This is a genomic window from Serratia sp. 2C06 (assembly GCF_050037615.1).
Taxonomy (GTDB): Bacteria; Pseudomonadota; Gammaproteobacteria; order Enterobacterales; family Enterobacteriaceae; genus Serratia; species Serratia ureilytica.
Genome location: NZ_CP188299.1, coordinates 342622 through 400292, shown reverse-complemented (window position 1 = coordinate 400292; position 57671 = coordinate 342622). Strand labels below are relative to the sequence as shown.

Annotated in this window: 49 protein-coding genes (1 of these 49 running past the window's edge); 21 read left to right on the top strand and 28 right to left on the bottom strand. The window is 61.1% G+C overall.

Annotated elements, in window-relative coordinates:
• The 4 genes in view from ACP3TA_RS02275 to dhaM are tightly spaced (at most 50 nt apart) and all read left to right on the top strand, a layout consistent with a single transcriptional unit that may run on beyond the window.
• Positions 1 to 540, top strand: the 3' end of a protein-coding gene (locus ACP3TA_RS02275; protein WP_426784490.1) for a glycerol dehydrogenase. It extends 561 nt beyond the left edge of the window; 540 of the gene's 1101 nt are visible here — the last part of the coding sequence; the start codon falls outside the window, past its left edge; its stop codon occupies positions 538 to 540.
• Between the two features lie 50 nt (positions 541 to 590).
• A complete protein-coding gene (gene dhaK, locus ACP3TA_RS02270; RefSeq protein WP_033644603.1) occupies positions 591 to 1661 on the top strand; it encodes a dihydroxyacetone kinase subunit DhaK in 1071 nt (356 codons plus the stop codon).
• A 9-nt stretch (positions 1662 to 1670) separates the two neighbouring features.
• On the top strand, positions 1671 to 2303 hold the full coding sequence (gene dhaL, locus ACP3TA_RS02265) for a dihydroxyacetone kinase subunit DhaL (protein ID WP_033644604.1): 633 nt from the start codon (positions 1671 to 1673) through the stop codon (positions 2301 to 2303).
• An 11-nt stretch (positions 2304 to 2314) separates the two neighbouring features.
• A complete protein-coding gene (gene dhaM / locus ACP3TA_RS02260) occupies positions 2315 to 3745 on the top strand; it encodes a dihydroxyacetone kinase phosphoryl donor subunit DhaM (protein ID WP_033644605.1) in 1431 nt (476 codons plus the stop codon).
• On the opposite strand, the gene dhaR is transcribed toward dhaM, so the two are convergent.
• The gene (gene dhaR / locus ACP3TA_RS02255; RefSeq protein ID WP_151888165.1) at positions 3742 to 5691 is read right to left on the bottom strand and encodes a dihydroxyacetone kinase operon transcriptional regulator DhaR; all 1950 of its coding nucleotides are present in this window, start codon (positions 5689 to 5691) and stop codon (positions 3742 to 3744) included. The genes dhaM and dhaR overlap by 4 nt on opposite strands.
• Before the next feature lie 150 nt (positions 5692 to 5841).
• Positions 5842 to 7359, bottom strand: coding sequence for a multidrug efflux transporter outer membrane subunit HasF (gene hasF / locus ACP3TA_RS02250; RefSeq protein WP_046687823.1), 1518 nt, complete (start codon positions 7357 to 7359; stop codon positions 5842 to 5844).
• A gap of 347 nt (positions 7360 to 7706) precedes the next feature.
• Between hasF and nudF the strand changes: the two genes are divergently transcribed.
• The 6 genes from nudF to ACP3TA_RS02220 all read left to right on the top strand — a co-directional run bounded on the left by nudF (position 7707) and on the right by ACP3TA_RS02220 (position 13124).
• Positions 7707 to 8339: an ADP-ribose diphosphatase gene (gene nudF, locus ACP3TA_RS02245; RefSeq protein WP_004937242.1), complete on the top strand. Its 633-nt coding sequence runs from the start codon at positions 7707 to 7709 to the stop codon at positions 8337 to 8339.
• Positions 8339 to 8764 (top strand): DUF1249 family protein, encoded by a 426-nt coding sequence (locus ACP3TA_RS02240; RefSeq protein ID WP_033651295.1) that lies wholly within the window; start codon positions 8339 to 8341, stop codon positions 8762 to 8764. Before nudF ends, ACP3TA_RS02240 begins: the two co-directional genes overlap by 1 nt.
• A gap of 27 nt (positions 8765 to 8791) precedes the next feature.
• Positions 8792 to 9619: a 3',5'-cyclic-AMP phosphodiesterase gene (gene cpdA, locus ACP3TA_RS02235; protein ID WP_004937250.1), complete on the top strand. Its 828-nt coding sequence runs from the start codon at positions 8792 to 8794 to the stop codon at positions 9617 to 9619.
• Positions 9619 to 10203 (top strand): esterase YqiA, encoded by a 585-nt coding sequence (yqiA, locus tag ACP3TA_RS02230; RefSeq protein ID WP_004937252.1) that lies wholly within the window; start codon positions 9619 to 9621, stop codon positions 10201 to 10203. The genes cpdA and yqiA overlap by 1 nt, the downstream gene beginning before the upstream one ends.
• Before the next feature lie 46 nt (positions 10204 to 10249).
• Positions 10250 to 12145 (top strand): DNA topoisomerase IV subunit B, encoded by a 1896-nt coding sequence (gene parE / locus ACP3TA_RS02225; protein WP_025304305.1) that lies wholly within the window; start codon positions 10250 to 10252, stop codon positions 12143 to 12145.
• A gap of 82 nt (positions 12146 to 12227) precedes the next feature.
• Positions 12228 to 13124 (top strand): LysR substrate-binding domain-containing protein, encoded by an 897-nt coding sequence (locus tag ACP3TA_RS02220; protein ID WP_033651296.1) that lies wholly within the window; start codon positions 12228 to 12230, stop codon positions 13122 to 13124.
• An 8-nt stretch (positions 13125 to 13132) separates the two neighbouring features.
• Here the strand turns inward: ACP3TA_RS02220 and ACP3TA_RS02215 are convergent, their stop codons facing one another.
• Together ACP3TA_RS02215 and ACP3TA_RS02210 are read right to left on the bottom strand one after the other, a co-directional pair.
• The gene (locus ACP3TA_RS02215; RefSeq protein WP_033644613.1) at positions 13133 to 13441 is read right to left on the bottom strand and encodes a putative quinol monooxygenase; all 309 of its coding nucleotides are present in this window, start codon (positions 13439 to 13441) and stop codon (positions 13133 to 13135) included.
• Between the two features lie 33 nt (positions 13442 to 13474).
• Positions 13475 to 14056: an NAD(P)H-dependent oxidoreductase gene (locus ACP3TA_RS02210; RefSeq protein ID WP_171404417.1), complete on the bottom strand. Its 582-nt coding sequence runs from the start codon at positions 14054 to 14056 to the stop codon at positions 13475 to 13477.
• Between the two features lie 325 nt (positions 14057 to 14381).
• Between ACP3TA_RS02210 and parC the strand changes: the two genes are divergently transcribed.
• The 3 genes from parC to ftsP all read left to right on the top strand — a co-directional run bounded on the left by parC (position 14382) and on the right by ftsP (position 19184).
• A complete protein-coding gene (gene parC, locus ACP3TA_RS02205; RefSeq protein WP_004937261.1) occupies positions 14382 to 16655 on the top strand; it encodes a DNA topoisomerase IV subunit A in 2274 nt (757 codons plus the stop codon).
• 246 nt (positions 16656 to 16901) lie between these two features.
• Complete coding sequence (locus ACP3TA_RS02200; protein WP_004937266.1) at positions 16902 to 17636, top strand: 1-acylglycerol-3-phosphate O-acyltransferase; 735 nt, start codon at positions 16902 to 16904, stop codon at positions 17634 to 17636.
• Positions 17637 to 17768: 132 nt separating this feature from the next.
• The gene (ftsP, locus tag ACP3TA_RS02195; RefSeq protein ID WP_033644615.1) at positions 17769 to 19184 is read left to right on the top strand and encodes a cell division protein FtsP; all 1416 of its coding nucleotides are present in this window, start codon (positions 17769 to 17771) and stop codon (positions 19182 to 19184) included.
• Positions 19185 to 19201: 17 nt separating this feature from the next.
• On the opposite strand, the gene ACP3TA_RS02190 is transcribed toward ftsP, so the two are convergent.
• The gene (locus ACP3TA_RS02190; RefSeq protein ID WP_060660234.1) at positions 19202 to 20113 is read right to left on the bottom strand and encodes a LysR family transcriptional regulator; all 912 of its coding nucleotides are present in this window, start codon (positions 20111 to 20113) and stop codon (positions 19202 to 19204) included.
• Positions 20114 to 20249: 136 nt separating this feature from the next.
• Between ACP3TA_RS02190 and xapA the strand changes: the two genes are divergently transcribed.
• Both xapA and ACP3TA_RS02180 read left to right on the top strand, forming a co-directional pair.
• Entirely contained in the window at positions 20250 to 21071 is an 822-nt protein-coding gene (xapA, locus tag ACP3TA_RS02185) for a xanthosine phosphorylase (protein WP_206196087.1), read from the top strand.
• Between the two features lie 81 nt (positions 21072 to 21152).
• Positions 21153 to 22403, top strand: a complete 1251-nt coding sequence (locus ACP3TA_RS02180) for a nucleoside permease (RefSeq protein ID WP_033651349.1) — start codon at positions 21153 to 21155, stop codon at positions 22401 to 22403.
• Between the two features lie 34 nt (positions 22404 to 22437).
• Here the strand turns inward: ACP3TA_RS02180 and ACP3TA_RS02175 are convergent, their stop codons facing one another.
• Entirely contained in the window at positions 22438 to 23370 is a 933-nt protein-coding gene (locus ACP3TA_RS02175; protein ID WP_033644619.1) for a PfkB family carbohydrate kinase, read from the bottom strand.
• Positions 23367 to 24764, bottom strand: a complete 1398-nt coding sequence (locus ACP3TA_RS02170; RefSeq protein ID WP_060660237.1) for a purine-cytosine permease family protein — start codon at positions 24762 to 24764, stop codon at positions 23367 to 23369. The genes ACP3TA_RS02175 and ACP3TA_RS02170 overlap by 4 nt, the downstream gene beginning before the upstream one ends.
• 659 nt (positions 24765 to 25423) lie before the next feature.
• On the opposite strand from ACP3TA_RS02170, the gene ACP3TA_RS02165 reads away from it, so the two are divergent.
• Both ACP3TA_RS02165 and ACP3TA_RS02160 read left to right on the top strand, forming a co-directional pair.
• A complete protein-coding gene (locus ACP3TA_RS02165; protein WP_033644622.1) occupies positions 25424 to 26158 on the top strand; it encodes a GntR family transcriptional regulator in 735 nt (244 codons plus the stop codon).
• 80 nt (positions 26159 to 26238) lie between these two features.
• Positions 26239 to 28407 (top strand): YgiQ family radical SAM protein, encoded by a 2169-nt coding sequence (locus tag ACP3TA_RS02160; RefSeq protein WP_426784489.1) that lies wholly within the window; start codon positions 26239 to 26241, stop codon positions 28405 to 28407.
• A gap of 62 nt (positions 28408 to 28469) precedes the next feature.
• On the opposite strand, the gene ACP3TA_RS02155 is transcribed toward ACP3TA_RS02160, so the two are convergent.
• From ACP3TA_RS02155 to yqhD, 3 genes are all read right to left on the bottom strand, one after another.
• Positions 28470 to 29075, bottom strand: a complete 606-nt coding sequence (locus ACP3TA_RS02155) for a transglycosylase SLT domain-containing protein (protein ID WP_033644624.1) — start codon at positions 29073 to 29075, stop codon at positions 28470 to 28472.
• Positions 29076 to 29216: 141 nt separating this feature from the next.
• On the bottom strand, positions 29217 to 30041 hold the full coding sequence (gene dkgA, locus ACP3TA_RS02150; RefSeq protein ID WP_033644625.1) for a 2,5-didehydrogluconate reductase DkgA: 825 nt from the start codon (positions 30039 to 30041) through the stop codon (positions 29217 to 29219).
• A 287-nt stretch (positions 30042 to 30328) separates the two neighbouring features.
• Positions 30329 to 31492 carry an alcohol dehydrogenase gene (gene yqhD / locus ACP3TA_RS02145; RefSeq protein ID WP_099784121.1) on the bottom strand — a complete coding sequence of 388 codons (1164 nt, stop codon included), beginning with the start codon at positions 31490 to 31492 and terminating at the stop codon, positions 30329 to 30331.
• Between the two features lie 226 nt (positions 31493 to 31718).
• Here yqhD and ACP3TA_RS02140 point away from each other — a divergent pair, with 226 nt between their 5' ends.
• Entirely contained in the window at positions 31719 to 32606 is an 888-nt protein-coding gene (locus ACP3TA_RS02140; protein WP_230328451.1) for an AraC family transcriptional regulator, read from the top strand.
• A gap of 19 nt (positions 32607 to 32625) precedes the next feature.
• On the opposite strand, the gene ACP3TA_RS02135 is transcribed toward ACP3TA_RS02140, so the two are convergent.
• Complete coding sequence (locus ACP3TA_RS02135) at positions 32626 to 33654, bottom strand: zinc-dependent alcohol dehydrogenase family protein (protein ID WP_089195190.1); 1029 nt, start codon at positions 33652 to 33654, stop codon at positions 32626 to 32628.
• Positions 33655 to 33761: 107 nt separating this feature from the next.
• Here ACP3TA_RS02135 and ACP3TA_RS02130 point away from each other — a divergent pair, with 107 nt between their 5' ends.
• On the top strand, positions 33762 to 34682 hold the full coding sequence (locus tag ACP3TA_RS02130; protein WP_042785382.1) for a LysR family transcriptional regulator: 921 nt from the start codon (positions 33762 to 33764) through the stop codon (positions 34680 to 34682).
• A gap of 10 nt (positions 34683 to 34692) precedes the next feature.
• Here ACP3TA_RS02130 and ACP3TA_RS02125 read toward each other — a convergent pair whose 3' ends face one another.
• Positions 34693 to 35355, bottom strand: coding sequence for a DedA family protein (locus ACP3TA_RS02125; RefSeq protein WP_033644630.1), 663 nt, complete (start codon positions 35353 to 35355; stop codon positions 34693 to 34695).
• Positions 35356 to 35500: 145 nt separating this feature from the next.
• On the bottom strand, positions 35501 to 36697 hold the full coding sequence (gene metC / locus ACP3TA_RS02120; protein ID WP_426784488.1) for a cystathionine beta-lyase: 1197 nt from the start codon (positions 36695 to 36697) through the stop codon (positions 35501 to 35503).
• Between the two features lie 430 nt (positions 36698 to 37127).
• Here metC and exbB point away from each other — a divergent pair, with 430 nt between their 5' ends.
• A complete protein-coding gene (exbB, locus tag ACP3TA_RS02115) occupies positions 37128 to 38105 on the top strand; it encodes a tol-pal system-associated acyl-CoA thioesterase (protein WP_080273417.1) in 978 nt (325 codons plus the stop codon).
• Positions 38106 to 38108: 3 nt separating this feature from the next.
• Positions 38109 to 38531, top strand: coding sequence for a TonB system transport protein ExbD (gene exbD / locus ACP3TA_RS02110; RefSeq protein ID WP_004937307.1), 423 nt, complete (start codon positions 38109 to 38111; stop codon positions 38529 to 38531).
• Between the two features lie 55 nt (positions 38532 to 38586).
• Here exbD and ACP3TA_RS02105 read toward each other — a convergent pair whose 3' ends face one another.
• From ACP3TA_RS02105 to ACP3TA_RS02035, 15 genes are all read right to left on the bottom strand, one after another.
• Positions 38587 to 39630, bottom strand: coding sequence for a LacI family DNA-binding transcriptional regulator (locus ACP3TA_RS02105; RefSeq protein WP_060660240.1), 1044 nt, complete (start codon positions 39628 to 39630; stop codon positions 38587 to 38589).
• A 21-nt stretch (positions 39631 to 39651) separates the two neighbouring features.
• Positions 39652 to 41061, bottom strand: a complete 1410-nt coding sequence (locus tag ACP3TA_RS02100; RefSeq protein WP_101453878.1) for a sucrose-6-phosphate hydrolase — start codon at positions 41059 to 41061, stop codon at positions 39652 to 39654.
• A complete protein-coding gene (locus tag ACP3TA_RS02095; RefSeq protein WP_033644635.1) occupies positions 41061 to 42431 on the bottom strand; it encodes a sucrose-specific PTS transporter subunit IIBC in 1371 nt (456 codons plus the stop codon). Before ACP3TA_RS02095 ends, ACP3TA_RS02100 begins: the two co-directional genes overlap by 1 nt.
• Positions 42432 to 42494: 63 nt before the next feature.
• Positions 42495 to 43904 (bottom strand): carbohydrate porin, encoded by a 1410-nt coding sequence (locus ACP3TA_RS02090; protein WP_101453879.1) that lies wholly within the window; start codon positions 43902 to 43904, stop codon positions 42495 to 42497.
• A gap of 195 nt (positions 43905 to 44099) precedes the next feature.
• Complete coding sequence (locus ACP3TA_RS02085; RefSeq protein WP_047573657.1) at positions 44100 to 45026, bottom strand: aminoimidazole riboside kinase; 927 nt, start codon at positions 45024 to 45026, stop codon at positions 44100 to 44102.
• Positions 45027 to 45223: 197 nt separating this feature from the next.
• Complete coding sequence (locus ACP3TA_RS02080; protein WP_122016822.1) at positions 45224 to 47347, bottom strand: TonB-dependent receptor family protein; 2124 nt, start codon at positions 47345 to 47347, stop codon at positions 45224 to 45226.
• A 160-nt stretch (positions 47348 to 47507) separates the two neighbouring features.
• Positions 47508 to 48644, bottom strand: coding sequence for an ABC transporter substrate-binding protein (locus tag ACP3TA_RS02075; RefSeq protein ID WP_033651309.1), 1137 nt, complete (start codon positions 48642 to 48644; stop codon positions 47508 to 47510).
• Between the two features lie 85 nt (positions 48645 to 48729).
• The gene (locus ACP3TA_RS02070; protein WP_342191110.1) at positions 48730 to 50877 is read right to left on the bottom strand and encodes a phosphocholine-specific phospholipase C; all 2148 of its coding nucleotides are present in this window, start codon (positions 50875 to 50877) and stop codon (positions 48730 to 48732) included.
• A 123-nt stretch (positions 50878 to 51000) separates the two neighbouring features.
• Complete coding sequence (gene queF / locus ACP3TA_RS02065) at positions 51001 to 51840, bottom strand: NADPH-dependent 7-cyano-7-deazaguanine reductase QueF (protein WP_033644641.1); 840 nt, start codon at positions 51838 to 51840, stop codon at positions 51001 to 51003.
• Positions 51818 to 52714 (bottom strand): queuosine precursor transporter, encoded by an 897-nt coding sequence (locus ACP3TA_RS02060; RefSeq protein ID WP_033644642.1) that lies wholly within the window; start codon positions 52712 to 52714, stop codon positions 51818 to 51820. The genes queF and ACP3TA_RS02060 overlap by 23 nt, the downstream gene beginning before the upstream one ends.
• Complete coding sequence (locus ACP3TA_RS02055) at positions 52715 to 53329, bottom strand: helix-turn-helix domain-containing protein (RefSeq protein WP_033644644.1); 615 nt, start codon at positions 53327 to 53329, stop codon at positions 52715 to 52717.
• Positions 53330 to 53863: 534 nt separating this feature from the next.
• On the bottom strand, positions 53864 to 55165 hold the full coding sequence (locus ACP3TA_RS02050) for a cytosine permease (protein ID WP_426784487.1): 1302 nt from the start codon (positions 55163 to 55165) through the stop codon (positions 53864 to 53866).
• Positions 55166 to 55185: 20 nt separating this feature from the next.
• A complete protein-coding gene (locus ACP3TA_RS02045; RefSeq protein ID WP_033644646.1) occupies positions 55186 to 55875 on the bottom strand; it encodes a helix-turn-helix transcriptional regulator in 690 nt (229 codons plus the stop codon).
• Between the two features lie 27 nt (positions 55876 to 55902).
• Positions 55903 to 56313: a GNAT family N-acetyltransferase gene (locus ACP3TA_RS02040; RefSeq protein ID WP_019453029.1), complete on the bottom strand. Its 411-nt coding sequence runs from the start codon at positions 56311 to 56313 to the stop codon at positions 55903 to 55905.
• Between the two features lie 416 nt (positions 56314 to 56729).
• Positions 56730 to 57644, bottom strand: coding sequence for an alpha/beta hydrolase (locus ACP3TA_RS02035; protein ID WP_406875241.1), 915 nt, complete (start codon positions 57642 to 57644; stop codon positions 56730 to 56732).
• Between the last annotated feature and the right edge of the window lie 27 nt (positions 57645 to 57671).

Sequence of the window (57671 nt, the reverse complement as noted above, 5' to 3'; positions counted from 1 at the left end):
ACCAGCATGGCCGGCGGCAAATCGACGCTGGCGGCGCTCAGTCTGGCGCGGCTGTGCTACGACACGCTGCTGGCCGAAGGGGTGAAGGCCAAGCTGGCGGTCGAGGCCGGCGTGGTGACGGAAGCGGTGGAACGCATCATTGAGGCCAATACGTATCTGAGCGGCATCGGCTTCGAGAGCAGCGGGCTGGCGGCGGCGCACGCCATTCACAACGGTTTCACCGTGCTGGAGGAGTGTCACCACCTGTATCACGGCGAAAAAGTGGCGTTCGGCACCCTGGCGCAGCTGGTGCTGCAGAACAGCCCTATGGCGCAGATTGAAACCGTGCTGGCGTTTTGTCATGGCATCGGCCTGCCGATCACGCTGGCGCAGATGGGCGTTACCGGCGACGTGGCGACGAAGACGATGGCGGTGGCCGAGGCCAGCTGCGCCGCCGGCGAAACCATTCACAACATGCCGTTCAAGGTCACCCCTGCTGGCGTGCAGGCGGCGATCCTGACGGCGGAGCGGCTCGGCGCCGCCTGGCTGCTGCGTCATTGATACCGTTGGGGCGCGGTGCGCCGCGCCCCTGGCTTACAGAGGAAACCATCGTGAAAAAACTGATTAATCAGGTCGAGTCGGTGTTGGAAGAGCAGTTGCAGGGGCTGGCGGAGGCTCATCCCGAGTTGCTGGTGCATGCGGATCCGGCGTTCGTCACCCGCGCCGACGCGCCGGTAGCGGGCAAAGTGGCAATTCTGTCCGGCGGCGGCAGCGGCCACGAGCCGATGCACTGCGGTTTCGTCGGTGAAGGGATGCTCGACGGCGCCTGTCCGGGCGAGATTTTCACCTCGCCGACGCCGGATAAAATGTACGAGTGCGGTCAGGCGATCGACGGCGGCGCCGGGGTACTGCTGCTGATCAAGAACTACACCGGCGACGTGCTCAACTTCGAAACCGCCACCGAGCTGCTGCACGACAGCGGCGTCGCGGTGGCGACGGTGCTGGTGGATGACGACGTGGCGGTCAAGGACAGCCTGTTTACCGCCGGGCGGCGCGGGGTGGCCAACACCGTGCTGATGGAGAAATTGCTGGGCGCCGCCGCGGCGCGCGGCGACGATCTGGACAGCGTGGTGACGCTGGGGCATCGCATCAACAACCACGGGCATTCGATCGGTATCGCGCTGGGCGCCTGTACCGTCCCCGCCGCCGGCAAACCGTCGTTCACCCTGGCGGAGAACGAGATGGAGTTCGGCGTCGGCATTCACGGCGAGCCGGGCATTGCGCGCCGTCCGTTCACCACGCTCAACGCGGCGGTGGATGACATGTTCCATACGCTGATCGACCACGGCCACTATCAGCGCACGATCCGCGTCTGGGATCGCCAACAGGGTGAGTGGCGCGACGAGATGCAGACCAAGCAGCCGCTGACGCGCGGCGATCGGGTGATCGCGTTGGTCAACAACCTGGGCGCCACGCCGCTGTCCGAGCTGTACGGCGTGTACCATCGGCTGGCGGAGCGCTGCGCCGAAGCGGGCATCATCATCGAACGCAACCTGGTGGGCGCGTATTGCACTTCGCTCGATATGCAGGGCGTGTCCATCACGTTGTTGAACGTGGACGACGAACTGTTGTCCTTGTGGGATGCGCCGGTGAAAACGCCTGCGCTGCGTTGGGGTTGCTGAGGAGGAATTATGGCGTTGACCAAACCACAGGTCGTCGATTGGCTGATGCGTTGCGGCGAAGTGTTCAGCCGAGAGCGCGATTTTCTTACCCAACTGGACACCGAGATCGGCGATGCCGACCACGGCCTGAACATGAATCGCGGTTTCAATAAGGTGGTGGAAAAGCTGCCGTCGGTGGCGGACAAGGATATCGGCTTTATCCTGAAAAACACCGGCATGACGCTGCTGTCGAGCGTAGGCGGCGCCAGCGGTCCGCTGTTCGGCACCTTCTTCATCCGCGCGGCGCAGGCGGCGAACGCCAAGCAAAGCCTGGATCTGGCGGAGCTGCATCAAATGATGCAGGAAGGGGTGGAAGGCGTGGTGATGCGCGGCAAGGCGGAGCCGGGCGACAAGACCATGTGCGATGCCTGGTGGCCGGTGGTGGAAAGCCTCGGCCAGTCCGCGCAGCAGAACCTGAGCGTGGCGGAGGCGCTGCAGCGCGCCGCCGACAGCGCCGAGCGGGCGGTGGAGAGCACCATCACCATGCAGGCGCGCAAGGGGCGGGCCAGTTACCTGGGCGAGCGCAGCATCGGCCACCAGGATCCCGGCGCCACTTCGGTGATGCTGATGATGAAAACGCTGGCCGAGGTCGCCGGCAGTTAGCAGGAGGCGAGATGATTAATATCGTGGTGGTGTCGCACAGCGCGTTGCTGGCGCGCGGCGTTGAGCAACTGGCGCGGCAGATGATGCGCGGCGACGGCTGCAAGTTGGCGCTGGCGGCGGGCGTGGATGACGAGGAGCACCCGATCGGTACCGACGCGGTCAACGTCATGGAGGCGATCGAAGCGGTCGCCGACGGCGATGGCATTCTGGTGCTGATGGATCTGGGCAGCGCGCTGCTCAGTGCCGAAACCGCGCTCGATCTGCTGGATCCGGAGTTGGCCGCCAAGGTGCGGCTGTGCGCCGCGCCGCTGATCGAAGGCACGCTGGCGGCGGTGGTGGCCGCCAACTCCGGCGCTTCGCTGGAGCAGGTGGTGGCGGAGGCGCAGGGGGCGCTGCAGGCCAAGCAGGCGCAATTGGGCGAGGCTTCACCGGCCGCGAAGCGCGCGGCCTTGCCGCTGGCGCAGGGCAAAAGCGCAACCTGGACGGTGCAGAACCCGCACGGACTGCACGCGCGCCCGGCGGCGCGGCTGGTCGAAGCGCTGGCGCCGTTCAAGGCTGAGCTGGTGCTGGAAAAACAGGGGCAGTGCGTCGATCCGCGCAGCCTCAATCAGCTGGCGCTGCTGCAGGTGCGCCACGGCGACACCATCCGTTTGATCGCCGACGGCGCGCAGGCGGACGAGGCGCTGGCGGCGTTCAAAACGCTGGCGGAGCAGCATTTCGGCGAGACGGTCTCCGAGCGGCAGCAGCCTTCGCTGCACGGCATTCCGGTGGCGGAAAGCGTCACCAGCGGGCCGGTGTTCCAGGCCCGCAGTGTCTGGCCGTCAGCCGCCGAGCGCCGGATCGGCGCGGACGAGGTGTTGGGCGAACAGCAACGCCTGCGGGAGGCGCTGCAGCACACGTTGAGCGATCTCAACCGGCTGGCGGAGCGCACCGGCACGCTGATCGGCAAGCCGCAGGCGGCTATCTTCGGCGCCCACAGCATGCTGCTGGACGATCCGGATCTGCAGCAGGCGGCTTACACCCGCATTGCGCAGCAGTTGTGCAGCGCCGAGCAGGCTTGGCGGCAGGTGCTGGAGGCGATCGCCGAAGAGTACCGCGAGTTGGATGACGACTACATGCGGGCGCGCGAACTGGACGTGCGCGACATGCTGCGCCGCACGCTGTGCCACCTGCAGGGGCAGCCGCTGCCGACCATTGCGCTCGCAGAGCCGTCAATACTGGTGATGGATGAGCTGATGCCCTCAGAGGTAGTGATGCTGGATCGCCGACTGGTGCTCGGCATCTGCCTGAGCGGCGGCAATGCCCTCTCGCACAGCGCCATTCTGGCGAAGGCGATGGGCATTCCGATGGTGGTCGGCATGCAGGATTGCCTGAGCAAAACCCGCAGCGGCCAGAAGGCGATGCTGGACGCCGCGCGTGGGGTGTTGCAGCTCAGCCACTAGGCGCGCAGCTTGAACTGGCGGATGTCGATCCCGTGTTGTTTGATCTTCCGCCACAGCGTGGTGCGGCCGATGCCCAGCAACTGCGCCATTTCCGTCAGTTGGCCGCGGCTGACGGTCGCCGCCCGCAGGATCGCCTGGCGCTCCATGTCCGTCAGCGTCAACAGCGGCGCGCCGGGCTGCGGATCGCTTTCCAGCAGCGACGGTTGGCCGAGCAGGTGCGCCGGCAGGTCCGCCAGCTGGATGTGGTGGCCGTGGCAAATCATTGCCGCGCGCTCCACCACCCCTTTCAGTTCCAAATCGTTGCCCGGCCACAGATAGAGCGCCAGCTGAGCCATCACCTCGTCATCCACCCGGAAGCGACACTGAAAATGTTGCTCCAGCGTGCGCAGATGGTGTTTGACCAGCAGCGGAATATCGCTCAGCCGCTGACGCAGCGGCGGGATTTGGATCTCGAACGCCTGCAGGCTGTAAAACAGCTGGCGGCGGAAGCGGTTTTGCTGCACCAGCAGCGGCAGGTCGGCGGCGCTGCTGGCGATCACCCGCACATCGACCGGGATCACCCGGCTGGAATTGAGGCGGATCACCACGCCGGTTTTCAGCACCTGCAGCAGCGCCGACTGCATCTCCGCCGGCAGGTATTCGATCTGTTCCAGGTACAGCGTGCCGCCGTTAGCCAATTCGAATTTACTGAGCTGGCCCGCCTCTTCTTCGCTGGCGTCGCTGCCCAGCAGCTCACGCAGCCCCTGCGCCTGCGGCAGCAGTTGGCAGTTGAGGGCGATATACGGCCCGGCGGCGCGTTCGCCGGCGTTGTGGATAGCCTGGCTGAGCAGCTCTTTGCCAACGCCTTCTTCTCCGCGCAACAGGATCGGATGCTGGCCTTTGGCCGCCTGCTGCCCGTAACGGATCAGTCGCCGCATTTCCAGCGAGGCGGAAGGCATCTGTTCGAAGCTGTGGCTGACGCGCCCCAGCTGGCTGCTGACATATTGGCGCAGCCGTTCGAGCGGGTGCAGCAGGGCGATGAAACTGCAGCGATCGCCGTCGAAAATCGGCTTGAGCGTCAGCAAGGCGGCGATAAACTGCCGCTGGCTTTCGAAGGTGACTTCGACGTGTTGCAGCGGTTGGCGATCGGCGATGGCGCGCTTGAGCAGCGCGGGCAGCGTCAACAGCTGCGCCAACGGTTTGCCCTGGCTCTGCTGTTCGTCCAGCTTCAGCAGGCCGGCGGCGCGTTGGTTGATGTATTGCAGGTAGCCGCGGTGATCCCAGGCCATGACGCCGTCGTCGACGCCGTCCAGCAGGCCGTAAAGCTGATTCAGATGGCGGTTGGATTCCGCCAGCAGGCCGTCGGCGTTCAGCGAGTTGCCGATTTCGCGGGCGATGGCCAGCGTCAGCGACAGATCGCCGGCGGCGCAGTCGGCCAGCAGGCAGCCCAGCGCGATCGAGCCGCGCTGGCGGCCGCTGTTGTCGTAGACCGGCGTGGCGCAGAACGACCAGCCGTGCAGCGCTCGGCGCACGTGTTCTTTACCGCTCACCCGCACCGGGTGGCCTTCCGCCGCCGCCAGCGCCGGGGCATTGGTGCCTATCTGCCCTTCGGCCCAGTAAGCGCCGGGGGCGAATCCCAGTTGCTGCAGATGCTCCCAGGTTTGGGCGTCGCCGCAGCGCCACAGCATGCAGCCGCTCTCATCGAGGATCATCAGCAGGCAACGCCGCGGCTCCATGTATTCACAGGCGTCTTCCAGCGCCGCCTGGCCGAGCGTCAGCAGATCGTTCTTGCGGCGGCAAATCGATTCGAAGGTGGCGCCCTGCGCACGGTGCGGCGCTTGCCAGACATCGGGCTGCATCAGGCTGCGGCAACGCAGCCAGGAGGCGTACACCGCCGGCGTCGGGCGCAGCGGCGGCGGCAGTTCGCCGTCGTTAATCAGTTGCTGCCAACGTGAATCGTTGTCCATCGAACCTCATCCAACTGCGAAAACGAGAGTGACGATGATATCACCTGGCGCAGCGGCGGCTGTGAGGCGGCGGGCAGAAGCGGGGAAAATCGGGACAAAAAAAACGGGGCGCGGCGCAGGCCGGACCCCGTGTTTATCAGCGTGCGGACATCAGTTGCGGAATGGGTTGCCGCTGTGGCGAGCCGGTTGGCTGGTGGTAACGGCCGGCGCGGATGCGCGAGTGGCCGCCGGTGCCGGCGCCGCAGTCTGTTGCATCGGCGCATTGTCCTGATAACCGTCCGCATAGGCGTCCTGCGCGCGGTTTTGCGGTGCGACGGCGTCAGGCGCGGTCGATACCGGCTTGCCCAACGCGCCGTTCAGCAGCAGCAGATCGTTCTGGTTCAGCGTGCCGAGCGCCGACTTGATGTTCAGCTGGTTGATCAAATAGGTATAACGCGCATCGGACAGCTGACGTTTGGCGTTATACAGCGTGGTGGTGGCGTCCAGCACATCGACGATGGTGCGGGTACCGACCTGATAACCGGCTTCCATCGCGTCCAGGGAGCTCTGTGCGGAGATCACCGCCTGTTTGTAGGCGTTGATGCTGCTGATCGAAGCGTTAACGTTGTTGAACGATGAACGCACGGTCTGCACCACGCTGCGGTGAGCGCTTTCCAGCTGCTCGCTGGCGCCGACAAAGCCGTACTGCGCTTGTTTAACCTGCGAGTTGGTCGCGCCGCCGCTGTACAGCGGCAGGTTGAAGCTGATGCCCACTTTATTTTGGCCCGCATCGGAGTCGCTGTAGCGTGCGGCATTCGCGCCGCCGGTGTTTGAGCCGTTGTATTTGGTATTGCTGATGCCGGTTGACGCGCTGACGTCAATCGTCGGCATATAGCCGGTCTGTGCGGCGCGGATCTGTTCGCGCGCCAGATCTTGGCTCAGGCGGGCGGACAGCAGGCTCAGGTTGCGCGCCTCCGCTTCTTTCAGCAGGTTGTTCACCGCTTCCGGGCGCTGGGTGCTGAAGCGATCGGTATTCAGCGAGGCCAGCTCCGGGTAGAAGGCCCCGGTCACCTGGCGCAGCGTTTCCAGCGCGTTATCCAGATCGTTGCGGGCGGAGACTTCGGCCGCCAGCACGGTGTCATAGTTCGAGCGGGCGTTCTGCACGTCGGTGATCGCCACCAGGCCCACGTTGAAGCGTTGGGTGGTTTGATCCAGCGTGCGGTACACCGCGTCTTTCTGCGCCTGGGTGTACGACAGCGTGTCGATCGCCTTCAGCACGTTAAAGTAGGCGGTGGCGGTGTTGAGAATCAGCGACTGCTCTGCGGTCTGGAAGGTGACGTCGGAGATGCCGGCGCTCTTTTCCTGCAGCGTCAGCTGGCGCCATTTCGACATGTCGAAGAGGGTCTGCGTCAATGCCAGCGAACCGCTGGTGACGTTGCTGTTAACGCCATTGCTGTCACGATAACCGTTGGTGTAATCGTAACCTGCGGTTAAACCGAGCTGCGGCAGCAGCGGGCTGCGCGCTTCATTGATCTTTTCGAATGCGGCGTCGCGGTCAGCAGCACTTTTGCGCAGATCCGGGTTACTTTCCCTGGCCTGTTTGTAGACCTGCAGCAGGTTCTCTGCCTGGCTCATTGCACTGAAGCCGCCCAGGCTCAGTCCGATAAGAAGGGGGAGCAGTTTCTTCATTTGCATTCCTTGTTGTGCAGCAATATTGCTATGTTAGCGCTGACGATAGACGAAATAGTTGCCGATTCTAGCAGAGTCTGCGGTACGCATCAGGTGGCTGAATGTGCCATCTCACGTAACTTTTACCTTTCAGACCGCCCATTTACCTTGGCGTACTGCCCGGGCCGACTGCAGCTGATATTATGGCTGACAATCAGGATTGTTTCCCGCTATTACCCGCGAGCGCACAAACGCGCCGCGTCCGGCGGCGAAAAACAGCCTAACATAAAGCGGCGGCGGTGAGACCCGCTGTTTCTGTCATCAAAACCGTTTATTTTATCGGCATACTCACGCAGGAGAATTCGCGCATGAACCGTTCGCAGCCGTCACCCGTCACCTTCGATAAAAAAGATGTAGAAATTATTGCACGCGAGACGCTGTACCGTGGTTTTTTTTCACTCAATTTATACCGGTTTCGCCATCGCTTGTTCAATGGCGAAATGAGTCCTGAAATCACGCGTGAAATTTTCGAGCGCGGCCATGCGGCGGTGCTGCTGCCCTACGACCCGGTGCGCGATGAAGTGGTGCTGATTGAACAACTGCGCATCGCCGCGGTCGATACCAGTAATTCGCCCTGGCTGCTGGAAATGGTGGCGGGTATGATCGAAACCGGCGAAAGCGTCGAAGACGTGTGCCGCCGCGAAGCGCAGGAAGAAGCCGGCGTGGTGGTCGGGCGCTGCAAGCCGGTGCTGAGCTATCTGGCCAGCCCCGGCGGCACCAGCGAACGCTTGTCGATCATGGTCGGCGAGGTAGACGCCGGCACCGCCGAAGGCATCCACGGCCTGGCGGAAGAGCATGAAGATATTCGCGTCCACGTGGTCAGCCGCGAGCAGGCTTACCGCTGGGTGGAAGAGGGCGCGATCGATAACGCCGCATCAGTGATTGCATTGCAATGGCTGGCGTTGCACCATGAATCGTTGAGAAAAGAGTGGGCCAACTAATGAAACAGCGCTATACCCCTGATTTCCCCGAAATGATGAGATTGTGCGAAACCAACTTCGCGCAATTGCGCCGCTTGCTGCCGCGCAACGACGAAGCGGGCGAAACGGTGACTTATCAGGTGAACGGCGCTAGCTATCGTTTGACCATTGTTGAGTCCACGCGTTACACGTCGCTGGTGGAGATCGAGCAGATCTTTCCGGCGGTCAGCTACTGGAGCCTGCCCGCGATGACGGTGCGGTTATACCATGACGCCATGGTTGCGGAAGTGTGTTCCAGTCAGCAGATCTACCGCTTTAAAGCGCGTTATGATTATCCTAATAAAAAGTTGCATCAACGCGACGAAAAGCATCAAATTAACCAGTTTCTTGCTGATTGGCTGCGCTACTGTTTGGCGCATGGAGCGATGGCGGTTCCGGTTTGTTAGACAGACTGAAATAACAAAGGACACCATTTGGAAAGCCTGTTTAAACTGCCCGTGGCGAGTGGGGCCGCGGTCAGGATTCTACAAATAACAGATACCCACCTTTTTGCCGGCGAACACGAGACGTTGCTCGGCATCAATACCTATCGCAGCTATCACGCGGTGCTGGACGCCATTCAGGCGCAGCGCCGCGATGTCGATTTGATCGTCGCCACGGGAGATTTGGCGCAGGATCATTCGCAGGAGGCGTACCGCCACTTCGCCGCCGGCATCGCGCAACTGCCGGCCCCGTGCGTGTGGCTGCCGGGCAACCACGATTTCCAACCGGCGATGGTCGACGCGTTGGCCGCCGCCGGCATCGCCCCTTCCAAGCAGGTGCTGCTGGGCGATAACTGGCAGGTGCTGATGTTGGACAGCCAGGTGTTCGGCGTACCGCACGGCGAGCTGAGCGAATACCAGCTCGAGTGGATGGAGCGCTGCCTGCAGGCGCACCCCGAGCGTTACACGCTGTTGCTGCTGCACCACCATCCGCTGCCTTCCGGCTGCACCTGGCTCGATCAGCACAGCCTGCGCAACCCGCATATGCTGGGCGCGATCCTGTTGCGCTACCCGAAGGTGAATACCGTGGTGTGCGGTCATATTCACCAGGATCTGGATCTGGAATGGCAGGGCCGGCGTCTGTTGGCGACGCCGTCCACCTGCGTGCAATTCAAGCCGCACTGCACTAACTTTACCATCGACGACGTCTCCCCCGGCTGGCGTTACCTCGATCTGCTGCCGGACGGCCGCGTCGAGACGCAGGTGTTCCGCCTGGAAAACGACGATTTCCGCCCCGATATGGACTCGGATGGATACTGATGCCTTCGACACTGCTCTACCTGCACGGTTTCAACAGCTCGCCGCAGTCGGCCAAGGCGGTGGCCTTCAAGGCCTGGCTGGCCGAACACCATCCCGCTATCGAGATGCTGGTGCCGCAGCTGCCGGCCTTTCCGGCGGAGGCCGCCGAGATGCTGGAAAATCTGGTGTTGGAACGCGCCGGACAAACGCTCGGATTGGTGGGGTCCTCGCTGGGCGGCTATTACGCCACCTGGCTGTCGCAGTGTTTTTCGCTGCCGGCGGTGGTGGTCAACCCGGCGGTCAAGCCGTTTGAGCTGCTGGTCGACTATCTCGGCGCCAACGAGAACCCCTACACCGGCCAGCAATATGTGTTAGAGTCTCGTCACGTTTACGATCTGAAAGTGATGCAGATCGATCCTTTGGAGTCGCCGGATTTAATCTGGCTGCTGCAGCAAACGGGCGATGAAATTCTCGATTACGGCCAGGCAGTGGCGTATTACACCGCGTGTCGGCAAACGGTGGAGTCGGGTGGAAACCACGCCTTCGTCGGTTTCGAGCACTACTTCCCCCAGATTGTGGATTTTTTAGGGCTAAACGCGGTCTGACGGACCGTTCCGGCACCTCCCTTTAACCACGAAAAAATAATCAACGATGACTCAATCCAGCTATAACGCTGATGCCATTGAAGTACTCAGCGGTCTAGAACCAGTGCGCCGTCGTCCCGGCATGTATACCGACACGACGCGCCCAAACCACCTCGGCCAAGAGGTGATCGATAACAGCGTCGACGAAGCGTTGGCCGGACACGCCAAGCGTATCGACGTGATCCTGCACGCCGATCAGTCGCTGGAAGTGATCGACGACGGCCGCGGCATGCCGGTGGACATCCACCCGGAAGAGGGCGTGCCGGCGGTTGAGTTGATCCTGTGCCGACTGCACGCCGGCGGTAAATTCTCGAATAAAAACTACCAGTTCTCCGGCGGCCTGCACGGCGTTGGGATCTCGGTGGTCAACGCCCTGTCGAAGCGGGTGGAAGTCAACGTGCGCCGCGACGGCAACGTCTACGGCATCGCCTTCGAAAACGGCGACAAAGTGCAAGATCTGACGGTGACCGGCACCTGCGGCAAACGCAACACCGGCACCAGCGTGCACTTCTGGCCGGACGAACAGTTCTTCGACAGCCCGCGTTTCTCGGTGTCGCGCCTCACTCACCTGCTGAAAGCCAAAGCGGTGCTGTGCCCCGGCGTTGAGATCTATTTTATCGACAAGGTGAACAACACCGAGCAGCGCTGGTGCTACCAGGACGGCCTGACCGACTACCTGATGGAAGCGGTTAACGGCCTGATCACCCTGCCGGAAGCGCCGTTCGTCGGCAATTTCGCCGGTGATACCGAAGCGGTGGACTGGGCGCTGCTGTGGCTGCCGGAAGGCGGCGAGCTGCTGACCGAAAGCTACGTCAACCTGATCCCGACCATGCAGGGCGGCACCCATGTCAATGGCCTGCGTCAGGGGCTGCTGGACGCGATGCGCGAGTTCTGCGAATTCCGCAACATCCTGCCGCGCGGCGTGAAGCTGTCGGCGGAGGATATTTGGGATCGCTGCGCTTACGTGCTGTCGGTGAAGATGCAGGATCCGCAGTTCGCCGGGCAGACCAAAGAGCGTCTCTCTTCGCGTCAGTGCGCGGCCTTCGTTTCCGGCGTGGTGAAAGATGCCTTCAGCCTGTGGCTGAACCAGAACGTTCAGGCGGCGGAACAGCTGGCCGAGCTGGCGATTTCCAGCGCCCAACGCCGTCTGCGCGCCGCCAAGAAAGTGGTGCGCAAGAAGCTGACCAGCGGGCCGGCGCTGCCGGGCAAGCTGGCGGACTGCACCTCGCAGGATCTGGCCATGACCGAACTGTTCCTGGTGGAAGGGGACTCCGCGGGCGGATCGGCCAAGCAGGCGCGCGATCGCGAATATCAGGCGATCATGCCGCTGAAGGGCAAGATCCTGAATACCTGGGAAGTCTCCTCGGACGAAGTGCTGGCCTCGCAGGAAGTGCATGACATTTCCGTGGCGATCGGCATCGATCCGGACAGCGAAGATCTCAGCCAGTTGCGCTACGGCAAAATCTGCATCCTGGCGGATGCGGACTCCGACGGCCTGCACATCGCTACGCTGCTGTGCGCGCTGTTCGTGCGCCACTTCCGTTCGCTGGTGAAAGGCGGGCACGTTTATGTGGCCATGCCGCCGCTGTACCGCATCGATCTCGGTAAAGAGGTGTTCTACGCGCTGGATGAAGAAGAGAAAGCCGGCGTGCTGGAACAGCTGAAGCGCAAGAAAGGCAAGCCGAACGTCCAGCGCTTTAAAGGGCTGGGCGAGATGAACCCGCTGCAGCTGCGCGAAACCACCCTCGATCCGAACACCCGCCGTCTGGTGCAATTGACGGTCGCGGAAGATGATGTCGATCAGACGCTGGCGGTGATGGACATGCTGTTGGCCAAGAAGCGTTCGGAAGATCGCCGCAACTGGCTGCAAGACAAGGGCGACATGGCCGAATTGGCGGTCTGAGCCTGACCCTGGCCCGGTGAAACACCGGGCCGGCTTTCCCGCAGGGCGTTCATGCGGCGCCCGATAACCTGGGCCGGAATGCATGAAGATCACGCTCGAAGAATTGCTGGCGTTCACTTCGGTGGTCGACAGCGGTTCCATCACCGCCGCCGCCGATCAGCTCGGCCAGACGACTTCCGGCATCAGCCGCGCGCTCAGCCGCCTGGAGAATAAGCTAGATACCACCCTGATGCGCCGCACTACGCGTCGCCTGGAGCTGACCGAAGAGGGGCAAAGCTTCCTGAGCCATGCGCGTACGATCATCAACTCGGTGGAAAATGCCGAAGAACAAATGGCGGTGCGCCGGCAGATGCCGGCCGGGCGACTGCGGATCAATGCGGCTGCGCCTTTTATGGAGCACGTCATCGTGCCGCTGGTGGCAGGGTTCAGGGAACGTTATCCGCAAATTTCGCTCGAGCTGAACACCGACAATCTGATCATCGATCTGCTGGAAAAACGTACGGATATCGCCATTCGCATCGGCGCGTTGCGCGATTCGACCATTCATGCGCGCGCGCTGGGCGCCAGCCGGTTGCGCATCCTCGCCAGCCCGGCTTATCTGCAGAAGCACGGCACGCCGCAGAGCGTGGAGGCGTTGCACCGGCATTGTCTGCTCGGTTTTACCCAGCCGGAATCGCTGAACCAATGGCCGTTGCGCTATCGCCAGGCGCCGCATTTCGCCATCACGCCGACGATCTCGGCGTCCAGCGGTGAAACGCTGCGGCAATTGGCGCTGCGGGGCGAGGGGATCGTACAGCTGGCAGACTTTATGACCCGACGCGATCGGGAAGCGGGCAAGTTGGTGACGTTGCTGGAGCAGGAGACGCTGGACGTGCGCCAGCCGATTAATGCGGTGTATTACCGCAATACGCAATTGGCGGCGCGCATCACCTGTTTTCTTGACTACGTCAGCGCGCACATCGACGCGCAGACGTTATAAGGCGGAGCTTACAGGGCGTTTTCCAGGATGTAGATCTCGGTGTCCAGCACGCTGTCTTTGAGGGTGTCGCGGTGTTTGAGCATGTGCTCAATGGCCAGATGTTTTTCCAGATGCGCCATGCTTTCCCATTTCTCCAGCATGAACACCGAATCCGGCGACCGCTTCTGCCACGGCGCCTGGGTATTGCTGTCGACCATCGGCGTGTATTCGCCGCAACCCTCTTCCGCCAGCACCAGCGGCACCAGCTTTTCAATGGCTTGCAGTACGGTGGCGCGGTGGCCGGGTTTCACTTTGATTTCTGCGATTACGGTGATCATGCTTACCTCGTTGATGAGTATGTTCTGCGTCAGTTAAGCAAAAATTTTCGCCAGATGCTCGCGATAACGTGCGATGTCCGCTTCGATATCCGGTTGTTTTATCACGTCATTGCAGATAAAGGTCGGCAGCGCTTCCATTCCCAGGAACTGGTTGGCCTTGTGGAAGTGCAGGTAAACGCCGTCGACGCCGACGCCGTGGAAGAACTGATCGGGATCGGTGAAGGCCTCCAGCGGGGCGTTCCAGGTCAGGCTCAGCAGGTATTTTTTGCCCTGGATCAGGCCGCCGGAGCCATATTTTTTGCCGGCGTCGGCGCGGGTGCGGCCGTCGCTGGCATACAGGCTGCCGTGACCGGCGGTGAACACTTCATCGATGTATTTTTTCAGGATCCAGGGTTCGCCCATCCACCAGCCCGGCATCTGGTAGATGACCGCGTCGGCCCACAGGTATTTCTTTACCTCGGCTTCGATGTCATAACCGTCGTCGACCACGGTGACCTGCACATCGTGCTGCAGATCGCGCAGGAAGCTTTCCGCCACGTCGCTCAGGGTTTGGTTGAGTTCGCCGTTAGAATGGCCGAATTGTTTTTTAGCGTTGATAATCAGGATATTGCTCATCTTTCGCGGCTCCCGTCAGAGTTAAGATATGGCATGCTTCCCGCCGAAAAGGCGGAAACCATCTCGCTGGCGACGAGTGTAATCGTTAGGCAGGCAAGTAAAAATGCGATCCAGCGCACAACAGTGTTGACTGCCAGTCAATAAACGGGCCGCCAGACAGCGAAATTTTGCATAAACCGCAGCGCGCAACCGGCCGCCGCCGGCGATCCTTGCGCCAACTGTGACAGCCACCCTGCAGATGGGTTACTATCGCGGGCAGAATCGACAAGCGATGCCTTTTGTCGTCCAAGGGATTGCCAAGCCACGGTCTGAGGATAATTGAGTAATGAGTGATCTGACTCATGACGGTGTAGAGCGTTTACCGCTGCACACATTCACTGAAAACGCCTATCTGAACTATTCCATGTACGTCATCATGGATCGGGCGTTGCCGTACATTGGCGACGGTTTGAAGCCGGTACAACGCCGCATCATCTACGCCATGTCTGAACTGGGGCTGACCAACAGCGCCAAATTCAAGAAGTCCGCCCGCACCGTGGGCGACGTGCTGGGTAAATATCACCCGCACGGCGACAGCGCGTGTTATGAAGCCATGGTGCTGATGGCGCAGCCGTTCTCGTATCGCTATCCGCTGGTGGACGGCCAGGGGAACTGGGGTGCGCCGGACGATCCCAAGTCGTTCGCGGCGATGCGTTATACCGAATCGCGCCTGTCCAAATACGCCGAGGTCTTGCTGGCCGAGCTGGGCCAGGGCACGGTCGACTGGATCCCGAACTTTGACGGCACGCTGCAAGAGCCGAAGATGTTGCCGGCGCGCCTGCCGAACATCCTGCTGAACGGCACCACCGGCATCGCGGTCGGCATGGCGACCGACATTCCGCCGCACAACGTGCGCGAAGTCGCCGCCGCCGCGGTGGCGCTGCTCGACAAGCCGGGCGCTTCGCTCGATGACCTGCTCGAGTTCGTGCAGGGGCCGGACTTCCCGACCGAAGCCGAGATCATCACCCCGCGCGATGAAATTCGCAAAATTTACCAGAGCGGCCGCGGCTCGGTGCGCATGCGCGCCGTGTGGAAGAAAGAGGATGGCAGCGCGGTGATCACCGCCTTGCCGCATCAGGTTTCCGGCGCCAAGGTGCTGGAGCAGATAGCCAGCCAGATGCGCGCCAAGAAGCTGCCGATGGTCGAAGACCTGCGCGACGAATCCGATCACGAGAACCCGACGCGTCTGGTGATCGTGCCACGTTCCAACCGCATCGATCTGGAGCAGGTGATGAATCACCTGTTCGCCACCACCGATCTGGAGCGCAGCTACCGCATCAACATGAACATGATCGGTCTGGACAACCGCCCGCAGGTGAAAGGGCTGGTGGAGATCCTCACCGAATGGCTGGCCTACCGTCGCGATACGGTGCGTCGCCGCCTGAACTACCGCCTCGAGAAGGTGCTCAAGCGCCTGCATATCCTCGAAGGTTTGCTGGTGGCGTTCCTCAACATCGACGAGGTGATCCACATCATCCGCAGCGAGGATGAGCCGAAGCCGGTGCTGATGCAGCGTTTCGGCATCTCCGATACTCAGGCGGAAGCGATCCTCGAGCTGAAACTGCGTCACCTGGCCAAGCTGGAAGAGGTCAAGATCCGCGGCGAGCAGGACGAACTGGCGAAAGAGCGCGATCAGCTGCAGGCGCTGCTGGCGTCCGAACGCAAGCTGAATACGCTGATTAAGAAAGAGATCCAGGCCGATGCGCAGACCTACGGCGACGATCGCCGTTCGCCGCTGACCGAGCGCGCGGAAGCCAAGGCGATGAGCGAGCACGACTTCGTGCCGTCCGAGCCGGTGACCATCGTGCTGTCGGAAATGGGCTGGGTGCGCAGCGCCAAGGGCCATGACATCGATCCGACCGGGTTGAGCTACAAGGCCGGCGACAGCTTCCGCGGCGCGGCGCGCGGCAAGAGCAATCAGCCGGTGGTATTTATCGACTCTACCGGGCGCAGCTATGCGCTCGATCCGATGACGCTGCCTTCGGCGCGCGGGCAGGGCGAGCCGCTGACCGGCAAGCTGACGCCGCCGCCGGGCGCCACCATCGAGCAGGTGCTGATGGCGGCCGACGATCAGAAGCTGCTGATGGCGTCTGACGCCGGTTACGGTTTCGTCTGCACCTTTAACGATCTGGTGGCGCGCAACCGCGCCGGCAAGGTGATGATCACGCTGCCGGACAACGCCAGAGCGCTGCCGCCGATGGAGATCCACGGCGCAGACGATATGCTGCTGTCGATCACCGCCGCCGGGCGCATGCTGATGTTCCCGGTCGCCGATCTGCCGCAGCTGTCGAAGGGCAAGGGCAACAAGATCGTCTCCATTCCGGCGGCGCAGGCCGCCGCCGGTGAAGACAAGCTGGCCTGGCTGTTCGTGCTGCCGCCGCAGGCGTCCGTCACGCTGCACGTCGGCAAACGCAAGCTGACGCTGCGTCCGGAAGATCTGCAGAAGTTCCGTGCTGAACGCGGCCGCAAGGGCACCCAACTGCCGCGCGGTCTGCAGCGCATCGATCGCGTCGAAGTGGATGCGCCGGTGCGGGCGTCGGGTGGCGACAGCGAAGAGTAAGCGTTGGCACCAGCGTTAACGGGCGGTCGCAGCATGCTGTGGCCGCCTTATTTATTTTTGCTGGCGTTTATTTTCCAAATAGTTAACATTTCTGCGCATAAAATTATTGTGCGTACTGCCGCCTGGCGGGAAAATAGCGAGAAATGCAGGCGACATAGGCGTGCTTTCCGCCTGGTCGGCAAATAATGAGTAAAGGAATCTGCGCAGCGAAGTAAACTGCGTTGGCAGTGTGCTAATGAGGTTGTTATGTTATTGATTTTGCGTGCCGTTCTCGCCACTCTTTTCTGTATTCTGGTGTGTATTTTCGGTTCGGTTTATTGCTTGTTCAGTCCGCGTAATCCTCGCCATGTGGCGACCTTCGGCCATCTTTTCGGCCGTCTGTCGACGCTGTTCGGCATCAAGGTTGAAACCCGCGTGCCGGCCGATGCGGCCAACAACGGCAACTGCATCTATATCGCCAACCACCAAAATAACTATGACATGGTGACGGCCTCTAATATCGTGCAGCCGCGCACCGTGACGGTCGGTAAAAAAAGTCTGGTGTGGATCCCGTTTTTCGGCCCGCTGTATTGGCTGACCGGTAATCTGCTGATAGATCGTGATAATCGCGCCAAGGCGCACGGCACCATCGCCCAGGTGGCGGAGCAGTTCAAGAAGAAAGACATTTCGATCTGGATGTTCCCGGAAGGGACCCGCAGCCGCGGCCGTGGGCTGATGCCGTTTAAAACCGGCGCGTTCCACGCGGCCATCGCCGCCGGCGTGCCGATTGTGCCTATCTGCGTATCCACCACCAGCGGTAATATAAATCTTAATCGCTGGAATAACGGTCATGTGATCGTCGAGATGTTGGCGCCGGTGGATACCAGCAAATACGGCAAAGAAAACGTGCGCGAGCTGGCGGCCCATTGCCGCGAGCTGATGGAGGCGAAAATCGCCGAATTGGACGCCGAAGTCGCCCAGCGCAACGCCGCCAAAAAATAAGAGTCTACCGGCTTCAAAGAAGAGTTTTTTAATTGGCGTTCAGCGCCGTTAACGCCTGAGCGCCTGCTAATCTTGATTGGCGGGCGTTTGGGTTTTGCACACGGTTTAGTTATTGCTTTTCATGGAGAAAATATGTCACTCAGTCGACGTCAGTTTTTACAGGCATCGGGCCTGGCGCTGTGCGCGGGCGCCGTGCCGCTGAGGGCTGAGGCGAGCGGAACGCAGACCCCATTACCCATTCCCCCGCTGCTGGAGTCTCGCCGCGGTCAGCCGCTGTTCCTGACCTTGCAGCGCGCCCACTGGGCGTTTATGGATAACCGCAAAGCGGCGGTGTGGGGCATCAACGGCATGTACCTGGGGCCGACGGTGCGGGTTTACAGCGGCGACGACGTCAAACTGATCTACAGCAACCGCCTGCAGGAACCGGTAGCGATGACCATCAGCGGTCTGCAGGTGCCGGGCACGCTGATGGGCGGCGCGCCGCGCATGATGTCGCCCAACGTCGACTGGTCGCCGGTGCTGCCCATTCGTCAGGCGGCGGCTACCTGCTGGTACCACGCCAATACGCCAAACCGCATGGCGCCGCACGTGTATAACGGGCTGGCCGGGCTGTGGCTGGTGGAGGATGCCGTCAGCAAAGCGCTGCCGCTGCCCAACCACTACGGCGTCGACGATTTCCCGCTGATCATTCAGGACAAACGCTTCGATAACTTCGGCACGCCGCAATACGATGCGCCGTCGCAGGGCGGCTTCGTCGGCGATACGCTGTTGGTCAACGGCGTGCAAAACCCGTATGTCGACGTGTCGCGCGGCTGGGTGCGTTTGCGTTTGCTCAACGCCTCCAACGCGCGGCGTTATACCCTGCAGCTCAGCGACGGGCGGCCGTTCAACGTGATCGCCAGCGATCAGGGCTTCCTGCCTGCGCCGGTTGCGGTGCAGCAGCTGTCGTTGGCGCCGGGCGAGCGCCGGGAAGTGCTGATCGACATGTCGAAGGGCGACGAGGTGACCATCACCGCCGGTGAAGCGGCGGGCATCATGGATCGCCTGCGCGGCCTGTTCGAGCCGTCGAGCATTCTGGTGTCCACCCAGGTGCTGACGCTGCGCCCGACCGGCCTGCTGCCGCTGGTGACCGACAACCTGCCGATGCGCCTGCTGGCGGATCAGCTGTTGGACGGCAGCGCCAGCCGCACCCGCGATTTCCGCCTGGGCGACGGCGGCGTCGGCATCAACGGCGCAATTTGGGACATGAACCGCATCGACGTACAGGCGCAGCAAGGCACCTGGGAACGCTGGAACATTCATGCGGATACGCCGCAGTCGTTCCATATTCAGGGCGTGCAGTTCCTGATTAAACGCGTCAACGGCGCGCAGCCGATGGCGGAAGATCGCGGCTGGAAGGATACCGTCTGGGTCGATGGCGACGTCGAGCTGCTGGTGTATTTCAACCAATCCACCTCCGAACACTTCCCGTTCCTGTATTACAGCCAGACGCTGGAGATGGCCGATCGCGGCACCGCCGGCCAGCTGATGGTGCAGCCGACGATGTAACCCGCTCTGCGGGCCGCTTAGGGCGCCCGCAGCATCGCCAAAAAAGCCTGCACCACCGGCGTGACGCTGTCGGTACGGTATACCGCATACAGATCCGCCGGGGGCGCCTGCTGCAGCGAGCAAAACCGCACGCCGGGCCACGGGATGCGGCCGTAGCTGTCCGGCAGCAGCGTAATGCCGCAGCCTTCCGCCACCAGCGCCAGCAGGGTTTGCGGTTCATTGACCTGATAAGCGACGTCCGGCAAAAATCCCTGCTGCAGACACAGATTGTGCAGATACAGCCCCAGGCTGGCCTCATGCGGCGGCAGCACGATGAAGCTGTCGTTCTGCAGCGCCGCCAGCGGAATGTTTTCCTGCTGCGCCAGCGGATGATCAAGCGGCAACACCACGGCGATGCTTTCGCACGCCAACCGTTGGCAGGTCAACCCCGGCAGCGTCTGTTGCTGCGCCTCTCGCCAGACCCCGATGTCGATATGCCGCTTTTGCAGCGCGATGATTTGCTGGCTGGGCGTGAGCTCGTTCACCGACCAGGTGACGCCGGCGCTCCGCTCGCTGAATCGCCGCAGCGCCGCGATCAGCCCGCCCCAGGCCGAGGTGCCGACCATGCCGACCACCATGTGGCCGCCTTCGCCGCGCCCCATTTGTTGCACCTGATGCAGCGCGCTGTCGGCCTGATCCAGCAGCCGCTCGACGTTGCGCAGCAGCGTGCGGCCGGCCGGCGTCAGCGTCATGGAGCGGGTGGTGCGTTTGAACAGTACCACGCCGAGCTGGCTCTCCAGTTCCTTGATGTGCTTGCTGAGCGGCGGCTGTGACATATTCAACCGCCGCGCCGCCTGAGTGAAATTCATCTCTTCCGCCACCACGCGGAAATAGTGCAGTAGGCGGAAGTTAATCCGACCGGGATCGGGCAGGGCATGGGGCGGGTTCATCCGGGGTATCGCCTCCTGTGACGCAGCTCAACTTATAGATAAATGGAATAAATCGGCCGCCAAGAATGTATTGGTCTCGGCCGCGCCTCGCTCTCTACTATGGGGCTTATTGTCCCCCGCTTAAAGAGAGAATACGATGTTTAATCAAGAAGATGCTTTTATCTGCGCCGATGTTGTCCGCGCACGTCTGCCGGGTTTTCAGCCGAAAGCGGCCTTGATTCTCGGCTCTGGGCTCGGCGCTCTGGCGGAGGTGATGATTGAAACCGTCACCCTCGATTACGCGGCGCTGCCGGGCTTCCCGGTGAGCGGCGTCGCCGGCCACGCCGGGCAACTGGTCGCCGGCAAGCTGGAGGGCGTGCCGGTCTTGTGCATGAAAGGGCGCGGCCACTTCTATGAAGGGCGCGGCATGCAGGTGATGACCACCGCAGTGCGCACCTTCAAACTGCTGGGCTGCGAATTCCTGTTGGCGACCAACGCCGCCGGTTCGCTGCGCCGCTCGGTAGCGCCGGGCAGCCTGGTGGCCATTACCGATCATATCAATTTCATGCCGGAATCGCCGCTGGTCGGCGCCAACGACGAGCGCTTCGGGCCGCGCTTCTTCAGCCTGGCGAACGCCTACGATCGCGATCTGCGCGCCCAACTGGCGGCGGTGGCCGAAAGCGCGGGCATCCCGCTGGCGGAAGGGGTGTTCGCCGCTTACACCGGGCCGAACTTCGAAACGCCGGCGGAGATCCGCATGATGCAGACCCTCGGCTGCGACGTCGTGGGCATGTCGATCGTGCCGGAAGTCCTGACGGCGCGCCACTGCGGTCTCAAGGTGCTGGTGGTGTCCGCGATGACCAACTACGCCGAAGGGCTGTCGGATACGCCTCTTTCTCACGAACAAACGCTCAGCTGCGCGGCGCTGGCGGCGGACGATTTCATGCGCCTTATCCGCGAGCTGTTCAAAACGCTGTGACACCGTAAGCAAACCGGCGGCGGGCTGCAGTGGGCCCGCCGCACCAATCATCGTTGAAAGCATAATAACAAGGTGATGGCGATGGCGATAAAAACACGATTGAAGGTGATGATTTTCCTGCAGTTCTTTATCTGGGGCGCCTGGCTGGTGACGCTGGGCTCCTATATGATCAACACGCTGCATTTCAGCGGCATGCAGGTGGGAATGGTTTACAGCGCCAAGGGGATCGCGGCGCTGATCATGCCGGGCCTGGCGGGCATCATCGCCGACCGTTGGATGAGGGCCAACTACCTGTATGCGCTTTGCCACCTGCTCGGGGCGCTGGCGCTGTACTGTGCGGCGCAGGTTGAGCAACCGATGCTGATGTTCTGGGTAATGCTGTTCAACGCGATGGTCTATATGCCGACCATCGCGCTCTCCAACGCCATTTCCTATTTTTGCCTGGAGAAGCACGGTTTTGACACGGTAAAGGACTTTCCGCCGGTGCGGGTGTACGGCACCGTGGGATTCATTCTGGCAATGTGGCTGGTCGGTTTCAGCCAAATCGAGCTCAGTAATCTGCAGCTGTATCTGGCTTCTGCGGCGTCGCTGCTGCTGTCCGCCTATTCGCTGACGCTGCCGCGTTGCCCGACCAACCGCGCGGCCGAGTCGAAGCGCTGGGTGAGCGTGCTGGGGCTGGATGCGCTGGTGCTGTTTCGCCAGCGGCGCATGGCGCTGTTTTTCCTGTTCGCCATGTTGCTCGGCGCGGCGCTGCAGATAACCAACACCTTCGGCAACCCGTTCCTGCACGATCTGTCGCTCAATCCGCTGTATCAGGACAGCCTCAGCGTCCGGTATCCGGCGGTGCTGCTGTCGCTGTCGCAGATCTCTGAAGTGTTCTTTATCCTCACCATTCCCTTTTTCCTGCGCCGTTACGGCATCAAGCAGGTGATGCTGATCAGCATGGCGGCCTGGACGCTGCGTTTCCTGTTCCTGGCCTACGGCACACCGGTCGGTTTTGGTTTCGTGCTGCTGCTGTTGTCGATGATCGTTTACGGTTGCGCGTTCGACTTCTTTAATATTTCCGGCGCCATTTTCGTCGAGAAGGAGGCCGATCACCGCATCCGCGCCAGCGCGCAGGGGCTGTTCATGACCATGGTCAACGGTCTGGGCGCCTATGTGGGGGCGCTCGCCAGCGGCGAAGTGGTGGATTTCTTCAGCCATGACGGCGTGAAAGACTGGCAGAGCATCTGGCTGGTGTTTGCGCTGTATACGCTGGTGCTGGGGATTGTGTTCGCGTTGAGCTTCAACTATCGCCACTCGCCGCAGGAGAGTGCGGCGGCGGCGCAGTAAGGCTGAGGGCGCTGGATGGTGGCGCCCTGAAACGTCAGGCCTGCGGGAAGCGTTGTTGCAGTTGATGCCGGTCCGGTGGATTGGCGGCGCCGAGGCTGGCCACCACGCAGGCGGCGACCCGGTTGGCCAGATCGACCGCCCGCGGCAGCGGCCAGCCGGCGGACAGCCCCGCCAGCAAACCGGCGCAGTGGGCATCGCCCGCGCCGATGGTATCGATGACGTCCACCGGATAGGCGGGAACGTGCAGCGGCGGCGTGCGGCCGTCACAGATCCAGGCGCCGTCGCGATCCAGGCGGCAGATCAGCGTCAGGTTACGGGCGGCGGCATAGCGCTGCGCGGCATCCACGGCGTCGCCGGCGCCGCACAGCGCGGCCACTTCGTCGCGGTTGAGCGTCAGCAGGGTGTGGCTGTCGCTGAGCATGGCGAAGAAATCTTCGCTGAGCTGGGCGATGCGCGGGCCGGGATCGATCAGACGCGGTTGGTCGAACGGCATGCGCGTCAGCCACTCGCGCAGCGCTTCGCCGTTTTCGCCCGCCAGCTCGTAGCCGCTGGCGTAGATCAGGGTGTGTTCCGTCAGCGGCAGCGTGGCCAGCTGCGCTTTATTCCATTGGCTTTCGCAACCGGAAACCGTGATGAAGGTGCGTTCGCCGTTCGGCTCCACCAGCGCCAGGCACCAGCCATTGTCCATCTGGCCGTGGCGCAACAGCACCTCCAGCCCCAGTTCGCCCATGGCGGCTTCGATCGCCGCGCCCCATTCGCCGTTGCCGACCGGCATACCGTTGATCACCGGCACTTCAAGGCGCGTCAGCGCGCGCGCCACGTTGAACGCGCAACCGCCGATTTGCCGCGCCTGCGGCTGGGCTTCGATATCTTCGCCGCTGGTCGGCAGGCGCGGCAGCGTCATCACCAGATCGCCGACCGCGCCCCCTATCACCAGGACAGGCGTTACAGCTTCCCACTCATTCATTGATGTTCTCTGCGTTGGGTCAGGTACAGACCGTAAGCGATCAGACTAACCGCAAACGACACAAACAGCCCCAGGCTGGAGTCGGCAAACAAGCCTTTAGCCAGCGGGCCGTCGATAAAACCGGTTTTGGTGACCAGCAGGCCGCACAGGGCGCCGAGGAACCAGCAGAACAGCGGGGCTTTGCGCACGCCGCGGTTCTGGCCATGCAGACCGTACAAAGCGTTGCCATCATACCCGTGGTGGCGGCGCAGGCACAGGTAATCGAGCAGGAAAATCGCCTCCCAGGCCGCCAGGAACACCCCGCAGAACACCAGGAAGGAGATGAACGGCCCCATAAAATCGCCGGAGATGAACAGCACATACAGGGCGATACCCAGCACCACCACGGCGTCGATCGATACCGCCAACCACTGTTTGACCTGCACGCCGATGGTCAGCAGGTTAAGGCTGGCGGAATACAGGCTGAGCACCGCGATGGTGACGATGCCGGCGGTGGCGGCCAGCAGATAAGGGATCGCCATCCAGGCGGGCAGCACTGAGCCTATCAGCGCGATGGGATTGGCGGCGTTGGCCAGATCGGGCAGCTGCACGGAAAGCAGAATGCCGGCCAGCATCAGCAGCATCAGCGGCAAACAGGCGCCGCCCATCACCGCGGCGAAAATGCTTTTGCTCGACGAATTCGGGCTTTGATAGCGGCTGTAATCGGCGCCGGCGATCGCCCAACTGATGCCGGTACCGGCGGCGATCACCGAGACCGCCGGCAGGAAGCCGGTCAGCCAGCTGCCGGAAGGCAGCGCCAGCACCTGGCTCCACTCGGTGTTGAACAGGATATAGAGCACCACGATCAGCGTCATGGTGCCGAAGATGCGGCTGAACCAGCTTTGCATCCAGACTACGGTATTCTGCCCCAGCAGGCTGACGACGATAGTGAGCCCGGCGAACAGCAACAGGCTGAGCGCGGTCAGCAGATGGCTGGCCCCCAGCCCGAAGGCCTCGAACAGCGCCGCCAGCGTCAGGGTGCCGGTGATCACGTTGACCGCTTCCCAGCCCATCAGATTGATCCAACTGAACAGGGTAGGCGCCACGTTGCCCTTCAGCCCGAAAATCACTCGCGACAGCGTCAGCGTAGAGGTGCGCCCGCGCTTGCCGGCGAAGCTGGTGAGGCCAACCAGCACGAAGCTGGCGACGCCGAACAAGGCGGCGAGCACCGATTGCAGGAAGGATAAGCCGAAGCCGACGATGATGGCGCCATACACCACGCCGAGAATGCCGATATTGGCTGCCGACCAGATCCAAAACAGCTCGATGGGCCGCCCGGTCTGTTCCGCATCCGGCACCCGGTCGATACCGGTGCTCTCTACCTTCCATGCTTCATTGCGATTGATATCGGTCATAGCAATTGATCCCTGTTGCGCAGGGCCTTGAGGGCCGCCGCAGTTAACTGAAAAGCGATTTTGTTGGCGCTGCGGCCGCCGCCTCGGATGAGGCTTGCCGACCGCATGGCGCCAATGAGTGTAGACAAAGAGTGGGTCTGCAGCGGAGTTTGGAAGAGAGAGAACGTTTTTATTTGCAGGCATCAGTCCGTTTCACCCGGCGCATGGGGGATCGCGCGAGGGGATGATGAGCCGTGAGCAAGCTATCCATTAGCACCGTTGCTTATTATTTGTCATTTGTAGTGGCGTCTTGGGCAACGTGACCCATCGGGTACGGCGAGAAACGGGCAATTCATCCCAAAGGGTCGCCCATCCGCTTCAGCGAACAGGATGCGGACAGCGTATGCCCGCTGCCTGACCATCAGGTGCGTCCTGTCTGGTCGGCAGCGGATTTTTAGTTGTTTTAAAGGTGGATCCCTGGTGTTGGTGCCATTGATGTTTCAACATCAATAAGCACAGATTACGCGCGATCTAGATCCAATGAAAGTCCATTGAATAAAAATTGTGATGTCCCTCTGAAAACATTAGCAATATTTTAGTTATGGTGAGAGGCTTTATCGCCGGATCGGCGATAGGAGAAAGCGAAGTTTGGGCATAGGGCGGAACAAGAGGGCGGGCGAATGACGGATTTTATGGCCTGGCTGCGTGAACATCTGGCGCAGGGGGCGGCGGCGCCGCGCTATATTCAGCTGGCGACGGCGATAGAAACCGCGATCAGGCAGCAGGTGCTGGCGGCGGAGGCATTTCTGCCGCCGGAGCGACACATGGCGGAAGGTTTGGCGCTGTCGCGCGTCACCGTCAGCAAGGCGATGAAACTGCTGGAGGAGAAGGGGCTGATTTCGCGGCAGCAGGGCGTTGGCACCCGCGTGGCGATGCGTATCGGCTATTCCCTCGATAAGGACAGCGGTTTTACCGCTCAGGCGCTGCGTCACGGCAGCAGCGTCAGCAACCGATGGCTGCTGCGCGCACGGGTCGGCGCGCCGGCCAAGGCCGCGGCGGCGCTGGGGATCGCGGAAGGGGATGAGGTGGTCAAACTGCGGCGTTTACGCTTGCTGAACGGCAGCCCGGTCTCGCTGGAAACCACCTATATTCCGCTGCGCTTCCTGCCTGAACCGGCGCAGCTGGAGCATTCGCTGTATGCGTTATGGCAATCGCGCGGCATCGTGCCTGAAGATAAACACTTTTTGTTGAAGGCGGTGTCCTGCAGCGGCGAGGTCGCCGAGCTGCTCAACGTACCGTGCGGCGCGCCGTTGTTGCACATCATCCAAACCAGCCGCAACGCCCGGGGCGAGGCGCTGGAGTTCAGCGATATCTTGTGCCGCAGCGACGTTTATGAATTCGAGGTGAATGGTTAGCGAAATAACCATGCTCTTTTTGCCACTAGTGCGTATAATCGCCGCCCGGCGATTAATTAACCTGTAAAAAGAGCAGCAGAATGAGCACCACCAGCCTGATCCAACCCGATCGTGAACTGTTTTCTTATAAGCCTTATTGGGCGGAATGTTATGGCACCGCGCCGTTTTTACCGATGTCGCGAGCAGAGATGGATCAACTGGGCTGGGACAGCTGCGACGTGATCATTATCAGCGGCGACGCCTATGTCGATCACCCGAGCTTCGGCATGGCGATCATCGGCCGCATGCTGGAAGCGCAGGGCTTCCGCGTCGGCATCATCGCGCAGCCGGACTGGAGCAACAAAGAAGACTTCATGCGGTTGGGGAAACCGAATCTGTTCTTCGGCATCACCGCCGGCAACATGGATTCGATGATCAACCGCTATACCGCCGATCGCAAACTGCGCCACGACGACGCCTACACCGCCGGCAACGTCGGTGGCAAGCGCCCGGATCGCGCCACCCTGGTTTACAGCCAGCGCTGCAAAGAAGCCTATAAAGACGTGCCGATCGTGCTGGGCGGCATCGAAGCCAGCCTGCGTCGCATCGCCCACTACGACTATTGGTCGGATACCGTGCGCCGCTCGGTGCTGGTGGACTCCAAAGCCGACATGCTGATCTACGGCAACGGCAAACGCCCGCTGGTGGAAGTGGCGCACCGTCTGGCCGCCGGCGAGAAGATCGGCGATATCCACGATATTCGCAATACCGCGGTGATGCGTAAAGAAGCGCTGCCGGGCTGGAGCGGCGTGGATTCCACCCGCCTCGACAAGCCGGGCCGCATCGAACCTATCCCGAACCCGTACGGCGAGGATCTGCCGTGCGCCGACGGCGCCAAACCGAAGGAGCCGGAAGCCAAGCCTGTCACGGTGCGCGCCGCCAAGCCGAAGCCGTGGGAGAAGACCTACGTGCTGCTGCCGTCCTTCGAGAAAGTGAAGGGCGACAAGGTGCTGTATGCGCACACCTCGCGCATTTTGCACCATGAAACCAACCCCGGCTGCGCCCGCGCGCTGATGCAAAAACACGGCGATCGCTACGTGTGGATCAACCCGCCGGCGATCCCGCTGACCACGCCGGAGATGGACAGCGTCTTCGCCCTGCCTTACCAGCGCGTGCCGCACCCGTCCTACGGTCAGGAACGCATTCCTGCCTACGACATGATCCGCTTCTCGGTGAACATCATGCGCGGTTGCTACGGCGGCTGTTCGTTCTGTTCGATCACCGAGCACGAAGGGCGCATCATCCAGAGCCGTTCGGAAGATTCGATCGTTCGCGAAATCGAAGAGATCCGCGACAAAGTGCCGGGCTTTACCGGCGTGATCTCCGATCTGGGTGGCCCGACCGCCAACATGTACATGCTGCGCTGCACCAACCCGCGCGCCGAGCAGACCTGCCGCCGCGCCTCGTGCGTGTATCCGGAGATCTGCACTTATATGGATACCAACCACGAGCCGACCATCAAGCTTTACCGCCGCGCGCGTTCGCTGGAGGGCATCAAGAAGATCCTGATCGCCTCCGGGGTACGTTACGATCTGGCGGTGGAAGATCCGCGCTATATCAAGGAACTGGCGACCCACCACGTCGGCGGCTACCTGAAGATCGCGCCGGAGCACACCGAAGAAGGCCCGCTGTCGAAAATGATGAAACCGGGCATGGGCAGCTACGATCGCTTCAAACAGCTGTTTGATCACTATTCGAAGCAGGCGGGCAAAGAGCAGTACCTGATCCCGTACTTCATCTCTTCGCACCCGGGCACCCGCGATGAAGATATGGTGAACCTGGCGCTGTGGCTGAAGAAGAACCGTTTCCGCCTCGATCAGGTGCAGAACTTCTATCCTTCGCCGATGGCCAACTCCACCACCATGTATTACAGCGGCAAAAACCCGCTGAGCAAGGTGGGGTACAAGAGTGAAGACGTGGTGGTGCCGCGCGGCGAGCGCCAGCGTCGCCTGCATAAGGCGCTGCTGCGTTACCACGATCCGGCCAACTGGGCGCTGATCCGCACCGCGCTGGAAGAGATGGGGCTGAAGCACCTGATCGGCAGCCGCCGCGAGTGTCTGGTACCGGCGCCGAGCATCGACGAGCAGCGCGAAGCGAAACGGCTGCAGCGCCACACCCGACCGGCGTTGACCAAGCATACCGACATCAATCGGCAGCGCACGCCGTCCAACCGGCCACCGCGCAAACCGATTCGCAAGGCCAAGCCGTAACGACGAGGCCCGCGCGCAAACAAAAAGGAGAACCCTCGGGTTCTCCTTTTTACTTTGGCTAATTACAACCGTTCGTAAGCGGCTTCCACTTTCATCAAATGGCGCGGCGCCTGCGGGGCGGGATGGTATTTGCGCACGTGCCAGTTAAAGGCTTCCGGCGACAGGTTGTTAATCATCGCGATCGCCTGCTGGCGGTTGCTGGAGAAGGTGCGCAGCAGCGCCCCGGTACCGTTGACGTAGGCGATGATGGTGGCGTAGCGCAGCGTGACGGGATTGGCGATCCCTTTAAGCTGTTGTTTTTGCAAGGTGGCCAGATAGGCGGCGCCGAGATCGATATTGGTGTCGGGATCCCGCAGGTCATCGTCGTCCGGGCAGCCGCGTTTGCCTTTGTAGCGGTAGGCGTCGCAGCCGGCGGTATCGGCTTTCAGCTGCATCAGACCGATCGCATTGGATCTGCTCACTGCGGAAGGGTTGAAGCCGGACTCCACCTGGATCATGGCGGTGATCAGCTTGGCGTCCACGCCGTATTCGCTGGCGGCGTCTTGAATGGCGCTATCGAAGGCGTGGCGATCGTAGCTGACGCGCTGTTTCTTGCCGGCGCAACCCGCCAGCACCAGCATGATGCAAAGCATGCCCAGCCGTGACCCGTGTGAGAAAGAGAATTTCATGGTGCTCCGTGCTTGTCTGTTTTTTTAACGGCGTTAACCGGTGGCCGGAGCCTCCGGCGTCGTCATCATAACGTCAGGCGGCGCAAAGGAGCAATGTGCGGGAAGGAAAAGCCCCCTCCGGCGGGAGAGGGCTTGAGGGGGTTACAGGGTATCCGGATCCGGCCCCAGGCGGTTGCCGACGTCCAGCTTGGCGATCTCGCCCAGTTCGTCCTTATCGAGTTTGAAATCAAACACCTCGAAGTTTTCGCGGATGCGCGACGGCGTGACCGATTTCGGGATCACGATAAGGCCGCTGTCCAGGTGCCAGCGCACCACGATCTGCGCCGGAGTCTTCTCATATTTCTCGGCCAGCGCCTTGATCAGCGGCTGGTCGAATACCCCTTCACCGCCCTGCGCCAGCGGGCTCCAGGATTCGGTGGCGATATGGTGCGTGGCGTTCCAGGCGCGCAGCTGGCGCTGTTGCAGCAACGGGTGCAGCTCGATCTGGTTGACGACCGGCGCCACGTTGGTTTCATCCAACAGACGCTGCAGGTGCGGCGTATGGAAGTTGCACACGCCGATGCTTTTCACCAGGCCTTGTTCGCGCAGTTTGATCAGCTCGCGCCAGGCGGAGACGTATTGATCCTGCTGCGGGCGCGGCCAGTGGATCAGATACAGATCCACGTAGTCCAGCTTGAGCTTTTCCAGACTGGTTTCCAGCGCCGCCAGCGGATCGCCCTGATCGTCGTTCCACAGCTTGGTGGTGATGAACAGGTCGTTGCGCGGCAGCGCGCTGGACTGCAGCGCGGCACCGACGCCTTCCTCGTTCTTGTAGATCGCGGCGGTGTCGATGGAGCGGTAACCGATCTCCAGCGCTTTGCTGACCGCGCGGGTGGTCTCTTCAATACTCGCCTGCCAAACGCCGAGACCCAACTGCGGCATCAGATTACCATCGTGGAGTTTGATGATGGGTTGTTGCGTTGTCATGCGCATCTCCTTGTGTACGGATTGCGGCGCCTGCGGCACCGAAACGGCTATAGATAAATTCTAGTTGGCAAAATGGGCGGTTGCCGGGTTTGCCAGCCTAATTTCAGCGGTGGCGGGAGGGCGATTTTCTCCCCGCTCTCCCTGCGAATGAGCGGTAAGACGAAGGGTACGAAACGAGCGGCGGCGCGCTGAGGCGCCCGACTGCGCCCGGCGATCGGCCGGGCGCAGGATGCGGCGAAAAATGGCTGGCGGAGACTAAAGCCTAGCAAAAAATCGCCGTTTTGCGATTAACGCGCCGCTTCATAAATGCGGCGGCTGACGTCCAGGGTGATGTCCTGATGCTCGCCCAGGGCGGTCATGCCGTGCTGCTGCAGCTTGTCGAGCAGCGCCGGAATGCTGCTGCCGTCGAGCTGATAATCCGCCATGCGGGTCGGCACGCCCATCTGCTCGAAGAAGGCGCGGGTGGCGGCGATCGCGTCGTCGATCCGGCTGTCTTCGCTGCCTTCGCGCAGGCCCCAGACGCGTTCAGCGTACTGCAGCAGTTTTTCGCGCTTCTGCGCTTTCTTCTCGTGCAGCAGCGCCGGCAGCACGATGGCCAGCGTTTGCGCGTGGTCGAGATCGTGCATGGCGGTCAGCTCGTGGCCCAGCATGTGGGTCGCCCAGTCCTGCGGCACGCCGGCGCCGATCAGGCCGTTCAGCGCCATGGTGGCGCTCCACATCACGTTGGCGCGCACCGCATAGTTCTCCGGCTCGGCCAGCGCGCGCGGGCCGTCTTCCAGCAGGGTCAACAGCAGGCCTTCGGCGAAGCGATCCTGCACCTTGGCGTCGACCGGGTAGGTCAGATACTGCTCCAGGGTGTGCACGAAGGCGTCGACCACGCCGTTGGCTACCTGGCGCGGCGGCAGCGAGTAGGTCACCACCGGATCCAGCACGGCGAAGCGCGGCTGCACCAGCGGAGAGAAGAAGTGCTGCTTGTCGCCGCTGCTTTTGCGGGTGATCACCGCGCCGCTGTTGGATTCTGAACCGGTGGCCGGCAGCGTCAGCACGCAGCCCATCGGCACCGCGTCAGTGATGTGGCTGCCGACGGTCTGCAGAATATGCCAGGCATCGCTGTCGGCCGTATAACGGGCCGCGGCGGCGATGAACTTGGTGCCGTCAACCACCGAACCGCCGCCGACCGCCAGCAGGAAATCGATGTTTTCCGCTTTCACCACCTCGACCGCTTTTATCAGGGTTTCGTAGGTCGGGTTAGGTTCGATGCCGGAGAATTCCCGCACGTCGCGGCCGGCCAGCGCGCTATACACCTGGTCGAGCACGCCGTTTTTCTTCACGCTGCCGCCACCGTAGGTGATCAGAATGCGCGCGTCCGCCGGGATCTGGCCGGCCATTTCGGCGATTTGCTGCTTGCCGAACAGGATTTTGGTTGGGGTATGCAGAATGAAGTTTTGCATGGTTGATTTCTCTCTTTCTGTCAGGCGGGCGCCAAAGCGGCGCAAAGGTTTCTGGCCCGTATTGTCAGCAACCTGGCGGTAACGCACAATGCACATTCCTGTTTGGTTCTTGCCTATTTCTACAGCTGATTGTAGAAATAGAGAGTTTTAAATTATGATTTATGCCGAATCGTTCTGACTGTAAGAGGGTGTTTCCGTGATTGAAATCGATGCGCTGCGCAGCCGCATGGCGCGCCAGGCGATGGCTATCGCCACCGGCAACGGCTATACGCCGTCACCGGTGCCGCGGGTGAAGATCCTGTATGTCGATCGCCACTGCCCGCGCCAGCCGGTGATGTACGAACCGGGGATCGTCATCATCTTTCAGGGGCACAAGGTCGGCTATTGCGGCAGCAAGGTGTTCCAGTACGATCCGCGCAACTACCTGCTGATGACGGTGCCGCTGCCGTTCGAGTGCGAAACCTTCGCCAGCCCGGAGCTGCCGCTGGTTGGATTGGCGGTCAATATCGATACCCAAATGCTGCAGGACTTGCTGATCGACATCGGCGACGACGACTACCTGATGCAGCCGCGCGCGGAGAGCAACGGCGTAAACCTGGCCGAGCTGACGGAAGAGCTGTTGTGCGCCACCGAACGTCTGCTGGACGTGATGGCCAAGCCGCTCGACGCTCGGGTGTTGGGGCCGCAGATCGTGCGCGAGATCCTCTACTACGTGCTGCGCGGCGCCTGCGGCGCGTCGCTGCAGGAGCTGGTCAACCGTCATACCCATTTCAGTCAGATCGCCAAGGCGCTGCGGCGCATAGAAAATCAGTATGCCGAGAGCCTCAACGTCGAGCAGTTGGCCGGCGAGGTCAACATGAGCGTGTCGGCGTTTCACCATAACTTCAAGGCGGTGACCAACACCTCGCCGCTGCAGTACGTGAAGTCGTACCGGCTGCACAAGGCGCGTTTGCTGATGGTGCATGATGGCCTGAAGGCCAGTACCGCGGCGATCCGCGTCGGCTACGAGAGCGCGTCGCAGTTCAGCCGTGAATTCAAACGCCTGTTTGGCGTCACGCCGGGGGATGAAGTCGCCCGGCTGCGCGACGCCAATCCGCTGATGCTGGAGGGGTGAGCCGCCGCCGGGCGGCGGGCTATGGGGTTAGCACGATCTTGCCGAACGGGCCGCGATCGAGGTGATCCAACGCCTGCGGCAGTTGATCGAGCCGGTATACCTGGTCGATCACCGGCTGCAGGTTGACGGCGTCCACGGCGCGCACCAGATCTTCCAGCGCGCGGCGGTGGCCGACGCCGATGCCCTGGATCTCCGCCGATTTCAGCAGCAGCAGGCCGGCGGGGGCGGAGATCTCGGCGCCCGCCAGCACGCCGATCACTGAGATGCGGCCGCCCACCGCCACGGCGCGCACCGAGTTGCCCAAATTCGGGCCGCCGACGGTATCGATCACATGGTCGATGCCGCGATCCTGCGTCAGCGCATAAATCGCCTCCACCCAATCGCCGTCCAGCCGGTTGATGCCATGATTGGCGCCCAATGCCAGGGCTCGCGCCAGCTTTTCATCGCTGCCGGAGGTGACATAGACCTCCGCGCCGTGGGCTTTGGCGATCTGCAGCGCGAACAACGCCACGCCGCCGGTGCCTTGCACCAGTACCGTCTCGCCGGCATGCAGTTTGCCCTGTTCCACCAGCGCGAACCAGGCGGTCAGCCCGGCGCAAGGCAGGGTGCTGGCCTGCACGTCGTCCAGCGACGCCGGTGCCGCCACCAACCAGTCTTCATGCAAAATCACGTATTCCGCCAGCACGCCCTGATAGAAGCCGCCAAGGGTGTGGTAAGGCGCCTGGCGCGCATTGCCGTACGGTTTTTGCCGGCCGTCGATCCAGCCGGGGCTGAAGGTAGAAATGACCCGGGCGCCGGGTTGGAAACGGCTGACGCCGGGTCCGACGGCGTCGACCTCGCCGGCCATGTCCGAGGTGGGGGTGAACGACTGCGGCAGCGTCAGCCCCATGCCGCTTTCAATCATCATTTTGTCGCGGTAGTTGAGCGCTACCGCCTTCACTTTCACTCTGATCTCGCGCGGCCCCGGCTGCGGGATCGCGTCGGTGGTCAGCTGCAGGTGTTCACGCCCCAGGGCGTCCATCGTCCAGCGTTGCATCGTGTCGGTCATGATGTTCTCCAAAGTCTGCGATTAACGACCTGTCGATAATATCGTTGATGAAGGTTCGCCAGTGGCGATAAGATTTCCGCAGATTGTTTCTTTTAGAGCGACAAACCATGAGCGATCGATTGAGCGGCATTTCGGTATTCGTCACCGCCGTGGAGGCGGGCAGTTTTGCGTTGGCGGCCAGTCGGCTGCACCTGTCGCGCTCGGCGGTGGGGAAAACGATCGCCCGGCTGGAACAGCGGCTGGGCGTGCGGCTGTTTCATCGCACCACCCGCAGCCAGAGCCTGACCGACGATGGCGCGTTGTTCTATGAGCGTTGCCTGCGGGCGCTGGAGGAGATCCGCGGCGCGGAAACGCTGCTGGAGTCGGGCAAGCGGCAGGTCAGTGGCCGGCTGCGGGTATCGATGCCGGTGTTGTTTGGCCGCATGTGCATCGCGCCGCTGCTGACCGAGCTGACGCGTGAGCATCCCGGCCTGGAGCTGGAGCTGTCGTTCAGCGATCGGGTGGTGGATCTGATTGAGGACGGCTTCGATATGGCGATCCGCAACGGCACGTTGGCCAACAGCAATGGGCTGGTGGCGCGGCGCATCGGCGATCACCGCATGACGCTGTGCGCCTCGCCGGCCTATCTGCAGCGGTGCGGCGAACCGCACAGCATTGAGCAACTGGCTCAGCACGAGGCGGTGACCTATATGCGCGCCGGCGCGCGGCGCAGCTGGCGGGTGCTGGACGAGAACGGCGAGCCGCAGGAAGTGATGCCGAATAACCGATTGCAGATGGACGATTTGCAGGCGATTGCGGATGCGGCGACGGCCGGGTTCGGCATCGCCTGGCTGCCGTGTTGGCTGGTGCGTGAGCAGCTGTTGAGCGGGGCGCTGGTGCGCCTGCTGCGCGATCGGCCCGGCGCCGCCTTTGAAGCGCATGCGGTGTGGCCGCACACGCCTCACCTGCCGCTGAAGGTGCGGCTGGCGGTGGATACGCTGGTGAGCAAGTTGCCGCCTCGCCTGGCGTTGGTCGAGAAAGCGCTGTAGCGCGCCGGGATCAGGAAGAGGAGGCGCGTTTTTTACGCCAGACCACCAGCATGGCGCCGAGCAGGCCGACGAACAGCAGCAGCAGCGGCAGCAGCATCAGGCCGGTCATCACCTGGCTTTCGTGGCGTTTCACCAGCGGAATTTGGCTGAAAGCGTAGCCGAGGCCGACCAGCGCGCAGACCCAGATCGCTGCGCTCAGCCAGTTGAAAACCTGGAAGCGCGAGCTGTTGAGCCCGGAAATGCCGGCCATGGTCGGCAGCAGCGTACGCACGAAGCCGAGGAAGCGGCCGATCAGCAGCGCCGTCAGCCCGTGGCGGTTGAACAGGTTATGCGCGCGCTGATGGTATTGCGCCGGCAGTTGCAGCAGCCAGCCTTTCACCAGGCTGGTGTGGCCCAGCCAGCGGCCCTGGATATAGCTCAGCCAGCAGCCGAGGCCGGCGGCGGCGGTCAGAATCAGCAGGGTGGGGGCAAAGCCCATCACGCCTTTGGCGATCAGCGCACCCGACAGCAGCAGCAGGCTGTCGCCGGGGAGGAAGGAGGCGGGCAGCAGTCCGTTTTCCAAAAACAAGGTGGTGAAAAGTACGGCGTAAACCACCCAAATCACGCTGGGATCGGCGAGGGCGATGAAGTCCTGCTGCCAAAGCGCATGAATAATCTCTCGTAATACATCCATTTTATGTCCTGTTGCATGCCGGTTGCGCCCGGGGTCACGTTCTCCAGGATGCGGCGGTTACCGTATCTGACAGTTACCCGGTTAGTGTACCGCTAATAGCTTAAGCCGACATTAAACGAGACGAAGAAAATTACCGGAATCCGCCTTAGCGCACGCCGTTGAGGCGATCGAAGCCGGCCGCCAGATCGGCGATCAGGTCTTCGACGTTCTCCAGACCGATATGCAATCGCACCAGCGTGCCGGAAAAATCGACGCCGCCCGCCGGGCGGATCGCTTCCAGTTCTTCCGGCTGATTGGCCAGGATCAGCGACTCGAAGCCGCCCCAGGAGTAGGCCATGCTGAAGTGGCTGAAGTTGTCCAGGTAAGCGGCCAGCTGCGCCTCATCCAGCCGCTCTTTCAGCACGAAAGAGAACAGCCCGTTGCAGCCGCTGAAGTCGCGGCGGTAGAACGCGTGGCCCTTGCAGCTGGGCAGGGCCGGGTGATTGACCGTCGCCACCTCCGGCCGTTCGGCCAGCCAGTTGGCGACCTCAATGCTGCTGCGTTCGTGCTGCTTGAGCCGCACGCTCAGGGTGCGCAGGCCGCGGCTCGCCATGTAGGCGGTGTCGGCATCCACCATCTGCCCCATCAGATAGGAGTACTCGCGCAGTTGCTCCCAACAGCGCGCGTTGGCGACGGCGGTGCCGAGCATGTAATCGGAATGGCCGATCAGGTATTTGGTGCCGGCCTGAATGGAAATGTCGATGTCGAAATCCAGCGCCTTGAACAGCACGCCCGCCGCCCAGGTGTTGTCTATCATGATCACCACGTCCGGCGCCACGGCGCGAATGGCCTGCACCATCGCCGGGATATCCTGCACTTCCAGGGTGATGGAGCCGGGGGACTCAAGGAACACCACGCGGGTATTGGGTTGGATAAGCGTGGCGATGTCGGCGCCGATCAGCGGATCGAAATAGGTGGTGCTGACGTTCATGCGACCGAGGATGTGGGTGCAGAAATCCTGGGTAGGTTCGTACGCCGAACCCGTGACCAGCAGGTGATCGCCGGCGCCGACGAACGACAGGATCGCATTGGCCACCGCCGCCGCGCCGCAGGGGTACAGCACGCAGCCGGCGCCGCCCTCCAGCTCGACCATCGCATCCTGCAGGGCGAAGTGGGTCAGCGTGCCGCGTCGGCCGTAAAACAGCTCACCGTGGGCGCGTTGCGCGGTGGCGTGCTTTTTGGCGGCAACGGAGTCGAAGACCAAAGAAGAGGCGCGTTGCGTGACGGGATTGACGGAGCCCTGGGTGTAGCGTTTGCCGCGGCCGGCGCCGATCAGCGTGGTTTCGATGTGTTTTGACGTCATGGTACCTGGCTCACCTCTGGTTGCTCTGCACTGCCCGTTTGCGATAGCCCTTACGTTAGCATGAGTTATTATAGCCATCCAGACGTTTTAACTTCTGGATATAGAAACGGCTATAATTGGCTGCCGCCCGCGCATTTTTCGCGTCATCCTTCTGCCGAGCGGCCAGAGAGAAGCCCATTCATCGGTCGAGACGCCGTTCGGCAGCGTGGCGTTGTTGCGCCGTTGTGGGAGAAAAGTAACGAAATCGCCCTATAAAAGGGGCTTTTAGCGGTGAACGGGCGTAGATTGGCGTTTGGTTGCGGAGGTGTCTAAAATTTTCTCGTTTATTTGGTAAATAATAATGAGAACTACTATCAATCCCCGGTTGGTTTGATATGATCGCACGCTGAATTATTCCTTAATTTTGATCGGTAATGGGTGGAGGCACAGCGTGAAAACGGCTGGCAAGAATTTAAATCAAGGATCGTTCGGCCAGGGCCGGGCGCAGTGGGGCAAGGCCTTTGGCCGCAGCCTGATGGCTTCTATGGTGCTGGTTGTGGGGCTGGCCGGCAGCGCGCAGGCAGCGCCGGCGGCCAATCCGGCCGTTACCGAAAGCGTTGCGCCGACCACCGCGCCTGCACCAGCAGCCGCTGCGCCGGAAAGCATCACGCCGGTGAACCCGGCACCGACGATCCAGCCACCGGAAACCCGCGGCATGGACCTGTCCATTTGGGGCATGTACCAGCACGCCGACGCGGTGGTGAAAGCGGTGATGATCGGCCTGGTGCTGGCGTCTATCGTGACCTGGACCATTTTGTTCGCTAAAGGCAGCGAACTGCTGCGCGCCAAGCGCCGTCTGCGCCGCGAGCAGCTGGCGCTGGCCGAAGCGCGCTCGCTGGATGAAGCTTCCGAGCTGGCGCAAAACTTCTCCGCGGAGAGTGTCAGTGCGGTGCTGCTGAACGATGCGCAAAATGAGCTGGAGCTGTCTGCGGAATCCAACGACAACAACGGCATCAAAGAACGCACCGGTTTCCGCCTCGAGCGCCGCGTGGCGGCCTACAGCCGCAACATGGGCCGCGGCAACGGCTTTCTGGCCACCATCGGCGCCATCTCGCCGTTCGTCGGCCTGTTCGGTACCGTATGGGGCATCATGAACAGCTTCATCGGCATCGCCCATTCGCAGACCACCAACCTGGCGGTCGTGGCGCCGGGCATCGCCGAGGCGCTGCTGGCAACCGCAATGGGCCTGGTGGCGGCGATCCCTGCGGTAGTGATCTACAACATCTTCGCCCGCGTCATCAGCGGCCATCGCGCCCAGGTAGGCGATGTGGCGGCGCAGGTCTTGCTGTTGCAGGGCCGCGATCTGGATCTGGCCGCAACGGCGGAAGCCAAGCGCTCACAGCACGCACATCAACTGCGGGCGGGGTGAGTCATGGCGATGCGCTTAAATGAAGATCTGGACGACAGCGGCGAACTGCATGAAATCAACGTGACGCCGTTTATCGACGTCATGTTGGTGCTGTTGATCATCTTTATGGTGGCCGCGCCGCTGGCAACGGTAGATATCCGCGTCGATCTGCCGGCTTCTTCCGCCAAGCCGCAGCCGCGGCCGGAAAAACCGGTCTTCCTGTCGGTGAAGGCCGACAAGCAGCTCTACGTCGGCGATCAGCCGGTGAATGCCGATCAGCTGACCTCGGTGCTGGATCAACGCACCCAGGCTAACAAAGAAACCACCATCTTCTTCCAGGCGGACAAGAGCGTGGACTATGAAACGCTGATGAGCGTGATGGACACCCTGCGTAAAGCCGGCTACCTGAAAGTGGGGCTGGTGGGCATGGAGGGCGCCGCCAAGTAGCGGCAGCAAAACGATAAAGGGCGCTCAGGCGCCCTTTTTTATTGATTCTGAGATATCACTCCCCGGCTAACAAAGCCCGGGAACCGGCATGACGCCAGTGGATACGGCCCGGCAGATAAAGCGCGCTCTGTTCCAGCGGCCGTTCGTCGATAAGAGCGGTGACATTGTCGAAGCTATGTTGCGCCAGTGCCAGGCAGTCTTGCGCGACCGTGTCTATCTTCAGCGTCATGCAGTCGAACAGGTAGTGATCGTCGAAGCTGCACAGGTGAATGTCGCTCTCCATCAGCTGATGCTGAGTCAGATAACGCAATACGCCTTCCAGCAGGCCACAGGCGGCGGTAAACAGCGCTTTGGGCGGACGCCCCAACTGTGCGCACAGCTGAGCGAACATCTCGTAACCTGAGCTGGGGTGATAGTTGCCGTTGATGATCCATTCCGGTTTGCACGTTACGCCGGCGCGCTCCAGGCCAAGCTGGAAGCCGGCCAGGCGATCGCGGGTCGGCGAAATGCGCGGCTGCCCGCCGAGAAAATAGATCTCATCCGGATGTTGGCGCGCGACCGTTTCCACCAGGTCGGCGGTCGAATTGACCGAATCGGTGATCACCAGCGGCAGTTCGGAGCCGGCGATCAGGCGATCCATCTGCACCACCGGCAGCCCGGCGTTGATCTTCTGGTATTCTGCGTCGTTCAACTGGCTGGAGGCGACGATCAAGCCGTCCACCTGCCGCTGTACCAGACTGTTCACCGCCATCATCTCCTGCGCCGGGTTTTCATCGGTGCAGGCGATCAACAGCTGCAGGCCGGCTTCGCGGCACAGCGTTTCCAGCTCGCGTGAAATCACCGCAAAGCCGTAGTTGGTCATCTCCGGCACCACCAGCCCCAGCGTGTGGCTGCGGTTGGAGCGCAGGGAGCGGGCGTGGATGCTGGGCTGATAATGGTGTTCGTGCGCCAGCGCCAGAACGCGATCGCGGGTGTCGTCGGACACCCGATATTCCTTGCTGCGGCCGTTCAGCACCAGGCTGGCGGTCGATTTCGACACCCCGGCCAGCGTGGCGATGTCACTGATGGTAATGCGTTTATTTTTTTTCACTGACGCCATCTGAAGTCATCGGAGGATGCGTCATTCTAGCATGCATGGCGTCAGCGGCCAGTATTCCAACGCCAGCGGCGCGTTTCCGGACAGCCGCAGTTGCGGCTCAATGGCCGGGAAGTAGCGCGCGCTCATCACGGCCTCGCCGCGGTTGATGAAGATCTCCACGCTGGAACGATCGAACAGCAGCTGCAGATGCGTGACCGGGCCGCGCCAGTAACGGTGCTCCGGCTGGCCGTCGGCCAGGGAAGCGCGCGTCAGCCGCAGCCTTTCGCCGTCCCAGTTCAGCGTCATGGCGTCGCCAAACGCGGCGCTGAACGCGCCCTGCGGCGTCAACTGCAGCTCCGCAGCCCCCAGCGCATAGGCGGGGGCACCATCGGCACGGCCTTGCCAGCATGTTCGCTCGCCGCGCAGCTGTTGCAGCTCGCGCGCCGGGCGCTGGTGGAGCCGGCCATGCCGCAGCGACAGCTCGCGCGGGCAGGTCATGGTGTGGATCCAGCCGTAACGGCGCGTCGGATGGGCTTCTTCATCTTGCTCGGGCACGCCCATCCAGCCGAACAGCAAGCGGCGGCCATCTTCCGCCAGCGTCGTCTGCGGCGCATAAAACTCGAAGCCGGCGTCCAGTTCGCGGAATTCGCCGTGACGGAAGGCCGCCTGGCGGTAATCCAGCTTGCCGATCAGATAACCGGCCTGATAGCGATTGAGGTAGCGTTCCGGCTGCGGCGCCAGCCCCTGCGGGCAGCAGATCAACACGTCAGCGTCGTCCAGCGAGAACAGATCCGGGCACTCCCACATGTAGCCGAATTCGCCTAAGCCGTTCAGGCCGGAACCGGCGATCTCGCCCAGCGGTTGCCAGCCGCGCAGATCGGCGGAGCGCAGTAACAGCACCTTGCCGCGATCCTGCAAGTCCCGCGCGCCGAGCACCATGTACCACGCATTCTGATGACGCCACACTTTCGGATCGCGTACGTGCCCGCTGTAGCCCGCCGGCAGCGGCAGCACCGGCCCGAGTTTGCGGTACTCGCCCCGATCGCTTTCCTGAGCCAGGCACTGGTAAGCGGTGCGTGAGCCGTCGGGGAATTTCACGTTGCCGGTGTAGATCAGCGTGATTTTGTCTTCCGCCACCACCGCCGAGCCGGAGTAACAGCCGTGGCTGTCGTAACAGGCGCCCGGCGCCAGGGCGATCGGCTGATGCGCCCAACGCAGCAAGTCGGTCGACTGCCAATGTCCCCAGCACTTGTTGCGATGGTCGCAGCCCAGCGGATTCCATTGATAGAACAGATGATAAACGCCGTTGTGCTGAATGAAGCCGTTGGGATCGTTCAGCAGGCCAACGCTGGGCGCCAGATGCCAGGCCGGGCGGTGCGGATCGCGCAGCGCGAGTGGCAGGCCGTTCATGACCGCCCGCATTGCCTGTTTGATTAAGCTGAGTTCCTCCATCATTGCGCGTCCGTTTTATATTTCAGCAGCAGGGAGAGGGCGAAGGCGCTGCCAAACGCGATCGCCAGGCCGATGATATAGCTGACCAGCGAACTGGCCTGCACGATCGCCATGCCGGGGATCGCCGTCAGCCCGACCGCGTTCATGCCGACATGATTGGCCACCACCCAGGCGCCGCCGAGCGCGCCGCCCGCCAGCGCCGCCAGGAACGGTTTCACGAAGCGCAGGTTGATGCCGAACAGCGCCGCCTCGGTGATGCCGAGCATGGCGGAAAAGGCTGAAGGCACCGCGATGGCTTTGATTTTGGCATCGCGCGTTTTGAAATACACCGCCAGGCAGGCGCCGCCCTGAGCGATGTTGGCCATCGACCAAATCGGCAGCAGGAAGTTGACGCCGATGTTGGGGTTGCCGAGCAGCCCGGCCTCCACCGCGTGGAAGCTGTGATGGATGCCGGTGATGACAATGGCGGAATAGAGGCCGCCGAACAGCAGGCCGGCGAACCAACCGGCATGGGCGATCAGCGTGCTGAGCACGAAGGAGATGCCGTCGCCCAGCGCCCGGCCGGCGGGGCCGATAAACAGCAGGGCGACAAACCCGGAGATCACGACCGTCAGGAACGGTGTCAGGATCAAATCCAGCGCGTTGGGGATCACCTTGCGCAGGCGTTTTTCCAACAGGCTCATGAACCACACCGTCAGCAGCACCGGAAATACCGTGCCCTGATAGCCGATCATGGCGATCTCCAGACCGAAGAAGTTCATGGTATGGAACCCTCCGGCGACGCCCCAGGCGTTGGTCAGCGCCGGGTGCGTCAGAATGCCGCCGAGCGTGGCGCCCAGATAGGGGTTGCCGCCGAATTCGCGGGCGGCGGTGAAACCGATCAGAATCGGCAGGATAATGAACGCCGCCGAGCTGAACATGTTCAGCATCACGAACAGCGCGCTGTCGGCATCCGCCCAACCATAGGTTTTCACCATGCCGAGCAGCCCCATCAGCAGGCCGGAGGCGACGATGGCCGGGATGATCGGCACGAAGATGTTCGACAGCAGGCGGGCGATGCGCTGCAGCGGGTTGAGCTTTTTCGCCGCGATATCGGCGGCTTCGGCCTTGCTGGATTCGCTGACGCCCGCCGCCTTGATGAATTCCGCATGCACCTTGTTGACCAGCCCGGTGCCGAAGATCACCTGGATCTGACCGGCGTTGCTGAAGCAGCCTTTGACGCCGTCCAGTTTGCCGATGGCCTCTTTGTCCACCTTGCTGTCGTCCACCAGCACCAGGCGCAGGCGCGTGGCGCAGTGGGCGGCGCTGGCGATGTTCTCTTTACCGCCGAGCAGCGGCAACAGCGCGTTGGCGGTTGCGGTAATGTCCATGTTGTCCCCTTGCTGAATTAAAATGCCGCCGCGCTCTACGCGGCGGAAATACGTTCATCGATGTCAGAAGAAATACTTGAATCTGGCGCGCACGCCGTAACGCTGGTCGTTGTCGCCGTTGGCGATCTTGTTCTCGGCGTTGGCTTCCAGCAGCGAAACATAGGCGCCTAAATACACATTGAAATTCTTCATATTCATAATGTTAGGTATCTGATACGACGCGTGAACGGTGTGGATGTCGTAGTTGCCCGGCTCGCTGAGCGGATTGTGGATATCGGCGGCGATCCCGGCGGTATTGAACTCTTTGATGTTGTTGTGCGCATAGATATAACCCAGTTCGAAGCGCCGCCACAGCACGTTGACGCCGGCGGTCAAGTCCTGCTCGCCGGCGGCGTCCAGGTAGGCGGTGCTCAGGTTGGCCACCACGCCGTTATCCGGATCGGCCGCGTTGGTGTTCCAGCTCATGGTCATGCCGTAGCCGTTGCGCTTGGATTGATCGACGAAGCGGCCCTGGCTGTCCTGATAGCCGTAGGCATTATTCACCACGTTGCTTTCCATCGCCGCCGCGATGCTGAAGGCCTCTTTCTTCCAGGCGATCACCGGGCGCAAATAGGCGACGTTTTTCTTATTGTTCAGCGCATTGCCGTGGTAGCTGTTGTCCTGGAACAGCGAAGTGCCGTCTTCCACCAGCGTGTTCAGTTCGAAATAGACATCCCCGGCGTATTTGCTCAACATCAGGTTTCCGCCGCTGCTGCTGCGGCCACGGCCTTCTTTCATCATATAGATATAGCCAAAGCCGTCAGCGTAAAGATCGTTGGCGGTGTTGCCTGAATACTGAATGAAAGTGTCCTGATTCAGCGGGAACATGTCGTAGGCTTCGAAGCGGCCGATTTTGGTTTGCCAGTTCTTTTCATTGCCGAAGAAGAAAGCGGCGTCGTCCAGGTTCATTTTGCCGGTCATGTCCGCCAGCGGCTGGACGCTGAAACCGGAGAAGTTGCCGTCCGGATTGCGGCGATAGCCGTCCAGCCCCACCAGAATGCGGCCGTTGATGTCCCAGCGCTCTTTGTTGCCGGGTTTCCAATCCTTGTGATCGCTGCCTTTCAACGACGTCAGTTGGCCGCTGCGGCTGGCGCCGTCCAGATTGAACTCCACGTCGCCGTATAGCTTCAGATCGTTGAAGCCGTTCAGTTTTAGCGCGCCGGTCACGGGGGATTGCGTTTCCAGCGCGGCGGCGCGTTGCGCGACCCGCGCGGTTTGCCGCTCGGTGCTGGCGGTGCGCTGCTCCAGCTGTTGCGCCCGGCGTTCCGCCGCCGTGGCGCGGGTTTCAGCCTGAGCGGCGCGCTGTTCCGCCTGCGCCAGACGTTGTTCCAGCGCGTTAAGACGCGCCTCGATACTGCCGTCGCCGGAGGCTGCAGCGGCAGAAGTGGAGAGGAAAAGCCCTGTTGTTATCGCCAAATAGCTGAGTTTTTTCATCATCGTCTATCATCCGGGAAGGGTTGTTATTATTTTTTGCTAAATTGCTAAACCGGTTTTTCATGGCGAAAGATAACGATCGAGAAGCGGACTGGCAATCAAGTTTGCTAACCCGATTCAGCTATTGTGATCGAGTGCGCAAATCGTGGGGTTAAAAGACCACGGCGCCCAGGGGATCGCCGTGGTTGCAGGGGATCAGCGCAGAAAAGCGGCGAGCTCTTCGGCGCGCGGCAGGGCGGTCATGGCGCCTTTGGCGGTGGTGGCCAGCGCGCCGCAGGCCTGAGCCTGAGCGATAATCGCCGGCCATTGCGCTTCTTGCGGCAAAGCGTGAAGGCGCGCCAGGGCCGCTAACAGCCCGGCGACAAACGCGTCGCCGGCGCCGGTGGTATCGACCGGCACGACAGGCGCCGCGCGGAAATGACGCAGCCGTTGGCCGTCATGCACGTAGACGCCGTCGCCGCCCAGCGTGACCAGCAACAGGCGCAACGGGTAGGTTTGCATCATCCAGCGGATGCCGTTCTCCACATCGTCAAGATGGCTGATGAAAACCAGCTCTTCGCGCGACAGTTTCACCACGTCCGCCAGCAGCAACGCCTTTTGCAGGCAGGGGCGCAGCGCTTCCGGTTGGCGCCAGATCTCTTCGCGGATATTGGGATCGAAACTGACCCGCCCGCCGGCCGCCCGAATGTTTTCCATTGCCGTAAAGGCCGCGCTGCGGCTGGGCTCCTGCGACAGCGCGATGGAGCAGAGATGCAGCCACTCGCCGCGTTGGAAGGCCGGCAGATCGTCAGGCTGTAAAAACAGATCGGCACTGGGCTGTACCATGAACGTGAATGAGCGTTCACCGTGCTGATCGAGATCCACCACTACCGTGGAGGTGTGGTGTTCGGGATCCGAAAGCATATGGTCAATATCCACCCCTTCTTCGCTCAGCACCTGCTGCAGAAAGGCGCCGAAGCTGTCTTGCCCCACTCGGCCGATAAAGGCGCTGTCGCCGCCCAAGCGGGCGACGCCCACCGCCACGTTAGCCGGCGCGCCGCCGGGGCATTTAAGATAACTGTTTGAATTTTCTGGCACCAAATCGACCACTGCGTCGCCCAGCACCCATACGCGATTCGCCATGCTTAATCCCTGTTTCTACCGATGTCTGATGGGTGGCTAAAATAGAAGAACCGGTTTAGCAAAGCAATGAAATAATGCGTCAGGCGTTTGGGGAGTGAGGAAGATCAAAAAATAGGGCGGGTCAGGCGCAGGAAATACCGCCCGCGATGCGAGCGGGCGGTATGGATGAGCGAAGCGCCTGTAGTGGGCGCTGGGGGTCAGAATGCGACGGAACCCTGCACGAAGAAGGTGCGCGGTTCACCGACGTACTTGCCGAAGTTATTGTCGTTGGAGCGGGTAAAGTAGCGCTGATCGAACAGGTTTTTCACTCCGGCCCCCAGCGTCAGGTTCGATAGCTGCGGCCCGAAATTATATTCCCCGCGCATGTTCCACACCATGTAACCGGCGATATTGCCGAACTGACCATCGGCGCTTTCCTGCGTGACGTACTCCGGCCCGGTGCCCGGCGAATGCTGTTTGGACTGCGCGTAACCGTCCAGATTCCATACCCAGCTGCCGGTGGCGTAACGCGTACCGACGGTATAGACCTGGCGCGAGTAGAACGGCAGATCTTTACCGGCGAAGTCGCCCTTGTCGGTGCTGGCCTTGGTGTAGGTATAGCTGGTGTAGACGCTGGCGCCGTCGAGCGCCCGATTCAGCTCGCTGAGATCGTAGCTGAGCGCCAGCTCGATGCCTTTGTGCTTGGTGGCGCCCATGTTGGTCCAGCCCACGTCGTTGCTGATGTACTGCAGCTGGTTATCGAAGTCGATATAGAACAGCGTGGCCTCGGCCTTAACCACGGTGTCGTCGTAGCGGGTGCCGAACTCATAGGTACGCGCTTTTTCCGCCGTCAGCCCCGGCGCCGGCTGGTTGCCGTTGCCGCCTTTGGTCAGTTGGAAATACTGCATGCTGCCGAACGAGGTGTTGGCGTTGGCGAACAGTTTCCAGGCGTCAGACAGGTGGTACATCACGTTCAATGACGGCAGCGGCTCGCTGTAGCTTTTCTCGCGGCTGATGTTGTTGAACGAATCGTCCACGTGGGTGCGAATGCTTTCATAACGCAGGCCCGGCGTGACCGTCCAGTTGCCGACGTTAATGGTGTCGTCGATATAGAACGCGTTGGCTGCGGTGCCGCCAGAGGTGTGCTGGTAATAGTCCGGGGTCTCCGGCGTCGAGCCGATATTCGCCGGGTTATACCAGGCCGAACGAGACGCCTTTTCATCCATGGTTTCATTCAGGTAGCGGTAACCGAGGGTGATCTCGTGCGCCATATCCCAGAAACGGAAGACCTGCGAGTAACTTGGTTCGATCGCCCAGGTTGAATAGTGGCGCGGATAGGAGACCATGCGCCGCTGGCCCGCGTTTTTGCCGGTGCCTTCCGATTCGATGTTGCTGCCGCGGTAGCTGTCGGTGAAGTAGGTCAACACTTCGAACTGTTTGTCGTCTTCCTGATGTTTGTACTTGAACGACATATCCTTGCGGCGGCCTTCGAACTGGTCCCACGGCCGCGTGGACTGGAACGGGTTCTGCGCGTATTGCGCGCTGCTCAGCCCGCCCGGCATGCCGGCTTTGGCGTCGTAGTAGTGGAAATTGGCCAACAGTTCGTCGCGATCGGTAAACGCATAACGCGTTTTCAGCATGAAATCGTCGATGTCGGTGTTGTCGTTGTTGTCGCGGTAGCCCTGGCCGTGCAGGCCGGAATAGAGCAGTTCGGCGCCGAGACCGTTGTCTGCGGTGCCGCCCACCGAGGCGCTGGTCAGGGTCTTCAGGCCGCCGTGGCTGGCGCCCTGGGTTTGTACGCTGGCGGTGCCGCCAAACGTTTTGGGAATGTCTCGGGTAACGAAGTTGATCACGCCGCCGACGTTCTGCGGCCCGTAGCGCACCGCGCCGCCGCCGCGCACCACGTCAACCGATTGCAGGTTGCCGATCGACAGCGGCGCCATCGACAGCTGTGGCTGGCCGTAAGGCGCGACGGCCAACGGAACGCCGTCCATCAGAATGGTGGATCGCGGAGAAAGGCGTGAGGTCAGGCCGCGCACGCCGACGTTGAGCGAAATGTCGCTGCCGCCGGTGCCGTTGCTGTCGCGCACCTGCACGCCGGGCACACCGCGCAGGCTGTCGGCGATGGTTTGGTCGCCTTGCTCATGCATCTGCTGCTGAGTGACGATGGATCGCGCGCCCGGATGGTTGAGCAGCACCGAACTGGTATCAGGGTTGTCCAGCCAGTTGCCGACGACGGTTACCGTATCGGCATCGTTTTGAGATGAGTTATCAGCAGCAAGGATGGGGAAAGCAACGGCGATAGAGGTCGCCAGCAGGGAGAGGCGAAAAAGAATTGACATAATAATGCCTTAGAAGTTTCAGACCCGGATGTGTTTTTTTAGAAACGACAATCTTAATGATAATTATTGGCAAGTAAATAGAATTGTTATGGAATAGTTAAGCGGGTAACTACATGAAGGATGCCGGTAGCAGGGCCCGGTTGGCGGGCCCTGGCGGGGATTATTGCGGCGTAAGCCAGAAGACCCCGCTGTAATCCAGCGCGGTGAATTTCTGGTGCACGCTTTCGATATCCGCTTGCGGATCAATATCTTTAAACAGCGCCGGGTGCAGGAATTTGGCGATCGCCTCGACCGCGATAAAGTTGAGCGGCGTGTCGTAAAATTGATGATAAATCGCCATCACGCGTTTTTCTTTCACCGCTTTCAACACGTTAATGCCGGTGCGATCCAGCAGATGCGCCAGTTTCTTTTGGCTGGTGGCCATATCGGTGGTGTAGCCCAGCGGCACGGCCAGCGTACCGCGATGGCCACGGCTCCAGTCGGCGCCGGTCAGCAGATAGAAATCCGGATTGCTGGCGATCACTTGTTCGACGTTCACTTCACCGCCCATGTCTGAAAACAGTTTGCTGCCGATATTGTCGCCGCCGGCGGTATCGATAAACTGCCCGAAGCTGCCTTTGCCGAAGGTATTGCAGCACTGCTCGCCTTTGATGCCGGCGCTGCGTTCGATGAAGACGCTGGGGCGCTGCTCCGGTTTCAGCGTGGCGACGCGCTGGCGCACCAGCTCGAGGCGTTGCTGATAGAAACGGATAAAGGCGTCGGCGTTGGGCTGCTCGTCAAACACTTTGCCCAACAGCGCCATGCTGGCGACGGTGTTGGTCAGCGGCTGCTGGCGGAAATCGATGATCAGCACCGGGATGCCGACTTTTTCCAGCTGGGTCAGTACGCCGCTGTCCTTCAATTTGCTCAGCAGACCGATGTCGAAAATGATCAGGTCCGGTTGGCGCACCACCGCGCTCTCCACGCTGAAGTCACTGGTGTAGGGGTTGTCGAAGGTAGGGATTTGCATGACCTGCGGGAATTTTTTCGCATAGGCCTCAACCAGATCCGGCGCTTTGACCTTCAGCGAGTTGTCCCAGGCAATGATATTTTTCAGCGGCTCCTGCGGATGCAGAATATTCAGCGCCAGCAGTGCGCGGGCATCGGCCAGGATAACGCGCTTGGCCGGTTGCGGCAGGGTGACCTGACGGCCGGCGACATCGGTGACGACGATCGGCGCGGCTTGAGCGGCCCCGGCCAACAGCAACACACAGGCGGCCAACCAGCGGCCGGCTTTGGCGATAAGAACAGCGGGCATGAAGATCCTTGGGTAATCGGCGAAGAACGAGAACGCAATGATAAGCGATATCCTTTCGATTTTTGAACTCCCACAGTGCCGATAGTTACTCATGGCCCATCAGCGGGTCGCTGACGCTGTGTTCGCCATCTTCCAGCCGCCCCGCCAGGCGACGCAGCCAGCCCCCGGCGCTTTGCAGCGTAATATCGTACCAACCGCCGCTGGCGCGGGCGTCAAACGCTTGCTGGTGGCTGCCGCCCGCAGGCAGCGTGATAGGCCACGGGCCTTGCTGCGTGTAAGGGCAGCGTACGAGGGTGACCGTTATCGCTTCGGGGGCCGGGTTATTCAACTGCAGCAGCAGGTTGCGGCCCGTCGGGCGCAAACGCACCTCAGGCTGCGGCCGGCTCAGGGCGCCGCGCAGTTCACGATGAAAGCCGTTGGGGCCGAGCAGCCACAGATGGTACTCATTTTCCGCCCGCCAGTCGTCGCTGACCGCCTTGCCGGCCTCGACGGTATAGCGGCGCGGGATTTGCGTCAGGTCTCGCCGGTCGTAGACGTGAAACACCGCCCCTTGCTCGCCGGTGTTGAACAGGTTCAGCGTCACGCGGCGCTGCTCGGTCGCGACGCTGGCCTCGACGTGCAGCTGGTAGGGCAGAGCGCGGGAAGGGCGCGCCAGGCGGCGTTGGTGGGGTAAACGCTGGCGGGCGGGCGGCGGCAGCGGCACCTGCGGCAGCTGTTCCTGACGCTGGCGCAGGCCGTCGGCGGCGTGGCGGCTGGTGGCGGGCAGGCTCGGCAATGCTTCGCCGTTAGGATCGACAAAGTTGAACGCCGAGGTGAGATCGCCACACACCGCGCGGCGCCAGGCGCTGATGTTGGGTTCATGCACCTGAAAGCGCTTTTCCAGGAATTGCAGCACCGAGGTGTGATCGAAGACCTGCGAATTGACCCAGCCGCCGCGGCTCCAGGGCGACAGCACCAGCATCGGCACCCGCGGGCCGGGGCCGTAGATGCGGCCGTCCGGCGGCGGCTGGTTCTGCGAGCCGGGCGGCGCCACGTGCTGGAAGATCTCGGTATCGAACGGCACCGTCGATTTACCGGCGAAGCTGCCGTCTTCGCGCAGCGACGGCGCGGAAGGCGAAGGCATATGATCGAAAAAACCGTCGTTTTCGTCGTAGTTGACCAGCAGCACGGTTTTACTCCACACCTCCGGGTTGTCGGTCAGCGCGTTGAGGATCTCTTGAGTGAACCAGCCGCCCTGCACCGGGCTGGAGGGATCGGGATGTTCCGAATAGGCCGCCGGCGCGATGATCCAACTGACCTGCGGCAGTTTGCCCTGCTGCACGTCGGTGCGGAATCCGGCCAGCATGGTGTCCAGATCGTTGCCGTCGGCGGCCGGCAGGGTGTTGCCGTTGCCTTTGTACAGCGGCGCGGTCGCGTTGAGCTCGTCGCGATAAGGCACGAAGGCGTTGAAGTCTTTTGGCGGCCGAGCCGGGTTGCCCACCTGAATGCTGGCGGCGCGGTATTGGCGAAAGCCCGCCAGCGGGTTGTCGGTAAAGTTGTCCGGCAGGAATTGGTATACCTTCCAACTGACGCCGCTCGCCTCCAGCCGTTCCGGATAGGTGGTCCACCGGTAGCCGATCTCTGCCGGGCCGGGGCTGTCCCATTCGTTGACCACTACCGCCACGTCGGCGGCGGACGGGCCGTTGGTGCCGGTCCAGTGGAACAGCCGATTGGTGTTGGTGCCGGCGTGGATGGAGCAGTGATAGGCATCGCACAGGGTGAAGGCGTTGGCCAGCGCGAACTGGAACGGCAGCTCCTGCTGGCGGTAGTAGCCCATCGAGGCCGGCGTTTTGTAGGTGGGCCAGGCGCTCATGCGGCCGTGATCCCAGGCGGCTTGCTCATCCACCCACGAGTGCGGCGTGCCGGTGACGCGCTGGGCGTTGCCGCGTTTGCTGTCCAGATGGTAGGGCAGCACCAGCCGTTCAGCGCCCTGTTGCTGCCAGACCAGGCGATCGCCGGGCAGTGGAATGGTAAATCGATCGCTGAAGCCGCGCACGCCCGGTAAGGTGCCGAAGTAGTGATCGAAAGAGCGGTTCTCCTGCATCAGGATCACCACGTGTTCGGCGTCGCGCAGGGTGCCGGTGCGGTTATTGGCGGGAATGGCCAGCGCTTTGCGAATCGAGGCGGGCAACAGCGAGAACGCCGATCCGATGGCGGCAGCCCGCAGGATGTCTCTGCGAGAAAGGTCAGGCATGCGTCGTTAATCTCCGTCAGTGTGCTTTGAAGATAGCCGCTGACGACGATAATGGCGAAAAATAACAGGGAGATGAAAGCGAGAGAAACAATGCTCCCTGGCGGGAGCATTGGGGGATGAGGCTTACTGTCTGATCAGGCGGCCGAGCGTCGGCGCCGTTTCGAAATCGCTGCGGAAGGGGTTGATGTCCAGGCCGCCGCGGCGGGTGTAACGCGCGAACACGCTGAGTTTTTCCGGGCGGCAGCTCTGCTTGATGTCGTTGAAAATGCGCTCGACGCACTGCTCGTGGAATTCGTTGTGCTGGCGGAAGGAGATCAGGTAGCGCAGCAGGCTTTCGCGATCGATTTTGCGGCCTTCATAGTGGATCACCACGCTGCCCCAGTCCGGCTGGTTGGTGACCAGGCAGTTGGATTTCAGCAGATTGGAAGACAGCGTCTCCGCTACGTGCTCCCCTTGATCGGCCGCGCCGCTCAGGTATTCCGGTTTGAAGGCGAAGTCGTCGACCGCGATATCCAGATCGTCGATGTTGATGCCCGGCAGACGATCGATCTGCGCCGGATAACCTTCCAAACCCGGATAGAGCTTGACGGTGACCTGGCCATTGGCCGCCTGCGACAGATCCTTCTGCATGGCGGCGCTCACCTGTTCCACGCTGTCGAAGCGCGTTTGGTTGAAGCTGTTGAGATACAGCTTGAACGATTTCGATTCGATCAGGTTGGAAGAAGAGTGCGGGAAGGTAAATTCGCCGATGCCCACCACCGGTTTGCCCTTGCCGTTGAGCCACGACAACTCGAAGGCGGTCCACAGATCAAAGCCGCTGAACGGCAGCTGCCGTTCGTCCACGCCGATCAGATCGCGGCCGCGTGCGCGCGGCAAGGCTTCGAGCAATGCGGGAGCATATTGGTCCGGATAATCGGAGTTCGCGCCAAGATGGGTGATCTTATCTTGCTTTTGGATATGCATATTCATTGCCCTTTGCTTGTTCGGTATTGATGTAGCGGTTAAACAGACTGCGGGTGGCGTAAATCGGCCCGACGCCCAGCAGGGCGTAAACCACCTTGATCAGGAACTGAGACAGGATCATGGTTTTGATGATGTCCCAGCTCAGCACGTTGTAGAACGCCAGCGTACAGAACACCACGCTGTCGATGGCCGATGCGATTACGGTGCTGGTGATCACGCGCACGAACAGGTAGCGGGAGTTGGTCAACTCCTTGATCTTGCAAAGCAGATAGGAGTTGACGTTCTCGGAGATCAGATAGGCCGCCGAAGAGGCCACCAGCACCGCCATGATGCTGTGCACGATGCCGTTGTAGGTCTCGCTGTACTCCCACTGTGGAATGCTCGGCACCAGCGTCGTCACCCAGACGCCGAGAACGAAGGTCAGGTTGGCGATGAACGAGATGATGATGGTGCGTCTGGCCAGCCGCAACCCATAGAACTCGTTGAGAATGTCCACCAGAATGAACGTGAGCGGATAGATGAAGATCGCCGGCGGCGTGATGAGATTCAGCACCGGAATTTGGATCGGCTTGACGCCGCACAGCGTCGAGAAGATATAAATCACGCTGAGCGCCACGGTAATAATCAGGTAGGCGTACCAGGAACGTTCATGGCGATCGCTGAGCTCATAGGCGGTTTTTTGTTGATTGTCGCCGTAGAGTTTACGGTACAGCGCCTGCAGCTCGTGCCGGCTCAGATCTTCCGATATTTCGCTGTCGGCCAGCTCATTGAGCCCCATGGTAATGGTTTTGCCGGTGGCCAATACCATGACATTGGCCGCGATGGTGCCATGTCGGGTGAAGCCCAACAGCTTGAACTTCTGATTCGGTTCCATTTATAACCTTTCTCCAACGATATAACCCAGGAATTGCACCGTCTCCTGAAGGCGTTTGTCCATGCTTTCGCTGTCTTTGTCGTCAACCACAAAGAAGCCGCTTTTTCCCGAGTGATACAGCAAAGGTGAATCGCAAATCAGTACCGGCGGACGTTTGATGATAATGACTTCGCCCGGAATGAATGACCCTTTAATTTCGGTCTCTATTTTCATTGCCAACATGTTCGACTCATCGCCGAAGAAATAAGTCAAAGGAAACTCGGTGACCAGCTGCCCGATCTTGCGCTGCGAGACGGCCAGATAGCGCGACTGCGGGATCACCGGAATGGCGGAAGGGTTCTTGTTGCCTTCGGTGGACAACGTTTCGTTGAGCAGCTCCAGTTTTTCCAGATCGTAGTCTTCGATCTCTTCACAGGAGACACCGAAAAAATCTGAAATCCGATTAACGGTGGATTGCTGAACGTTGTTCACTCTTCCATCAAGAATTTTGTATAGGGTAGTGCGCGTCAGGCCGCTGCGGTTGGAAAAGGAAGCCTTGGTTTCACCGCGGGTACGCATTAGATATTCAATATTTTTAATGATGTTGATTTTGCGCTGTGCGTTGGGGGTTTTCATAGGCTGTCCTTACAAACATTACGCTGGCTTCACTATATCTTACGCGTTGGCGTTGTCCAGATAAAAAGGCGCAGGGAATAGGATAACAGACTGATTATTTTCGTTAATTATTGCTTTCTGTCAGCGGCTTGGCGAGGGGTGGGCGACGTGGATGCGGAAGGCGGGTTGGGGAAATGATAAAGCTGTGCAAATCAATTGATTAGCTTTTGCTTATGGAAAAGTGAACACAAAAGCCAATTTTATGTTCACTTTTATGTTGACCAAAGGCGATTTCATGGGCTACTGTTCATGCAAGCTGAAGTTTTTCTTTACGATCAAAACACTGAAGCTAACGACTTTTATAATAAAAAGCTCAGAGGGGGATGTTCCCGCACTCTGAGCATAATGGATAGCTTGCTACCGACACCAGGGACCCTTACCACCACGGCCGTTTGTCTGCGCGATCGGCCTATTCCTTTGCGCTGAACTCCGCACTTTGCGAGCAATAAAACACTCCCCCGTCATCGGAGGAGTGCGTTAACGCCTGTGCGAAAATCAGAGCGACTTCTGCGCGGCCAGGGGTTTTTGCGCCCGACTGAAGGCCAGCTTGAGCACCCAATACAGCAGGCTGGCGGCCACCAGTGAGTTGATGGTCGGTACGCCCCATTCGGTCGCCAGGCCAACGGCGCCGCCGGCGATGCTGGCGACGATCGCCGCCCAGCCGATGGTTGGGGTTTCGTTCGGCAACTGGCCCGTACGGCGGCTCTCGTCCAGGATTTTGCGGTGGCTGCGCAGCAGGTAATAGTCCACCAGCATGATGCCGATAATGGGCGGGAAGACCACGCCCAGCACCGTCAGGAAGTCGACGAAGCGGTCGAGAATGCCCAACACCGACAGCGTGGTGCCCAGAATACCGATCGCCAACGTGGTGTAGGTGTACTTCAGCTTTTTGCCGGTGATGCCTTCCACCGCGTTGACGATGCCCAGCGAAGAGGAGTACAGGTTGAGATCGTTGACGCGCAGGGTGGAAAACACCACCACCAGCAAACCGGCGCCGCCGGCCGCTTGCGACATGATGGTGACCACATCCGCGGTGCCCAGGGTTTTGGCGATCAGGATAGCCAGGCCATTCACCACGAACTCGCCGGCGACGATGGTGAAGATCGTAACGCCGAGCACGTGTTTGCCGTTTTTGGAGTAACGGGTCAGATCGGGCGTCATCAGGCTGGCCACGATGGCGCCGCCGACGACGATGGTGATGCCGGCGCTGATGGTCAATGGTTCACCCGGCGGCGCCAGCTGGATGATCTCCTGCAGGTTATGGCCGGAAAGCGCGGTCACTGAAATATAGGCCACCAGCATAATGAACATCGGCACCGCGATACGGGCGGCGATGCGCAACGCCTTGAAGCCGAATGCCACCAGGATGGTCAACAGCGTGCCCGAGAGCCCGGCGGCCAGGCCAAAGCCCAGCTTATTGCCGAGCGCGAAATCGAGCGACTTGGCGAAAATGGCGTTTTGAATGCCGAACCAACCCAGCAGGCTGACGGCCACGACCACGCCGATCAGCACCGAGCCCAGGCGGCCAAAGCCGCACCAGCGCGCCAGCAGGCTGCCGGAAATCCCTTCGCGCATGCCCGCCATCCCAAGCCCATAGGTCACCACGCCGAAGATCAGGCTGCCGACGAAAATGGCGGTGAAGGCGTCAATCAACGTCATGGAGTTGCCGAGCACGGCGCCGAGCATGAACTGGTCCAGCGCGGTCAGCATGCCCATATGCACGATGGCCACGCTTAAAAACGAGACTCTTTTATCCTGCGGCACCCGGGTGAGCGGATAATCTTCGATCTTTATCACGGTGAGATCTTCCTTGCGGTTCAAATAAACTGAATGCCCTTGGTTATCAGGCGATCGGGAATGTAGTTATCCAGGTTGGCGTATTTGCAATACTCCTCAAACTGTTGCTGAGTATGCACGTTGGCCTTCTGGTAAATATTATAAATGCGGTTTTCGATGGTCTTATTGCTGACGTTATAGATTTTGGCGATCTCTTTCACCGTAAATCGCTGCAGCATAAGGAAAATGACATCGAGCTCGGCGCGGGTGAACAGCTCGTTGTTAACTTCGGTGGTCAAGATGCTGGGTTTTTGCTGATTGATGTATTTCAGCGGCGACAGGCTGTTCATCGGCTTGGCGTTCCAGATCACGCCGATCACCTGTTTGTCATCGTTGTAGACCGGCAGCTTTTCGCTGATAAACGGCGTCAGGCTGTCTTTGCCATACCAGTAGTGCGTCTCGATGACCGTGACCCGATCGCGCGCCGCTTCGGTCATCTTGTCATGCTCGATAAAGTCGGCGGCGGAATCGGCCCAGTCGGCGGGGAATTCGTGGTCATATTTTCCCGCGACGTCGAAATTCAGCGGCGTATTGGTATAGAGATAAGCGGCGCGGTTCATATAGAGGTGGCGGGACAGCTGGTCTTTGATGCCCCAGGGCTCGCTCAGGTGCTCCATCATGGTAATGAGGCCCTTGAAATAAGATTCATTATTTTTATGCGATGAACCCATACCCACCTCTGCGCCGCTCAGGCCGCGTTACAGGCTTTTAGCCAGGTAATGGCGGGTATGGCGATGCGCATAGTCACCCAGCTCGCCATAGACTCGGTAGCCCAGTTTTTCGTAGAAGCCTCTGGCCTGGAAATCGAAGGTATCGACGTAGGCCATATGGCAACCGCGCTTGCGGGCTTCTTCTTCGGCCAGCTGCATCAGTTGGCGACCGTAACCGCTTTTGCGGCATTGATCGCCGACCCAAAGATACTGTACTTCCAGGCCGCCCCACCAGGTACGTGCGACCAGACCGCCGACGATCTGCTGGTTGTCGTCGGTGACGGTCAGGAACAGCGGGTGAATGTCTACGGGCTGGGTTTTATGGTTGTGCGCCCAGAGGCTGTCGATAACGAACTCTTCATCCTGCGGGTTGGGTTTGTCGGTGATATTAATATTCATTTTTAATATAATTCCCTGATTTAATTATTCAAATCTGAACTAGACGCTTTCGCCCCAACCGCTTCTATTATCACTTTTATTAATGTATTTCAAGGGTGGTTTTCACCCTTTTCCGCCGTGCAGGCGGGCGCTTATAGTAAGCATCACAGGGTGAAGAAAATAGCGAAACAAGCAGTATTAAAACGCTGAAATGCCCTGCCAACACCATCTTTTCCTACTTGCGCCTCACCAGGGCCCCACAGGGAAAACTGCAGTACTGTACGGCTCCACCGGATAGAGCAAGCTAACTTGCCGACGGGGGAGCCACTTTGTTTTTGCGCATCCGTTCCGCGATGACTGCGCGCTGTCTCAGATATTAAACGCTCTTCTTATCAGAAGATATGAGCCGCCGATGAAAATGCGGTCGATACCCTCCTTTAGTCTTCATATGCCACGCTGCTCAGTGCCGGCTCGATGGCGGCACCCAGCATGGCGCCGTGTCCCAAGCCGGGCCACTCCCGATAGCCGACGGTAAGACCGTCGAGCTTTGCCAGGCGTTCCGCCAGCATTTGCGCCGCGTTCGCCGGCAGTGCAGGGCTCTTCACGCCGGGCGGGGCCGCGCGCTCGCGCTCCGCCAGACCCACCCACAACTGCAGCCTTGCCGCCGGCGTCGGATGCCGTTCTGCCCACTGCTGCGCCTCTTGCAGGATCATGCCGTTGCCCCACCACAGCGAGGGTTCCACGGCGATATAATGCTGGAAGGCGGCGGGATGGTTGAATAACGTATGCAGAACGAAGAGCCCGCCGTAGGAATGGCCCCATAGCGTTTGCCGCTGCTGATCGACCGCCAGTTTGGCGGCGATCGCCGGTTTGATCCGCGTTTCAATCAATTGCAGGAAGGCCTCCGCGCCCCCGCCCGCCTGCGGCGGTTTCTTCATGCCCGTCGGCAGAGGCAGCGTATAGTCGTAGGCGCGGCCGGCGGCATCGATGCGCAGATCGTTGTCATAGCCGATCATCACCAGCACCGGTGGCCGCTTCGCCGTCGCCAATCTGGCCAGTAAGCTGGCGTTCAGCTCCATCAGCACCGCATTGCCGTCGAGGAAATAAATCGTCGGATAGCCGTCAGGCGCAGGCGCCCGACGCGGCTGGGCGATACGGACGCGGTAACGTCGTTGACCATCGGCGGAGGTGAAGCGCAGATCGCTGAAGCGGTAATCCGCAGAGTCGCTATCGGCGACGGTCACGCCGATCCTGCGTTCCAGATCGGGCCTGGCCTGCACGGCCCCCGGCAACCAAAAGCCGATGGCGAGCGCCAGAAGCGTGCAGATAAAATGCCGGTGAGACAATAACATGCGGGTCAGCGTCCTCGAAAAAGGCCG

Coding starts and splice junctions, on each gene's coding strand:
- ftsP (WP_033644615.1), top strand. CDS start 17,769: ATGTCACTCAGTCGACGTCAGTTTTTACAGGCATCGGGCCTGGCGCTG.
- dhaM (WP_033644605.1), top strand. CDS start 2,315: ATGATTAATATCGTGGTGGTGTCGCACAGCGCGTTGCTGGCGCGCGGC.
- dkgA (WP_033644625.1), bottom strand. CDS start 30,041: ATGACAACGCAACAACCCATCATCAAACTCCACGATGGTAATCTGATG.
- parC (WP_004937261.1), top strand. CDS start 14,382: ATGAGTGATCTGACTCATGACGGTGTAGAGCGTTTACCGCTGCACACA.
- ACP3TA_RS02140 (WP_230328451.1), top strand. CDS start 31,719: ATGGCGCGCCAGGCGATGGCTATCGCCACCGGCAACGGCTATACGCCG.
- ACP3TA_RS02075 (WP_033651309.1), bottom strand. CDS start 48,644: ATGCCCGCTGTTCTTATCGCCAAAGCCGGCCGCTGGTTGGCCGCCTGT.
- ACP3TA_RS02170 (WP_060660237.1), bottom strand. CDS start 24,764: ATGACCGATATCAATCGCAATGAAGCATGGAAGGTAGAGAGCACCGGT.
- ACP3TA_RS02190 (WP_060660234.1), bottom strand. CDS start 20,113: ATGAACCCGCCCCATGCCCTGCCCGATCCCGGTCGGATTAACTTCCGC.
- ACP3TA_RS02125 (WP_033644630.1), bottom strand. CDS start 35,355: ATGGATGTATTACGAGAGATTATTCATGCGCTTTGGCAGCAGGACTTC.
- ACP3TA_RS02200 (WP_004937266.1), top strand. CDS start 16,902: ATGTTATTGATTTTGCGTGCCGTTCTCGCCACTCTTTTCTGTATTCTG.
- dhaL (WP_033644604.1), top strand. CDS start 1,671: ATGGCGTTGACCAAACCACAGGTCGTCGATTGGCTGATGCGTTGCGGC.
- yqiA (WP_004937252.1), top strand. CDS start 9,619: ATGCCTTCGACACTGCTCTACCTGCACGGTTTCAACAGCTCGCCGCAG.
- ACP3TA_RS02155 (WP_033644624.1), bottom strand. CDS start 29,075: ATGAAATTCTCTTTCTCACACGGGTCACGGCTGGGCATGCTTTGCATC.
- ACP3TA_RS02240 (WP_033651295.1), top strand. CDS start 8,339: ATGAAACAGCGCTATACCCCTGATTTCCCCGAAATGATGAGATTGTGC.
- ACP3TA_RS02070 (WP_342191110.1), bottom strand. CDS start 50,877: ATGCCTGACCTTTCTCGCAGAGACATCCTGCGGGCTGCCGCCATCGGA.
- yqhD (WP_099784121.1), bottom strand. CDS start 31,492: ATGCAAAACTTCATTCTGCATACCCCAACCAAAATCCTGTTCGGCAAG.
- hasF (WP_046687823.1), bottom strand. CDS start 7,359: ATGAAGAAACTGCTCCCCCTTCTTATCGGACTGAGCCTGGGCGGCTTC.
- ACP3TA_RS02055 (WP_033644644.1), bottom strand. CDS start 53,329: ATGAAAACCCCCAACGCACAGCGCAAAATCAACATCATTAAAAATATT.
- ACP3TA_RS02085 (WP_047573657.1), bottom strand. CDS start 45,026: ATGGCGAATCGCGTATGGGTGCTGGGCGACGCAGTGGTCGATTTGGTG.
- ACP3TA_RS02090 (WP_101453879.1), bottom strand. CDS start 43,904: ATGAAAAAACTCAGCTATTTGGCGATAACAACAGGGCTTTTCCTCTCC.
- ACP3TA_RS02135 (WP_089195190.1), bottom strand. CDS start 33,654: ATGACCGACACGATGCAACGCTGGACGATGGACGCCCTGGGGCGTGAA.
- ACP3TA_RS02040 (WP_019453029.1), bottom strand. CDS start 56,313: ATGAATATTAATATCACCGACAAACCCAACCCGCAGGATGAAGAGTTC.
- ACP3TA_RS02080 (WP_122016822.1), bottom strand. CDS start 47,347: ATGTCAATTCTTTTTCGCCTCTCCCTGCTGGCGACCTCTATCGCCGTT.
- ACP3TA_RS02060 (WP_033644642.1), bottom strand. CDS start 52,714: ATGGAACCGAATCAGAAGTTCAAGCTGTTGGGCTTCACCCGACATGGC.
- metC (WP_426784488.1), bottom strand. CDS start 36,697: ATGACGTCAAAACACATCGAAACCACGCTGATCGGCGCCGGCCGCGGC.
- ACP3TA_RS02095 (WP_033644635.1), bottom strand. CDS start 42,431: ATGGACATTACCGCAACCGCCAACGCGCTGTTGCCGCTGCTCGGCGGT.
- queF (WP_033644641.1), bottom strand. CDS start 51,840: ATGCATATCCAAAAGCAAGATAAGATCACCCATCTTGGCGCGAACTCC.
- ACP3TA_RS02100 (WP_101453878.1), bottom strand. CDS start 41,061: ATGGAGGAACTCAGCTTAATCAAACAGGCAATGCGGGCGGTCATGAAC.
- ACP3TA_RS02160 (WP_426784489.1), top strand. CDS start 26,239: ATGAGCACCACCAGCCTGATCCAACCCGATCGTGAACTGTTTTCTTAT.
- ACP3TA_RS02045 (WP_033644646.1), bottom strand. CDS start 55,875: ATGGGTTCATCGCATAAAAATAATGAATCTTATTTCAAGGGCCTCATT.
- dhaR (WP_151888165.1), bottom strand. CDS start 5,691: ATGGACAACGATTCACGTTGGCAGCAACTGATTAACGACGGCGAACTG.
- ACP3TA_RS02210 (WP_171404417.1), bottom strand. CDS start 14,056: ATGAGCAATATCCTGATTATCAACGCTAAAAAACAATTCGGCCATTCT.
- ACP3TA_RS02175 (WP_033644619.1), bottom strand. CDS start 23,370: ATGAATGAGTGGGAAGCTGTAACGCCTGTCCTGGTGATAGGGGGCGCG.
- ACP3TA_RS02105 (WP_060660240.1), bottom strand. CDS start 39,630: ATGGCGTCAGTGAAAAAAAATAAACGCATTACCATCAGTGACATCGCC.
- parE (WP_025304305.1), top strand. CDS start 10,250: ATGACTCAATCCAGCTATAACGCTGATGCCATTGAAGTACTCAGCGGT.
- ACP3TA_RS02165 (WP_033644622.1), top strand. CDS start 25,424: ATGACGGATTTTATGGCCTGGCTGCGTGAACATCTGGCGCAGGGGGCG.
- xapA (WP_206196087.1), top strand. CDS start 20,250: ATGTTTAATCAAGAAGATGCTTTTATCTGCGCCGATGTTGTCCGCGCA.
- ACP3TA_RS02220 (WP_033651296.1), top strand. CDS start 12,228: ATGAAGATCACGCTCGAAGAATTGCTGGCGTTCACTTCGGTGGTCGAC.
- nudF (WP_004937242.1), top strand. CDS start 7,707: ATGAACCGTTCGCAGCCGTCACCCGTCACCTTCGATAAAAAAGATGTA.
- ACP3TA_RS02130 (WP_042785382.1), top strand. CDS start 33,762: ATGAGCGATCGATTGAGCGGCATTTCGGTATTCGTCACCGCCGTGGAG.
- ACP3TA_RS02180 (WP_033651349.1), top strand. CDS start 21,153: ATGGCGATAAAAACACGATTGAAGGTGATGATTTTCCTGCAGTTCTTT.
- exbD (WP_004937307.1), top strand. CDS start 38,109: ATGGCGATGCGCTTAAATGAAGATCTGGACGACAGCGGCGAACTGCAT.
- ACP3TA_RS02035 (WP_406875241.1), bottom strand. CDS start 57,644: ATGTTATTGTCTCACCGGCATTTTATCTGCACGCTTCTGGCGCTCGCC.
- ACP3TA_RS02215 (WP_033644613.1), bottom strand. CDS start 13,441: ATGATCACCGTAATCGCAGAAATCAAAGTGAAACCCGGCCACCGCGCC.